Genomic DNA, 55,508 nt, shown 5'->3' on the forward strand with positions numbered 1-55,508 from the left:
CGTCCCCGCGTCGGCCGACTCGATCCCGTCCTCCGCGATGCAGGAGGACCACGTCTCCATGGGCTGGTCGGCGGCGCGCAAGCTCCGTACCGCCGTCGACGACCTCGCCCGGATCATCGCCGTCGAGCTGTACGCGGCGACCCGTGCCATCGAACTGCGGGCCGCCGAGGGCCTCACCCCGGCCCCCGCCTCACGGGCCGCCATCGAGGCTCTGCGCGCGGCGGGCGTCGAGGGGCCGGGGCCGGATCGCTTCCTGTCGCCGGACCTGGCCGCGGCGGACGCGTTCGTCCGCAGGGGAGGGCTGGTCGTGGCGGTCGAGCCGGTGACCGGGCCCCTGGCCTGAGCGGATCGCGCGGGCGAGGAGCCCGGTCGGCGGTGCGGCTCCCGGGGCCGTGGCCCCCGGGAGCCGTTCGCGGCGGCCGCTCGGGGCCGTGGTCGGGAAGGGGGCTCAGGACGGCGACCGGGGGCTCAGGACGACGGCGGCCCCAGGACGGCGACGGCAGCTCAGGACGGCTGCGAGCCGGCGCGGCGGATCGAGTAGGTGACGAAGGCCGCGCCGATTCCCAGGAACGCCGCGCCGCCGACCAGATACGGGGTGGTGTCGACACCGCTCCCGGTGTCGGCGAGCCTCGGGCCGGACGACGAGGCGCTCATGGCGGCGACGGCGGCCCCACGGCTGTGGGTGTCCGGGGTGTCCGACGTGTCCGGGGCGCCCGACGTGCCCGAGGTTTCCGACGCACCTGCGGTGTCCGACGCGACCGAGTCGGCGGAATGGGCCGAGCCGGTGGAAGCGGCCGAGGCGTCGGACGCGACCGAGACGGCCGGCGCGCCCGCACTCCGGCCCGCCGAGTCGGCACTCCGAACCGTCGAGCTCGAGCTCCGGCTTGTTGCGCCCGTCACGGTCGCCGCGGTTCTGCTCCCCTCGTCGGCCCGTTCGTCCGTCGCGTTGGCGGACGGAACGAACCACAGGGCGGTGAGCAACGTGCCCGCGGCGGTGGCGGTCAGGAGCGGGCGGCGAGCGACGGCCACGGACGAACCCCCTTGTCACAGCCGTGAGTCAGGCATGCGCACCGATGCTAGTGAAACCAGCGGGTCATGGGAAAGTCGCACGCTCGTGGCGCCGCGCCCCGCGCATGAGCCGGTTCGCGCCCGGGCATCACGACACGTCGGGCTCAGCGGAGGCACGGTGTCGGAAATCACGGCCCCTCGTCGCCCTCGACGGCCGCTGCGGCGGGGTGGACGGGGGGTGGTGGCGAGGGTCTGCCGACGGCGTCCCGCACAATGGGAGGAACTGCGACGGACACGACGGTGCGTGCGGTGCCGCGGACCGGGGTCGCCTCCGATACGGGCACCGACTCCGGTAGGGGGGTTCGCCTCCGGCACGTGAGCGGGCCCGGCTTCCGGGACGGCCCGGATTCAGCGACTGCCTGATTCCCCCGGCAGCCGGGCTCTTTGACGGCCGGGCTCCCGCGACCGGGACACGGGCCGGGACTGGGAACGGGACTTGGCCCGGGAACGGGACTTGGCCCGGGAACGCGCCGTGCTGTGTACCGGTCTCGCAACGAATGGTCGTGCCGGGGAACCACCACCGCCCCGGGCGCGTCGAACAGTGTTGTTCCCCACATCTTTTGGGGATGTGGAACGAAGGGCCCGCTCCGTGGGTTCTAGGTGTGTTGACGGGTCCCGCCGGTCACCGGCGGCTCCGCTCGGGGTTTTTGGGGAATTCGGCAACGATGGAGATGCGTGTGATGACGGACAGCAAGCGGCGCAGGGCCCTCACGGTCGCGTCCGCACTGCTCGGTGGCGTGCTGGCGCTCACGGCCTGCGACAGCGGAAACGCGGACGGTGGCGCCGCGAGCTCGAACAAGTCGCAGGCGGAGGTCGACAAGGCGGCCGCCAAGGACGCGTCGGAGGCGCAGATATCCATCGCGCCGAAGAACGGCGCGACCAACGCGAGCATCAACAACGCCGCCAGGATCACCGTCGCCAAGGGCACGCTGTCCCAGGTCGCCATGACCACGCAGGACGGTGCGGAGGTCAAGGGCACGATCGCCGCCGACGGCAAGAGCTGGAAGCCGGACGCCCCGCTGGAGCGCTCGACCACGTACAAGATCACCGCGACGGCCAAGGACTCCAAGGGCCGCGAGGCGCACGAGAACACCTCCTTCACCACCGTGTCGCCCGACAACAGCTTCATCGGCAACTTCACCCCCGAGGACGGCTCCACCGTCGGCGTCGGCATGCCGGTGTCGATCAACTTCAACAAGCCGATCACGGACCGGAAGGCCGTCCAGTCCGGTATCACCGTGACGTCCAGCAGCGGCCAGGAGGTCGTCGGCCACTGGTTCAACTCGCAGCGCCTCGACCTGCGGCCCGAGAACTACTGGCAGGGCGGCTCCACCGTCACGCTGAAGCTGGACCTGGACGGCGTCGAGGGCGCGGACGGCGTCTACGGCGTGCAGCAGAAGACGGTCACCTTCAAGGTCGGCCGCAACCAGGTCTCGACGGTCGATGCCGCCACGAAGACCATGACCGTTACCCGGGACGGCAAGACGGTCAAGACCATCCCGATATCCGCCGGTTCCCCCGCCAACCCGACGTACAACGGACAGATGGTGATCTCCGAGAAGTACAAGGAGACCCGGATGAACGGTGACACCGTCGGCTTCGGCGGCGAGTACGACATCAAGGACGTCCCGCACGCCATGCGGCTGTCCACCTCCGGCACGTTCATCCACGGCAACTACTGGGGTGCGCGGTCGATCTTCGGTAGCGCGAACACCAGCCACGGCTGCGTCGGTCTTGCCGACGTGAAGGGCGCGGGCGACGCGAACCAGCCCGGTGCCTGGTTCTACAACAACTCGCTCATCGGCGACCTCGTCATCGTGAAGAACTCCCCGGACAAGAACATCACTCCCGACAACGGTCTCAACGGCTGGAACATGAACTGGGCGGAGTGGAAGGCGGGTTCCGCGGTCTGACGGACTCGCGGCTCCCTTTCCCCTTTTCCGTAGCACCGGACGCATGGTCCGTAGCACCGGACGCATGGTCCGTAGCACCGGACGCAGCGGTCCCCGCGTCCGTACGGAACCGCTCATGCGCCCGTACGAAGGCGGCGGCACCCGGATCCTCCCGATCCGCGGCGCCGCCGCCTTCGGCGTTCACCGGTCCGTGCGCGGGCACCCTCAGGCATGCGCAGCTCGCGGGCTTCTCATCCGGCTCCCGCCGCGGCTTCGATCCGCCATCACACTCGTTCGTGGCCTCGCGCCATGTGCACGATCCGCGGGGGCGAGGTCTCCATCACGCAGAACGCGGCGGCCTGAGCGCTCGGGCGTGCTCGACCGATCGCGCCACGGGCCCGACGCCGGCTCCGGACCGGACGTGGTCGTACGCGCGGACCGTCCGTCCGACCACGTCATGGTGGAGCCTGCTCCACCATGCCTCCGGGTGGCTGGTCCCTCGTGGCCGACCCTCCCGGGCTGTGATGATGAAGACCTCACCGGCCGACCCCCGACCAAGGAATCACCATGAAGTCGCTGCTCTGGATCGTTCTCGTCGCCGCTCTCGCCGCCAATGTGTTCGCGAGCTTCGGCGTTCCGGAGGCGAGCACGCAGATGGTGCTGAGCATCGTCTCCGGTCTGATCGTGCTCGGATCCGGTGCCGGGCTGTGGAAGCTGCGCCGCCGCGAGGACGCCTGAGCCGGATGCCGCGCCCGAGCCGGACGTCGAGCCCGCGCCCGAGCCCTCGCCCGAGTTGGATGTCGATCCGGACCCCGGAAGGTCGAGGGCCCCGGTCGAGAGACCTCGGTCGAGGGACCCCCGTCGAGGGACCCCAAAGGGCGCGTGATGCGGGGCGCGTGACCGAATGCCGTAGGGAACTGTCGCTTTTGTTGTGACCTCAGGGGTCGGTTCCGGTCGAGCCGGGCCCACTATGTGGATGCCCTGGTGTACCTTGCCGGGCGCACTGGGACAATCGATGCGCCACAACGGTTCTGTTCGTCGCCTTCGTGAGCCGCCGGAGCGTGCGATGTCTGGGCGACGCCCTCAATGGGGAGGGGGACCGCTGGTGTCCCCGGCGCGGGGCACCTTCGCGCGCGACGCCCGACCCATGGAAGGTCTTGATCAGATGCAGACCACCCCTGAACCCGCCATCCCGCACGTCACCGAGAGTCGGGTCATCGAGCCGCTGTACGCGGAGGTCCTCCGCCGCAACCAGGGCGAGAACGAGTTCCACCAGGCGGTGCGGGAGGTCCTGGAAACCCTCGGCCCGGTCCTCGTGAAGCGGCCGGAGTTCGTGGACGCCCGGATCGTCGAGCGGGTCTGCGAACCGGAGCGCCAGCTCATCTTCCGCGTGCCGTGGTCGGACGATTCCGGGGACATCCACGTCAACCGCGGCTTCCGCGTCGAGTTCAACAGCTCGCTCGGCCCGTACAAGGGCGGCCTGCGCTTCCACCCCTCGGTCAACCTCGGCATCGTGAAGTTTCTCGGCTTCGAGCAGATCTTCAAGAACGCGCTCACCGGCATGCCCATCGGCGGCGGCAAGGGCGGCGCGGACTTCGACCCGAAGGGCCGCTCCGACGCCGAGATCATGCGCTTCTGCCAGTCGTTCATGACCGAACTCCACCGCCACCTCGGCGAGTACACCGACGTCCCCGCCGGTGACATCGGTGTCGGCGGCCGTGAGATCGGCTATCTGTTCGGCCAGTACAAGCGGATCACCAACCGCTACGAGTCCGGCGTCCTCACCGGAAAGGGCCTCGGCTGGGGCGGCTCCCAGGCGCGCACCGAGGCGACCGGCTACGGCTGTGTGCTCTTCACCGCCGAGATGCTCCGCAGCCGCGGCGAGTCCCTCGACGGTCAGCGCATCGTCGTCTCGGGCTCCGGCAATGTCGCGATCTACGCCATCGAGAAGGCCCAGCAGCTCGGCGCGACCGTTGTGAGCTGCTCCGACTCCGACGGCTACGTCGTGGACGACAAGGGCATCGACCTCGCCCTGCTCAAGGAGATCAAGGAGGCCGGCCGGGGCCGGGTCTCCGATTACGCCGCGCGCCGCGGCGAGCACGTCACGTACGTTTCCGGCACCGGCGTCTGGAACGTCCCCTGCGACGTGGCCCTGCCCTGCGCCACCCAGAACGAGCTGCACGAGGCCGACGCCCTCGTCCTCGTGCGCAACGGTGTGAAGGCGGTCGCCGAGGGCGCCAACATGCCCACCACGCCGGAGGCCGTACGCGTCTTCCAGGACGCGGGCGTCGCCTTCGCCCCCGGCAAGGCCGCGAACGCGGGCGGTGTGGCCACCAGCGCCCTGGAGATGCAGCAGAACGCCTCGCGCGACTCGTGGACCTTCGCCCACACCGAGGAACGCCTCGCGGAGATCATGCGTCACATCCACGACTCCTGCTTCGAGACCGCCGAGCGCTACGGCAGCCCCGGCAACTACGTGGTCGGGGCCAACATCGCAGGCTTCGAACTGGTCGCGGACGCGATGCTGGCACAGGGCCTCATCTGATCCCTGTGCCCGCTGACACCACCGGCCCGGTCCGACCCCCGGGGTTCTCCTGGAGGACGGGCCGGGCCGGGCGGTTTTTTCACGGCATTCCGGATCGGACGATCCTGAACTGGCATGAGGCGGGAGGGCAGGGGCCTTACGCTCGTCGGCGAATCGGGCGGTGAGCGTGACGACCGCAGGCGGCACCGACAAAGCTCGATGATGGGGACACGCGATCAGTCGGCGCTGTCCGCCCGCTCGACACAGATGCTTCCGTCGCGGGCTTCCCCCGACAGGTCATGGAACCGCGCTTGTCTCCGATCGATGGCCCCACCCACCACGGAGTTCGCCACGTCCACCAGCCTGTCACCCTCCAGCCGGAGTGATCCCTACCGGGCAGGAGACGCCCGTGCCGCCGATACCGCAGTAGCCGCCCGGGTTCTTGTCCAGGTACTGCTGGTGGTACGCCTCGGCGGGCCAGAACGTGTGGTCCTCGGCCGGGAGGATCTCCGTGGTGATCGCGCCATGACCGGAGCCGGTGAGCACCTGCTGGTACGCCGCGCGGGAGGACTCGGCGGCCGCCGCCTGCTCGGGGGAGTGGGTGTGGATCGCCGAGCGGTACTGCGTACCGACGTCGTTGCCCTGGCGAAAGCCCTGCGTCGGGTCGTGGGACTCCCAGAACAGCTTCAGCAGCTCGGCGTACGAGACGGTCCTCGGGTCGAAGACGACACGGACCGCCTCCGTGTGGCCCGTCAGCCCCGAGCAGACCTCCTCGTACGTGGGGTTCTGCGTGTAGCCGCCCTGGTAGCCGACGAGTGTCGTCCAGACGCCGTCCGTCTGCCAGAACTTGCGCTCGGCGCCCCAGAAACAGCCCAGCGCGAAGTCCGCGACCTCCAGGCCCTCCGGGTACGGGCCCAGCAGCGGGTTGCCGAGGACCGTGTGGCGGGACGGAACGGCGAACGTGGGCTCGGGGCGGCCTTTCAGGGCCTCCTGGGGGGTGGGGAGCTGCGGGGTGCGGCGGGACAGAAACATGCGGGGGGCTCCTCCTGGCTGCGAGTACGTGGTCATAACGCGAGGACGGCGCCCGGGATTCCGGCGCCCTCCTGGTACGCGTGGTACGCGTCGCACGGGCCTCGTACGCGTCGCAGGGGCGGTGGTCGTGCCCGGCACGTGTGGGCGGTCGCCGTGCCGCGACGCCCTACCGCGGCAGCGTCGCCGGGTTGCCGCCGTTCGCCTCGTAACCCGCGACCGCCAGTGCCCGGTGGACCGTGTACGCGGCGGCCGGGTCGGGGCTGTGGGTCCACGGCAACGCGCCCACGTGCCCGTCGACGCGGACGATCTGGTTCATCGCCTCCGACCAGCGCTCCATCCGGACCAGGAAGAAGACCAGCAGATGGCGCACGTGGGCGAGCATCGGATCGTCCTGCCGGGCCGCGTGCACCGCGAACAGGGCGCCCTCGACCGCCTTGGTCACCACCGCGCTCCGGTAGAAGCCCTGGACGAGATTGACCTCGGGCAGGTGCTCGTACACCGCGAAGAGCGGCAGCGCCGCCAGCAGCGAGCCCTGCGGGGCGCGGGCGGCGGCCGTGGTGGCGAAGCGGTCGGCCTCCTCGCGGGAGCCGTGCCACTTCTCGCACCAGTAGTGCAGCGCGGCGAGGTGTGCGCCCATGTGGGACGGCGCGCGGTCGATGACCTTCGCCCACAACTGGTCGAACTCCTCGTGGGAGTAACCGAGTCCGCGCGCGACGGCCAGCTCGACGAGGTACGGGACGGGGTCCCCGGGCGCCAGCAGCGCCGCCTCGCCGCAGACCGTGCGGGCCTCCTCCAGGATGATCCGGAAGTCGTCCGTACCCGCGGTCGACGAACGCCACGCCTGCTGCACCAGGAACTCGGCGTGCACCGCCGCGCCCCCCGCGTCCTTCGGCGCCTCGGCCCGCCACGTGCGCAGCCACGCACCGCCGACACCGGGCCGCTCCGCCAGTTCCAGCGAGGCCGCACCGGCGAACGCCTGCACCCGCTGCCAGCGCACCTCGCCCTCCTTGGGCGTGCCGGCCAGCAACTGCGAGGCCGCACGCCAGTCCTGGGAACGCTGCACGATTTCGAGTACGTCGAGAAGATCCTGGTCCGGACCCGGCAGCCGGATGTCCAGCTCCTCCTGACGTGCGAAGCCGTACGCGTCCGGGTCGGCGGCGTCCGGTGAACCGGGCGCGACCTGACGGATTCCGCCGCGTCGGCGCAGCACGAAGGGGCCGATGACCGCGGCGAGCATGCAGAGCGCGATCAGGAACCAGAGAATCTCCATGCCCCCATTGTCACCGGACGGCCGGGAAGCGGGGTGGGGGACCCTCGCGACGAACTACGCTCGGCCCCATGAGCGATCAGCACAGCTTCGAAACCCTCGCGATCCACGCGGGAAACACGGCCGATCCCCTCACCGGCGCCGTCGTCCCGCCCATCTACCAGGTGTCCACGTACAAGCAGGACGGAGTGGGCGGGCTGCGCGGCGGCTACGAGTACAGCCGCAGCGCCAACCCGACCCGTACCGCTCTGGAGGACAACCTCGCGGCCCTGGAGGGCGGCCGCCGGGGTCTGGCCTTCGCCTCCGGTCTCGCCGCCGAGGACTGCCTGCTCCGCACCCTGCTGACCCCCGGTGACCATGTGGTGATCCCGAACGACGCGTACGGCGGCACGTTCCGGCTGTTCGCGAAGGTCGTCTCGCGGTGGGGCGTGGAGTTCTCGGTTGCCGACACCTCGGACGTGGCGGCGGTGCGGGACGCGATCACCCCGCGCACCAAGGCGGTCTGGGTGGAGACCCCGTCCAACCCGCTGCTCGGCATCACCGACATCGCCGCGGTCGCCGACGTGGCCCGTTCGGCGGGTGCGCGGCTGGTCGTCGACAACACCTTCGCCAGCCCCTACCTCCAGCAGCCTCTCGCTCTGGGGGCCGACGTGGTGGTGCACTCCACCACCAAGTACATGGGCGGCCACTCGGACGTCGTCGGTGGCGCGCTGATCGTCAACGACCCCGGACTGGCGGACGAGTTGGCGTACCACCAGAACGCGATGGGCGCCGTGGCCGGACCGTTCGACGCGTGGCTGGTGCTGCGCGGCATCAAGACGCTCGCGGTCCGCATGGACCGGCACAGCGAGAACGCCACGAAGATCGCCGATCTGCTGACCCGTCACCCCAAGGTGACCCAGGTCCTCTACCCGGGGCTGCCCGAGCACGCCGGGCACGAGGTCGCAGCCAAGCAGATGAAGGCGTTCGGCGGCATGGTGTCGTTCCGCGTCGCGGGCGGCGAGGCGGCGGCGGTCCAGGTCTGCAACCGGGCGGAGCTGTTCACCCTCGGTGAGTCGCTGGGCGGTGTCGAGTCCCTGGTGGAGCACCCGGGCCGGATGACGCACGCCTCGGCTGCGGGCTCGCCGCTCGAGGTCCCGGCCGACCTCGTCCGGCTCTCCGTCGGCATCGAGTCCGCCGACGACCTGATCGCCGACCTGACGCAGGCGCTGGGCTGACGGACCCGGTCCCGGCCGTCTCCCGGGCGGGCATCGGTGGTTCCTGGCCACGACGGGGACCGAAACGCCCGCCCGGGATCTCGCCCGCCGCGCCGCCGTGGGGCTTCCTGCGCCGCCGTGGGGGCTTCCCCCCGCGCCGCCCTGGTGCCTCCCGCGCCGCTTGGGGAGACGATCGGGCTTCCCTGCGCTGCCCGTGGAGCTTCCTGCGCCGCCGTGGGGACTTCCTGCGCTGCCCCGTGAATCTTCCTGCGCCGCCGGGTAGCCGCTCTCACCAGCCGTCCGCCGGGGTCGTCATGGCGGGCGGCGTCCGCCACGGGTGTGCCGTGGCCGCCCACACGGTGAACGCGACCACCGCGGCGAACGCCACCACCAGCAGCAACCAGCGGGCGAGGCGCCGTCGACGCAGCAGCCTGCCGCCGCGTGCGGCAGCCCGCCGCGCCAGGTCGGCGGGCACCTGCGGGTGCGGGCCGTCCAGCATGCGCCGAACCTCTTCCTCCTTGTCGCCGCGGCGGCTCATGGCGCCGCCCTCATCGGCCGCCGTGGCTGCCGGGACTCGTCGGGGCGCCGCCGCCGTCGCGCCCGCAGCCACCGGGACGTGGGGCGGCGGGCGCCGCGCAATGTGGCCACCGAGCGGTGGCAGACCGCCCGGAGCCGGTCCACCGGAAGGCCCAGCAGCGCCGCCGCCTGCTCCTCCGCGACTCCCTCGTAAAGGCGCAGCACCAGCACCAGACGCTCCTGCGGGGTCAGCGGGTCCAGCGGGCCGCCGCGCGGCCGGTGGTGGCGCCAGACCTCGTGGGCGAACCCGACGACCAGCTCCCGCCGGGCGCGGTCGTACGGGTCCTCGCCGCGCAGCCGTTCCCACCGCGCGTACGTGCGGGCCAGTGCGGCGGTGAGCAGCCGCTGGGCCCGTGGGTTGGCGCCGGGAGGACGCAGGGGCTCGGTGGTGAGCAGCGTGGCCGTATGCAGCAGCCGGCCCGCCGCGCCCGCCACGAAGGACTCGAAGTCCCGGGCGCGGTGTCGTTCGTGGTCCGCTCGGCGCTCTCGCACAGGGCACATCCGAGCCGCTGCCGGGGCCCCGGGTCAAGAGGTGTACGCCGACCCGGCCCACACAGCCGCCGACCCACCCGGTCGGTCGGCTCGGCCCGGGCCGTCCCGCGTCGGGCCGTCCCACGTCCGGCCGTTCCCCGGGCCTTCCCGCGCCCGGTCTGCCTGCCCGGTCGGCCGTCGCGCCCGGGTCTTTGGGGTACGGGTCAGTCGGCCGGGGGTGTCTGGTGCGCGGTCTGCCGGGCGGCGAGCGCCGCGTTGAACCGGGTGAGCAGCGCGCAGAACGTTTCGCGTTCCTCGGCCGTCCAGCCGTTCGTGACCTGCGTCATGAGTGCGCGCCGGGAGCCGCGCACCTCGTCCAGCCGTGCCTGGCCGCGCGGGGACAGCTGGAGTACCACGGCCCGGCCGTCCTCCGGATGCGAGGTGCGCTTGACCAGGCCCGTGTCGACGAGCGGCGCGACCTGCCGGGTCACGGTCGAGGAGTCGATCCCCATGCCGGAGGCCAGGGCCTTGACGCCCATCGGCCCCTCCCGGTCCAGCCGGTTGAGCAGCAGATAGGCGGCCCGGTCCATGGAATTGCGCACCTGGCCGACGCCGCCGAGGCGGGTCTGCTCGGCACGGCGGGCGAACACCGCGACCTGGTGCTGGAGCGCGTCCAGGACGTGCTCGGTTTCCGTGGGTTCAAAGGCCGCGCCCCCGGAAGGAGACGCAGCTGTCGTCATGTCCTGAGGGGGCATGGCCGGGAGCTCTCTTCGTACGGTGTCGGATGGGTGGGGGACAGAGTACGCGGCCCCGGGGCAACGCGTACCAGTGCTGCACAAACCCGTGAACACCGCCGCACGACGGGACCGTGGGCGACGCCCCGTATCCCCCTCGGGCTGCGAGACTTGCGGTATGGACTTCCGCGCGCCCGGCCAGCATCCTCCGCTCATCCTCGACGACGTCCGCGGGGCGCAGAAGATGCTCTCCGGTGTGGCCAGGGTGACCCCGATGGAAGGCAGCCGCCACCTGACGGGCCTCGTCGGAGCGCCGGTCCACCTCAAGTGCGAGAACCTCCAGCGGACGGGTTCGTTCAAGCTGCGCGGCGCGTACGTGCGGATCGCCGGCCTGTCCCCGGTGGAGCGGGCGGCCGGGGTCGTCGCCGCGAGTGCCGGGAATCACGCGCAGGGTGTCGCGCTCGCGTCCTCGCTGCTCGGTGTGCGGTCGACGGTCTTCATGCCGGTCGGGGCACCGCTGCCGAAGGTCGCCGCCACCCGTGAGTACGGGGCCGAGGTCCGGCTGCACGGCCATGTCGTCGACGAGGCGCTGGCCGCCGCGCAGGAGTACGCGCGGGAGACCGGCGCGGTCTTCATCCACCCCTTCGACCACCCCGACATCATCGCCGGGCAGGGCACGGTCGGCCTGGAGATCCTGGAACAGTGCCCCGAGGTGCGCACGATCGTCGTCGGGGTCGGCGGCGGCGGGCTCGTCGCGGGCGTCGCGCTGGCGGTGAAGGCGCTGCGGCCCGATGTACGGGTCGTGGGCGTGCAGGCGGCGGGTGCGGCCGGCTACCCGCCGTCGCTGGCCGCGGGGCACCCGGTGTCGATCGGCTCGCTGAACACGATGGCGGACGGCATCAAGGTGGGGCGGCCCGGCGACGTGCCGTTCGAGATCGTCCGGGAGCTGGTCGACGAGGTCCGTACGGTCTGCGAGGACGAGCTGGCCAGCGCGCTGCTGCTCTGTCTGGAGCGGGCGAAGCTGGTCGTGGAACCGGCGGGCGCGAGCCCGGTCGCGGCGCTGCTGAGCGATCCGGAGTCCTTCCGCGGACCGGTGGTGGCGCTGTTGTCGGGTGGCAACGTGGACCCGTTGCTGATGCAGCGCGTCCTGACCCACGGCATGGTGGCGGCCGGGCGCTACCTGAGCCTGCGGCTGAGGCTTGCCGACCGGCCCGGAGCGCTGGCCACGCTGCTCGGCGTGCTCTCGGTGGTCGACGCCAACGTGCTCGACATCGGTCACGTCCGCACCGATCCCAGGCTCGGGCTGACCGAGGTCGAGGTGGAGCTGCACCTGGAGACCAAGGGGCCGGAGCACTGCGAGGAGGTCTCGGCGGCGCTGCGCGAGGCGGGCTATCTGGTCATGGACTGAGGCCGCACGCGGCGTACGCCCGCCGGACCGTGCGTACCCCGGTTCCGTCACCGTGCGCGGCCCGCCGGCTGGTGCGTGGCGTGCGTCGGTTTCGTCCGCGCGTGCAGGACCGTGCCGTGGTCCGTCGGCCGGTGTGTGCGCCGGCTTCGTCCGCGTGTGCAGGACCCGCGCACGGTCCGCCGATTCGTCCGCGTGCGGCGATCGTGCGTCTGCCGGACCGTGTGCGTGTGCCGGACGGCGTGCGCCTGCTGGACGGTGGCGTGCCGGGCGGCGGACGGGCGGACGGATCGCCGGCGTGACGGACCGTGCGGCCGGTTCGGGTGCGTGGTGGCCCCGTGAACGCACGGGTGCCGCCGGTCCCGTCCGGGCCGGCGGCACCCCGCGTCGTCGATGCCCGCGGATCAGCCGGTGTAGGGCTTCGCTGCGAGGATCTTCACGCTCGCCATCTTGCCGTTCGGCAACTCGTACTCGGCCACCTCGCCCGTGCGCTTGCCGTTGACGCCGGTGCCGAGCGGCGACTGCGGGGAGTACGTCTCGATGCTCGAACTCGCGTACTCGCGGGAGGCGAGCAGGAAGGTCAGGGTGTCGTCCGGGTCGTCGTCGAACGCGATGGTGACGACCATGCCGGGTTCCACCACGCCGTCGTCGGCGGGTGCCTCGCCGACCTTCGCGTGCTCCAGGAGCTGGGTGAGCTGGCGCACACGCAGCTCCATCTTGCCCTGCTCCTCCTTGGCCGCGTGGTACCCGCCATTCTCGCGGAGGTCACCCTCCTCACGGGCCGCCGCGATCTTTACGGAGATTTCCGTGCGCGCGGGACCAGACAGGTACTCCAGCTCGGCCTTGAGCTGGTTGTACGCCTCCTGCGTGAGCCAGGTGACGTTTTCGCTGGTCTGGGTCACAGGGTGCTCCTCGTCGGTGCTGGGAATACAAAGCATCGCCCTACCCGTAAGCATGTGCCTCTACGGGTGGGCGAAACCACGAGCCTAACAATTCACCGGGGAAAGGGGGAGAAGGTAAAACGTCAGGGCCACATACGTGCAGGTCAGCGGCTGTCGGAGCCGTCGGGTGTCGCTGTGCGGCGGGTCAGTTCGACGGCCGTGCGGTGGCATCGGCGCGGTGGGCCGGGGCCGCTGGACCGGTGCTCCGGGTCAGTCCGTGGTCCCGCCGTCGGCGGTGCAGCCGACCAGTTCGACGTTGGTCGCCCTCGCGGTCGTGCGCAGCGACACGATCCGGTCCACACGGTCCGTGTGGTCGTCGAAGCGGAAGTCCTTGCGGGCCACGTCGCTGCCGTCCTCGTGCTGGGCGCGGAGGGTGCAGTAGCCCTTGGCGTCCTCGTCCTTGCGCACCTCCAGGTGCACGTCGACCCGCTCGTCGGAGACGACCTGGCGCTTGATCACCTCGGCGCTGATCTGCTGGCCGGAGACGTAGTCGTAGCCGAACCAGGCGACCATCCCGAGGAAGGCGACGCCGAGCACCGAGCCGATGATCCTGAGCCTGCGGTCGGCGCGCTCGTCCGCGGAGCGGCCGTAGCGGTTCTCCGGAAGCGCGTCGCGCACCGCCGTCATGATCGTTCCTCCCGTGCCGGGGACCGAGGAATTTTCCGTCCCCCGGTTCGGTCACTATAGAAGCCCCGGACCGCCGCCCGACCAGCACCCCGCGCCCACGTCCTGCGGGGACGACACACCACGTCGACGTTGACGACACCGCGTCGACGCCGACGACACCGCGTAATCGCGACCGGATCGCGACCGATCACTGAGGATCCAGATTGACTGAGCAGCTGCGTTTGATGGCCGTTCACGCCCACCCCGACGACGAATCGAGCAAGGGCGCGGCAACGATGGCCAAGTATGTGTCCGAGGGGGTGGACGTGCTGGTCGTGACCTGCACGGGAGGCGAGCGCGGCTCCATCCTCAACCCGAAGCTCCAGGGGGACCCGTACATCGAGGAACACATCCACGAGGTGCGCAGGAAGGAAATGGACGAGGCCCGGGAGATCCTGGGCGTCAGGCAGGAATGGCTCGGGTTCGTCGACTCGGGGCTGCCCGAGGGCGACCCGTTGCCGCCGCTGCCCGAGGGCTGCTTCGCGCTGGAGGACGAGGAGAAGGCCGCAGGCCGGCTCGTCCGCAGCATCCGCGCTTTCCGGCCGCACGTCATCACGACGTACGACGAGAACGGCGGGTACCCGCACCCCGACCACATCATGACCCACAAGATCACGATGATCGCGTTCGAGGGAGCGACGGACCCCGAGACCTTCCCGGAGTCGGAGTTCGGGCCGGCCTGGCAGCCGCAGAAGCTCTACTACAACCAGGGCTTCAACCGGCCGCGCACGGTGGCCCTCCACGAGGCCCTGCTGGCCCGGGGCCTGGAGTCCCCGTACGGCGAGTGGCTCCAGCGCTGGAAGGAGTTCGAGCGCGAGGAGCGCACCCTCACCACGCACGTCCCGTGCGCGGACTTCTTCGAGGTCCGTGACAAGGCGCTGATCGCGCACGCGACGCAGATCGACCCCGACGGCGGCTGGTTCCGCGTCCCGATGGACGTCCAGAAGGAGGTCTGGCCGACCGAGGAGTACGAGCTGGCGAAGTCTCTCGTCGATACCTCCATCCCCGAGAGCGACCTCTTCGCGGGCATCCGCGACAATGCCTGATATGTACGCGACTCAGGCACTGACCGACCTCGTTACGCTCGCCGACTCGTTCGACAAGGACAAGGTGACCCCCGGCGTCCTCGGCTTCCTCGTCTTCGCGGCGCTCGCCGTCGGCGTGTGGATGCTGATGAAGTCCATGAACCGGCACATGGGCCGGGTCGACTTCGAGGAGGCCCCGGATCCGGCGGTGGCGGCGGACGCCGCCGCGGGAGCGGGGACCGCGAAGCGGAAGCAGCGGCAGTAGCGGAAGCGGGGCAGGCGGCGCAAGCCGAAGCAGCGCGGGCACAAAAGCGGGTGGCCCGGGCGCGGGTACGCGGTGCCGTCCGCCGTGCCTCACGTCTTCGGCGTGCCGTCGTGCCCCGCTGTGCCCGTCACGCCCATGACCTCCCGGGCGTGGCGGCCACGGCGGCATGCCGGGAGCCGCGCCCGGGCCTCATGGGACGGCGTCGCGCCCGTTCGGCCGTGCTCTGGTGCCCCATGACCCCGTCCCGCGGCTTCGCGCCGCCTGCGGCCGTGAGGTACCACTGCGCTCCTGTGGCCCGCCGTCGCGCGCGCCGGGTGAACCAGGCCGTCCCCGTGCCCCGGCCTTACGTGTCTCCGCGACGGCGCATCTCCGGTGCCCTCGTGGCTCCGTGCCGCATGGCACCGGCCGGTATGGCAACCGTCACATGTTTTCTTCAGGGCGATGTCGTCCGGACCCGGGGTGCCGGGCTCCCTCCGCCGCCGGTCCGTTCGCCGGCGGCGCCCGTCCGGCCCGACCTGCCCGTCCGAAGCCCCGAACCGTCCGGCTCGTCCGGCCCGCCCCACCCCGACCCCGGAGACCTCGCAGTGACCCTTCCCCCTCCCAGCCGGCAGCACGAGCACGGGCCCGCCCGGCCCGGGACCGCACCGAACGCGTTGGTCACCGCCGGGGCATCGGATGAGAACGTCCTCGGCCGGCTGCTGCGGCGGCTCACGCCCGCCGACCGCGAGGTGCTGTGGCTGTACCTGCTGACCCGGGTGGGCATCTGGACCGTCGCGTACTGCACGCGCTGGCTGTTCGCCGAGGACGGCCAGAGCCGTCACGCCGGTCCGTTCTTCTCGTCGTGGCAGCGGTGGGACTGGTGGCACTACCTGGAGATAGCCCAGGAGGGTTACTTCCCGGACGGGAAGGGGCCCTGGATGTCCGAGTGGGACAACAGGGAGGCGTTCTTCCCCGGCTTTCCCCTCCTGCTGCGGGCCGTCCACCTGGTCGTACCGAGCTGGCCCGCGGCCGGTGCCCTGATCTCCTTCGTCGCCGGGGGCGTCGCCGTACTGGCCCTCGCCCGGATCGCCCGGCTGTACCTGCCGCAGGACGAGGCCGGGCCCCGGGCGGCCCTGTTCTTCCTGCTCTCCCCGTGCGCGGTCTTCCTGGCCGCGGGTTACACCGAGGCGCTCTTCCTGGCCCTGGCCCTGCCCGCCTGGCTGGCCGCCCAGCGCCTCAACTGGCCGCTCGCGGCCGCGCTGACGGCCCTGGCGACCACCGTCCGGGTCAGCGGCCTCTTCCTCGCCGCGGCCCTTGCCGTCCACTTCCTGGTCACCGCCCGCACCGCCGCCCACTGGCGCCGCCTCCCCTGGCTGTTCCTGCCGGCCCTCCCGCCGCTCCTGTACAGCTGGTACCTGCACGCGCACACCGGCGACTGGATGGCCTGGAAGCACGCCGAGGAGCGCGGCTGGTACCGCGACTTCCACGCCCCCTGGGAAGCCTGGGCGAACACCTGGCACGCAGCCTTCGGCCACTCCCAGGCCACCGGGTACGCCCTGATGAGTCAGGCCGAGCTGCTCACCATGGTGGTCGGGGTCGTCCTGTGCGGCCTGCTGCTGTGGCGCAGGCGCTGGCCGGAGGCCGCGTACATCGGACTGAGCCTGTGGGCCCTGGGGACCTCCTACTGGTACACGTCCATCCCCCGCGCGAGCCTCCTGTGGTGGCCCCTGTGGGTCGGCCTCGCCGCGTGGAGCCTGCGGCGGCCCCTCGTCAAGACCGCCTATCTCGCCATCGTCGCGCCCCTGATGACCGTTGTCGCCGTCACCTTCCTCTCCGGACGGTGGGCCGGCTGATCCGGTCGGCGGCCGGTGGACGGCCGACCGCGGGTGGCGGGTGCTGGTTGCCGGGCGGTGGGCGGTGGATCGGCTGAGCCGCCCTGTGGCGTGGGCGCGTCGTTCCGTCGCGTACGCGAGGATGGAGGCATGGCCAACCGACTCGCGCACGCCACGTCCCCGTACCTCCTCCAGCACGCGGACAACCCCGTCGACTGGTGGCCGTGGGAGCCCGCCGCCTTCGAGGAAGCGCGTCGGCGCGGTGTGCCGGTGTTCCTGAGCGTCGGGTACAGCTCCTGCCACTGGTGCCATGTCCTCGCCCACGAGAGCTTCGAGGACGAGGAGACGGCGGCCTTCATGAACGCGCACTTCGTGTCCGTGAAGGTGGACCGGGAGGAGCGCCCCGACGTCGACGCCGTCTACATGGAGGCGCTTCAGGCGGCGACCGGTCAGGGCGGTTGGCCGATGTCGGTGTTCATGACCTCCGAGGGCCGGCCGTTCTACTTCGGCACGTACTTCCCGCCCGAGCCGCGGCACGGCATGCCGTCGTTCAAGCAGGTGCTGGAGGGCGTGCGGGCGGCCTGGGCCGAGCGGCCCGACGAGGTGGTCGAGGTGGCGGGGAGGATCGCGCGGGATTTGGCGGGGCGGCAGTTGGACCTCGCACAGGCCGGACCGCCCGGCGAGGCGGAGCTCGCCCGGGCGCTGCTCGAACTCACCCGCGCCTACGACCCGGCGTCCGGGTGGTTCGGCGGAGACACGAAGTTCCCGCCGGGCATGGTCGTGGAGTTCCTGCTCCGGCACCACGCCCGGACCGAGTCCCAGGGGGCCCTCGACATGGCCGAGGGGCTGTGCCGGGCGATGGCCCGGTCGAGTCTGTTCGACCAGGTCGGGGGCGGCTTCCACCGGTACGTCCTGCGTCAGCGCCCCGGTGGCCCCCTGGTCCCGCACTTCGAGAAGATGCTGTACGACAACGCGCTGCTCTGCCGGGTGTACACGCACCTGTGGCGGGCGACGGGATCGGAGGAGGCCCGCCGGGTCGCCCTGGAGACCGCCGACTTCATGGTGCGCGAGCTGCGCACCGCCGAGGGCGGTTTCGCCTCCGCGCTCGACGCCGACAGCGTCGAGAACGCGGACGGGGCCGGCCGTCACGTCGAGGGCGCGTACTACGTGTGGACGCCCGAGCAACTGCGCGAGGTCCTCGGGGAGCCGGACGCGGCCTTCGCCGCCGCGTACTTCGACGTGACGGAGGAGGGCACTTTCGAGGAGGGAGCCTCGGTCCTCCGGGTGGCCGATGCGGAGCCCGACGCGGACGGGGACCGGATCGCCGACGTACGGGCCCGGCTGCTGGCCGCCCGTGAGGAGCGCCCCTGCCCCGGGCGGGACGACAAGGTGGTCGCGGCCTGGAACGGCCTGGCGATCGCCGCGCTCGCCGAGACGGGGGCCTGCTTCGACCGGCCGGACCTGGTCGAACGGGCCACCGAGGCGGCGGATCTGCTGGTCCGGGTCCACATGGGGGACACCGCCCGGCTAGCTCGTACCTCCAAGGACGGCCGGGTCGGCGGGTACGCCGGGGTCCTGGAGGACTACGGAGACGTGGCGGAGGGCTTCCTCGCCCTGGCCTCGGTCACCGGCGAGGGCGTCTGGCTGGAGTTCGCCGGTTTCCTGCTCGACCTCGTGCTCCAGCACTTCACCGGCGAGGGCGGGCAGTTGTACGACACGGCGGACGACGCCGAGCAACTGATCCGCCGCCCACAGGATCCCACCGACAACGCGGCCCCGGCGGGCTGGACGGCGGCGGCCGGCGCGCTCCTCTCGTACGCCGCCCACACCGGCTCGGAGGCCCATCGCGCTGCCGCCGAGGGGGCGTTGGGTGTGGTGACGACGCTCGGCCCGCGCGTGCCCCGGTTCATCGGCTGGGGGCTCGCCGTCGCCGAGGCGCTGCTCGACGGGCCGCGCGAGGTGGCGGTCGTCGGCCCGGTCGGGGGCGAACTGCACCGTACGGCACTGCTGGGACGGGCCCCCGGCGCGGTGGTGGCGGCCGGGGAGCCGGGCGGGGCCGGCGCGGCGGAGTTCCCGCTGCTGGCCGACCGGCCGATGGTGGGCGGCGCGCCGACGGCGTACGTGTGCCGGCACTTCGTGTGCGACGTTCCGACGACGGATCCGCAGGAACTGGCCCGGCGCCTGGGATCCGGCCCGTCCGGGGAGAGCAGCCGCCCGTCCTGACCCGTTCGCGGCGCACTCGCCGCCCGCCCTGAGGGGCGAGTGGCGGGCGCCGCCACCCGTGCCGAGGAGGGAGTGGCGGGCCGCCACCGGCCGGGCGCCACCGGCCGGGCGTCAGCTCGGAGCGCTGGGCGTCGGCTCGGAGCCTTGGACGCCGGTTCGGAGCGCTGGGCGTCGGCTCGGAGCGCTGGACGCCGGTTCGGAGCGCTGGGCGCTGCCTCGGAGCCTTGGACGCTGGCCCGGAACCCTAGGCGCTGCCTCGGAGCGCTGGGCGCTGGCCCGGAATCCTGGGCGCTGCCTCGGAACCCTGGACGCTGGCCGGAGGCCCCGGACGCAGGCTCGGAAGCCCAGGACGCCGGTCCGGAACCCTGGGCGCAGGCCCGAACCCGGACGCAGGCACGAGCCCTGGGACCGTGCGCCCGGAACGCGGACGCAGGCCCGAACCCCGGACGCGCGCCCGGCGCGGCGTCAGGCCCCGGCTACAGCGACAGGCCGCCCTCGAGCGCGTCCAGCCCCCGCCCGATGAGGACCGTCAGGTCGTCCTCCTGGCCGTGCTCGCCCCAGTACAGGGTCACCTCGCGCAGCACGCCCAGCACCGCCGCCACGAAGACCCGGACCGCCAGGTCGTCGGCACCGCGCCCGCTGCGGTCGGCCAGCACCCGGGCCAGCGTCCTCGCCGTGTCCGACATCGTCTCCGTCATCCGTGCCCGTACGGCGGGGACCTCCACCACCAGCCGTGTGCGCTGGCGCACCTCCTCCTCGTCGCTCACGAGGAACGCCGGCAGCGTCTCGGTCATGACGATCCGCAGGGACTCCAGCGGCGGCTCACCGGCCGGCCGGTCGCGCAACCCGGCCTCCAGGACCGGGTCGTACGCGTCGGTGAGGACGATGTCCTCCTTGGCCGCGAAGTAGCGGCACACCGTGCTCGGCGACACCTCGGCCGCCTCCGCGATCTGCTCGATCGTCGTCGCCTCGTACCCCTGCTCGGCGATCAGCCGGTACGCCGCCCGGCGGATCGCCATCCGGGTCTTGAGCTTCTTCCGCTCGCGCAGCCCCATCTGCGACGGAAACGGAACCCCGGGCACGGAGGGCGGAACTCCGGATGCGGAGGGTGGCGCCCCCGAAACGGACACGGAAGGGGTACGGGAGGTGACGGCCATGGGCGTCATTGTGGGTCATCGACGCCTTCCGGGCCATGGACGCCCAGTGGCCGCGGCTCGGGAGCCACGGCCACTGGGCGGAGACTGCGCGAAACGGAAGGCGTCGGCGCGCGAGAACGGGGGACGGGGAGGCGGGGAAGACGGCGAGGACGGGAGGACGGGGAGGACGGCGAGGCGCGGGGCGCGGAGGCGGCTCAGGCGTGGTTGTAGGCCACCAGCGAGATGCCGACGTAGTGCACGATGAAGGCCGCCAGGGTCAGCGAGTGGAAGACCTCGTGGAAGCCGAACCAGCGTGGGGACGGGTTCGGCCGCTTGATGCCGTAGATGACGCCGCCGGCGCTGTAGAGCAGCCCGCCGACGACGATCAGTACCAGCACCGCGATCCCGCCGGTGCGCAGGAAGTCCGGCAGGAAGAACACCGAGGCCCAGCCCATGGCTATGTAGCACGGCGTGTAGAGCCAGCGCGGGGCGCCGACCCAGAACACCCGGAAGGCGATGCCCGCCGCCGCCGCCGCCCACACCGCCCACAGCAGCGGCCGCGCGGTCGACTCGGGCAGCAGGAGCAGGGTCAGCGGGGTGTAGGTGCCCGCGATGATCAGGAAGATGTTGGCGTGGTCGAGGCGGCGGAGCACCGCCTCGCCGCGCGGGCCCCAGGTGCCGCGGTGGTAGAGCGCGCTCACCCCGAACAGCAGGCACGCGGTCAGGGCGTACACGGCACAGGCCATGCGGCCCCGGGCGCTGTCGGTCAGCGCGATCAGCGCGATCCCCGCGACGATCACGGCGGGGAACATCCCGGCGTGCAGCCAGCCGCGCAGCCGTGGCTTCAGCGGGACGGTCGGTGCGGTCGGGACAGTCGAAACGGTGTCGGGAGCGGCTGTGTCCGGGCCGGCCGGCTCGGGCGCGGCTGTGGCGGCAGTCATTCCCGCATCGTACCTACGGGACCGTAGGTACTGGACAGAAGTGGCCATGCTCACGTGTGCGGCCCTCTGGACATATGGGCGCAAGGGTCGGATGATCAAATGAGTGCGGTCGACACCGGATGAGCGCCAACGGATTCGCAGGGGACGAAGCGTCCGGGTCGCAGCCCCCACGGGGCCGAACAGCAAACACCCTCGACAAGGAGCGATCGTGGCGCGCGACATCGCGGCTCCCTCCACTGCCCCCACCAACCACCAGGCCCTCATCGCCTGGGTGAACGAGACCGCTGCCCTCACCGAGCCGGACCGGGTCGTCTGGTGCGACGGCTCCGAGGCCGAGTACGAGCGCCTGTGCGGGGAACTCGTGGCCAAGGGGACGTTCAAGAAGCTCGACGAGACCAAGCGCCCGAACTCGTACTACGCCGCCTCCGACCCCAGCGACGTCGCCCGTGTCGAGGACCGTACGTTCATCTGCTCCGAGAAGGAGGAGGACGCCGGTCCCACGAACCACTGGAAGGCCCCCGCCGAGATGCGGGAGATCTTCACGGGTGAGAACGGTGTCTTCCGCGGCTCCATGCGCGGACGCACGATGTACGTCGTGCCCTTCTGCATGGGCCCCGTCGGCTCCCCGCTCTCCGCGATCGGTGTCGAGATCACCGACTCCGCGTACGTCGCCGTCTCCATGCGCACCATGACGCGCATGGGGCAGGCCGTCCTCGACGAACTGGGCACCGACGGCTTCTTCGTCAAGGCCGTCCACAGCGTGGGCGCGCCCCTGGAGGAGGGCCAGGAGGACGTCCCCTGGCCGTGCAACACCACCAAGTACATCTCGCACTTCCCCGAGGACCGCGAGATCTGGTCGTACGGCTCCGGCTACGGCGGCAACGCCCTGCTCGGCAAGAAGTGCTACGCGCTGCGCATCGCCTCCGTCATGGCGCGTGACGAGGGCTGGCTCGCCGAGCACATGCTGATCCTCAAGCTCACCCCGCCGCAGGGCGAGGCGAAATACGTCGCCGCCGCGTTCCCGTCCGCCTGCGGCAAGACCAACCTCGCCATGCTGGAGCCGACCGTTCCCGGCTGGACCGTCGAGACCATCGGTGACGACATCGCCTGGATGCGCTTCGGCGAGGACGGCCGCCTCTACGCCATCAACCCCGAGGCGGGCTTCTTCGGCGTCGCGCCCGGCACCGGCGAGCACACCAACGCCAACGCCATGAAGACCATGTGGGGCAACTCCGTCTTCACCAACGTCGCGCTCACCGACGACGGCGACGTCTGGTGGGAGGGCATGACGGAGACCGCTCCAGCCCACCTCACCGACTGGCGGGGCAACGACTGGACGCCCGCGTCCGACACCCCGGCCGCCCACCCCAACGCCCGCTTCACCGTCCCGGCCGGCCAGTGCCCGATCATCGCGCCCGAGTGGGAGGACCCGAAGGGCGTGCCGATCTCCGCCATCCTCTTCGGTGGACGCCGCGCCTCGGCCGTGCCGCTGGTCACCGAGTCCTTCACCTGGCAGCACGGCGTCTTCCTCGGCGCCAACGTGGCCTCCGAGAAGACCGCCGCCGCCGAGGGCAAGGTCGGCGAGCTGCGCCGCGACCCGTTCGCCATGCTGCCGTTCTGCGGCTACAACATGGGCGACTACATGGCCCACTGGCTGAAGGTCGGCGCGGACAAGCCGGACCAGTCGAAGCTCCCGAAGATCTACTACGTGAACTGGTTCCGCAAGAACGACGCGGGCAAGTTCGTGTGGCCCGGCTTCGGCGAGAACAGCCGCGTCCTGAAGTGGATCGTCGAGCGCCTGGAGGGCAGGGCCGAGGGCGTCGAGACGCCGATCGGCATCCTGCCCACCAAGGACGCCCTGGACACCGAGGGCCTGGATCTCTCCGACGCCGACCTGGACTTCCTGCTCACGGTCGACAAGGACGTCTGGCGCGAGGAGGCGGCCCTGATCCCCGAGCACCTCAACACCTTCGGCGACCATGCCCCGAAGGGGCTGTGGGACGAGTACCGCGCCCTGGTCCAGCGCCTGGGCTGACACCACACGGGGTGCGCCCCGCCCGGGCGCGCCCCCGCACGCCCCGTGGCCGGGTCTTCGAACATCCGCCCTGACCTGTGGGGTCGACGGCCCGCCGCGGATCGGTCCCCGGAACCCCCTCACGGTTCCGGGGACCGCCCTTGCCCGCCCGTCACCCCCGTACAACGGCGTACGGGGGTAACGGGTGTACGGGCCCGTGCCCACGGCTGAGTACGGGCGCGCGGCGGCGTACGGGCGGGTGCGTCAGTGTGCGGGCGGGTGGGGGCTGCCCTTCCGGCGCCCGTTTTCGTGCGGAACATCCGTACCACGCCACTTACTTGCGCACAGGACCTCCACAACGCTTCGATGTTCCTTTACCTCGCCTCCGGTCATGTCGGCCGGAGGCCGAACGGGCTTGTGGGGGACTCGGTTGAACAAGATCCGGCACCATGGACGCATCGCGGCGACGCTGGCCGTGCTGACACTCACCACCGCGGGGCTCAGCGCCCTCACCCCGCCCACCGCCGCCCGCGCGGCCGACGGCCCGGTCGCCGGTGACACCGTGGCCAAGCTGCCGATCTCCTCGTACTCGGCCATGGTCGTCGACTCGGTGAACGAGCGGGTGTACATCACGGACGACCGACGGGACCGTACGGCCAACCAGGTCCACGTCTACAACTTCCAGGGCCAGAAGGTGGGTTCGCTGCCCACCGGCAGCGCGCCGTCCGGCATGGCCCTGAGCACGGACAGCAGCAGGCTCTACGTCTCGCAGTCCTCGGGAATCCTTGTGTTCGACACCGTGACGCAGCAGCGCACCGGCTTCACGTTCACCTGGACCGACGTGGGCTGCCCGCGCGATCTCGGGTTCGCGGGCGGCAAGGAATGGCACACCGAGACGCCGTACTACACCGGCTGCGACACGAACCGGACCTGGCTGCACGGCACGACGGGCACCCAGTACGTCGACACCGGGTGGAACGCCACGGGCAGGCTGCGGCTGGCGAGCGGCCCCGAGGCACCCGACCGCCTGGTCATGGCCCAGACCGCCCATGCCGGGGAGCCGAACCCGTTCCTCACCACGTTCGACGCGAGCGGCGACACGCTCGTACGCGGCCCGGAACGCCGGTTCGCGGACGCCGAGGGCCGGGGCGCGCTCGACGTGAAGGACATCGCCCAGTCCGCCGACGGCCGTCGCATCGCCGTCGCCGACGCCGCCCACCGCCAGGGCACCCGGCTCCTGGACGCCGCCGACCTGTCCGACGCGCCCACCGCGTACCAGCCGCTGCCCGAAGGGGCCACGTCGTCCGCGGTCGCCTTCGGCGGTGACGGGAAGTACGTCGCGCGGGGCGCCGCCGCGACCGGATCCACGCCCGACCTGCTGGTGCAGCCCGCCGACCCGGCGGACGGCACCGCCCCGCTGGAGTTCGCCTTCGAGGGGGCGCTCGACGGGGACCGGATCGCGCCGCGCGGGCTCGGCTGGTCGAAGGACGGCGCACGGCTTTTCGCCGTCACCACCAACGTGTCCGGCAACGAGTACTGGCTGCATGTCATCCAGCCGCCCGCCGCCCAGTACGACTCCCGCTTCACCGGCACCCTCTCCACCACCCCGGGGCAGCCCGTCGTCGGTGAACCCCTCGGCATCCGGGGCCGGTTGGAGCTGGACGGGCCCGCGCCCGCCGAGCCGGTCAGGGTCTCGGCCGTACGGCACGACGCGAACGGCGACCGCCGGCTCGCCACCGTCGAGGCCGAGGCCGACGGCTCGTTCACCGTTCTCGACGTCCCGTCACTCGTGGGCGACGCGACCTACACGGTCTCCTTCACCGGCGACGTCACCCACCGTCCGGCCGAGGACATCACCCTTTCCGTCACGGTCGCCAAGGCCCCGACCGCCATCACGCTCACGGCCCCCGCGGAGGCGGTCAAGAGCGAGGGCCTGACGATCACCGGCAGGCTCACCGGCCAGGGGCGCGCGCTCCCCACCGGCATCGCCCTCACCGTGCAGCGCACCGACCGGAAGGGCACCGGCACGCTCACGTCCGCACCCGTCGCCCCCGACGGAACCTTCACGATCAACGACCTGCCCCGGACCGCCGGAGAGGTGACGTACGAGGTCGGGTACGCGGGCGACGACCTGCACACCGCCTCGACGGCGTCGGCGACGGTTCGCGTGCGCAACTGACGCGGGCCGGACCGACCCCGGTCGACGCCGTGTCGCGACCGGACCGTACTGCGCGTACGGCGGGGGGGGGGGGGGGGGGGGGGGGCGGCGGCGCCGCCCCCCGCCGCCCCCCCCCCCGGGAGGGGGCGCGGCGGCGCGGGGCCCGGGGGGGGGGCCGCCCCCGCGGGGGGGGCCCGCGGCCCCCCGGGGGGGGGGGGCCCGCCGCGGCGGGGGGGGGGGGGGGGGGGGCGCGCCCCCCCCCCCCCCCCCCCCCCCCCCGCCGGATACGGACCGCACATGGATCAGCGTCGGCGCAGCCGCCGGCGGACCTTTCGCGCGACCGCGCGAAAGTCCACGGCGACCAGCACCACACGTCCGTCCGGCCGCCGGCCCAGCCGCGCCGCCATCGGGCGGACCCCGCGCGCGTACAGCCGCACGGCGCGTGCCCGGCCCGGGAGGGGCCGGTGCTTCCCGCCCTCGCCGGGTGCCGGGACCACCAGTGGCACGTCGTGGCTGTTGCGGCCGTCGCCCGCCGTCACGCGCAGCAGGAGATCCCACCGGCCAGGGCGGTGCGCGTACCGGTGGAGGCCGTGCAGGTCCAGGACGACGCGGGCGGTCAGCGGCGCGTCGGTGGCCGTGGCCCTCCCGGCCGGGACCAGCACCTCGTAGCCGTCGGCGTGGCGCAGCAGGACGCCGTGCCGCACCCGCCGCACACCGGTTCCGCGATAGTGCGAACTGCGCACCAGCAGGGCAGTCCGCCGTCCGCCGTCGAGCCACTCCAGGGCGCCGGGGCCGGGTTCGAGTTCGGCCCAGGCGAGGCTGTCGTGGCGGGAGAGGGAGATCAGTTCGTCGGTCCGCCCGCCCTCGCGCAGCAGTCGGGCGCGCAGCCGGACGAGCGGCGAGAAGCCGGTCATGACCTCCGGCGGAATGAACTCGCGCAGCACCTCGCCCGCGATGCGGGCGTACGACTCCTGGCGCTCGGCGGAGTGCCAACGGTGGTAGTTCGGACCGAACTTCGCCATCAGTTCCACCTTGGCGAACCGTACGAGCAGTTCGTTGCGCCGCTCGCCGGGCTCGGTCAGGCCCACGATCGAGCGCAGGGCCGCGCGCACCGCCGAGTAGAACGAGGCGGCCGGCGGCTGCTGCTTCGTCAGATGCGCGAACCCCTCGCGGTCGACGAGGTAGTAGCAGTCGTAGTCGGCGACCACCGAGATCGCTCGGGCCCGCAGATACGCCGGGACGATGAACGGCTGTTCCTCCGCCAGCCGCACCCCTTCGGCGAAGCGCAGAGCGTGTTCGACCACGAGCGAACGCCTGAAGAGCTTGTGCGGGGTCAGGCTGAACATCGCCCTGGTCGACCACACGTCCCCCCGCTCGACCGTCGCGGCGAACGGCTCGGTCGGGGCGCCGCGGCCGACACCGCGTATCCGGCCCAGCACCACGTCCGAGTCGTTGCGCTCGGCGATCTCCACCATCCGCCGCAGCGCGTCCGGTCCCAGGTGGTCGTCCGGATCGGCGAAGAACAGGAACTCGCCCCTCGCCATGTCCACGCCCCGGTTGCGCGGCCCCCCGGGTGCCCCGGAATTGCTCTGGTGCACGACCCTGATGTTGGGGTGGCGCCGGGCCCACCCGTCCAGTACCGCACCGCTGTCGTCCGTGGAACCGTCGTTCACGGCCACGACCTCGACGCGCTCGAAACCCAGGCTCTGCCGCGCGATCGACTCCAGGCATGCGTCCAGGAAATCGGCGGCGTTGTAGACCGGGATGATCACGGTGACCGCTACGTCACTCATGTCGACCTCTCCGCAGTTGCTCCCACGCTCCGGACGGGCGTGACACCGTCCAGACCGTCGGGTGCACGGGGAGGGTTGCCTGATGCGGAGAGCGCGTCACAACCATGACACGCGCGACATCCGTGCGTCCGCGGCCATTCACCAGGACGTTCAAGAAAAGCGGCGAAAGGGGTATTTCGGTGAGGGGTGGATGACGCCCGGTCCGCGTGCCTCGGCGGCCCGCGGGCCGGGGTCGTCAGAGGGCGCAGACCAGTCGTCCCGGGGCGGCGCTCGCGGCGGTCGCGGTGGATGGGGTCGTCGAGGGCGAGCTCGCCGTGGGCTTCGTGGCGGTGGTCATCGCCGCCGCGTGGGCGTCCATGCGCTCGGCCGCGAGGATCGCGGCGACCGTGTCGGCGCGGGATGCCGCCACCACCAGCGCCCGGCCCGCGAGGGCGTGTGCGCGGCGATGGAGCGCGAGCGCGGGCGCGTCGCTCCGGCCGGTGTGCCGGGTCGGCATGGCGCCGCGCAGCCGGGCGACCTGTTCGGCGACGCGGTCGCCCGCCGCGCCCAGCCCCAGCTCGTCGGTGACCGTGAGCAGCGCGGCCAGGTGTCCGGCGAGCTGAATGTCCAGCTCCTCCTCGCGGGAGCGGTGCGGAAAGTCGTCGGCGCGGTCGGCCGGTGTGTGGACCGATTTGGCGCGGATCGGTTCGTACATGGATGGCCTCCTGGTGTTGCTGTGGAACCATCCTATGTTAGATCCAGTCTAAAGTTGTCTGCAATCGATCCGCGGGTGGCGTCCCGCCGCCCCTGTCCTCCGGCCGGTCTAAGGCTGGCCGTATCCGTCCAGGAAGTGCGCGATCCTGGTCACCGCGTCCGTCAGGTCCTCGACCGCGGGCAGCGTCACGATGCGGAAGTGATCGGGCTCCGGCCAGTTGAACCCGGTGCCGTGCACGACCATGATCTTCTCGGCCCGCAGCAGATCGAGGACCATCTGCCGGTCGTCCTTGACCTTGTAGACCTTCGGGTCGAGCCGCGGAAAGAGATACAGCGCCCCCTTCGGCTTCACACAGGTCACGCCCGGAATCTGCGTCAGCAGGTCGTACGCGACATCCCGCTGCTCCAGGATCCGCCCGCCCGGCAGCACCAGATCGTCGATCGACTGCCGCCCGCCGAGCGCGGTGGCCACGGCGTGCTGCGACGGCATATTGGCGCAGAGCCGCATGTTGGCGAGGATCGTCAGCCCCTCGATGTACGAGGCGGCGTGCGCCTTCGGACCGCAGACCGCCAGCCAGCCGGACCGGTATCCGGCCACCCGGTAGTTCTTGGAGAGCCCGTTGAAGGTGAGCACCATCAGGTCGGGCGCGATCGTCGCGGTCGGGGTGTGGGTCGCTCCGTCGTACAGGATCCGGTCGTAGATCTCGTCGGAGCAGACGACCAGATGGTGGCGCCGGGCGATCTCCGTCAGCCCGCGCAGCACCTCGTCGTCGTAGACCGCGCCCGTCGGATTGTTCGGGTTGATGACCACGATGGCCTTGGTGCGGTCGGTGATCTTCCGCTCGATGTCGGCGAGGTCGGGCATCCAGTCGGCCTGCTCGTCGCACCGGTAGTGCACGGCCGTACCGCCGGCCAACGACACCGAGGCGGTCCACAGCGGATAGTCCGGCGCCGGTACGAGGACCTCGTCGCCGTCGTCGAGCAGCGCCTGCATCGACATCTGGATCAGCTCGGAGACGCCGTTGCCCAGGTAGATGTCCTCGACGTCGAGATCGATCCCCTTGGTCTGGTAGTGCTGCATCACCGCCCGGCGCGCGGACAGCAGCCCCTTCGCGTCGCCGTAGCCGTGCGCCCCGGAGAGGTTGCGCAGTATGTCTTCGAGGATCTCGGGCGGGCACTCGAAGCCGAACGCGGCAGGGTTGCCGGTGTTCAGCTTGAGGATGCGGTGACCGGCTGTTTCCAGCCGCATCGCCTCTTCGAGCACGGGGCCGCGGATTTCGTAACACACGTTGGCGAGCTTCGTGGACTGGATGACCTGCATGTCAGGGAGCTTACGACCGCGTTTCGCGGCCTGCCGGGACATCGTGCTCCGGTTGCCCCACTCGGGTAGCCCGGCCGCGCGACCCGGCTTCCATAACCATGCGTGCACCACCCCCCGGCCGTGGGAACGCCGGTCGGGACGGCGGCGGGGCTTGGAATGGGCCGGAACGGGGGCGTGACGACGCGGACGGGTGAGATGCGCCACGCGAGCGGAGAGTGACGCGATGCGTGGGGCGGACCGGGCCGGGGAGCCGGTCCGCCCCACGTCGTCACCGCGTCAGCGATTGATCTCGACGAACCGTGTGCCGTCGTTGTTCTGAGGATTGGCATCGGTCGAGCCGGCCGGCTGGATGCTGTATCGCACGGCCTCCGGAATGCCGGTGGCTTCCTTGGGGACCTTGAGCTTGAAAGTGAAGGTGGCCCGTGCCGGGATGTCCCCGAGAGCGCAGGTGACGGTTCCGTCCTTGGCGGGCATGGCGCACTCCTTGGGCCGCCCGTGCAGCGAGTATCCCGGGAAGGGCTCCAGTCGGATCGTCCCCTTGGCGGGCTGCGAGCCCTGATTGCCGTAGTCGAAGTCGTAGGTGACCACTCCATCGCCATCCGGCTTCGAGGCACGGGGCGGCGGGAACATGAACAGGTCCACGTCGGCCTCACCTTCCACGGCCCTGGTGGCTCCGACGCTGTCGCCCGAGGCGGAACCGCCGGCCGCGCCCTTCTCGACGAGCTCGACGCGCAGCACGGGCTTCGAGGCGTCCCATGCGTCGTCGGGTGCCTGCAGACGAGCCTTGGTCTTACCGGACTTGGGCAGGTCGTCGTAGGTGATGCTCACCGTCGAGGGGTTGACGCGCGTGCCCCTGCTGGCGACGGCAGCCCAGGTGAATCCGTTCTCCGCGGTCATCCTCAGCTCGGCCCCCGCCGCCGGGCGCTCGCCCTTCCAGCCGAAGGTCACGGGAACGGCCAGGCGGCCCCCGCGCGGTACGTTCAACGAGTCCGCGGTCTGCGCGAACAGGCCCGTGCGGGTACTGGTCGAGGCGGAGGCGGAGGCAGCGCCCGGCGCGGCCTTCGCGGAGGAGCCGTCGGGCGACGAGCACGCGCCGACCAGCAGGGCGACGGAGGCCAGTGCGGCGGCGCGGGCGCAGCGGGCGGCGTGGGTGCGGGACGGGCGTGTGTGCTGGGCAGTCATGTGGTTCGGGTCAACTCCGCGTAGACGATGATGTTGTCGGGCCTGTGGCCGTCGGCGAGGGAGCCGCCGCAGGTGACGACGCGCAGGGCGGCTGTGCGGGTGTCGCCGTAGACCCGCTCGGTGGGAAAGCGGTCCTTGGGGACCTGTTCCAGCTCCCGGACGGTGAACTCGGCTCGCGTGCCGTCCGCCCGGTCGACCAGGATCGTGTCCCCGGGGCGGGTACGCGAGATGTCGTGCAGCACTGCGGGGCCCTCGACGGTGTCGAAGTGGCCGATGAGCACGGCCGGCCCACGTTCCCCCGGAGTGACCGCTCCGGTGTACCAGCCCATGCGGTCCGCCTGGGCGACGGAGGGCACCTGTACGCTCCCGTCGCCGCGCAGGCCGAGAGGCAGCAGCGGCCCCGTGTCCACGCCCGCGGCCGCCATGCGGACCCGGACCGGCTCGGACCGGGCCAGGGGAGGCACGGCAGCGGGCGTGGTCGTCGAGGGGGAGGTGTCCTGCCGGGAGGCCGCCACCGGGATGTGCGCGCCCGTGTCGTCGGCCGGGGAGCCCAGGCCGCCGTACACGGCGATGCCGACCCCGAGGGCGAGCGAGCCCACCCCGGTCACGGCGCCGCCGGGGCGGCGCGGACGCGAGCCCGCGACGCCCCGGCGGCACGCGTGCCTGCCGGTCATCAGGCGGCGGAGCCGCGGCGCCGCTTGATGACGGTGTAGCCGAGGGCCGCGGCGCCGAGGGCGGCGACACCGCCGCCCACGGCGATGAGGGTGGTGTTGTCGTCCGTGACACCCTCGGCACCGGCGTCGACGCCACCCTTGGGCTTGTCGGCGGTCTGACCAGCCCCCTTGTCCTTGCCGGCGTCGGAGCCCGTACCACCGGCGGAAGCCTTGACGGCGAGACGCTTGCCGTCGGCGCCGACGAGGTACCAGGTGGTCCCGGCACCGCCCGGGGCGAGGCCGTGCCCCCTGGCATCGCCGGCCGCGGCGTCCTTGGAGAAGTAGTACAGCGGCTGGTCGTTGATGGTGAGCTGCTGCTTGCCCTTGGTCGGGGTCTGGACGGAGTCGATGTGCCCGAGCTTGCCGGTCACAGCGCTGTCCGCCTCCTGCTTGTCGTCCGCGAGTGCGGCAGGCCAGGCGGTCACGCACTTCTCGTCGGCGCAGGCGGAGGTGCCCGCGGAGTCCTTCTCCCAGACGTAGAGGGCGTTGCCGTCCGAGTCGGCGAGCGCCTTGCCGTACGGGGTGTCGATCAGTTTGAGTTCGCCGGTCACGGTGGACTCGGTGAGCGCGAGCGCGCTGGGGGCGCCGAGGCCGACGAGAAGGAAGGCGGCGGCCGTCGTGGTCGCGAGGCGCTTGCTGGTCATGCTGTCGCTCCTGTTGGTGTCGTGCTGCGATGCGAGGGTCGGCAGGTCCGGGTTCGAACTGCCGTACCGGAAGGGGAAGACGAAGCGGGGCCGTGGCCCCTGATGCCCGTCGCGGCGTCAGTGCCGTAAGGGCCCCTAGCGCCGGGAGTGGCACTAGGCGTGAAGCCGTGTCAGGTCTTTTTGCCGGGAGTCGAGAATGCTGATGCGGACGATGTCCTGCGCCCTGATGCCCGTGGCGCCGGTGACGCTGACCTTGCCGTTGTCGGGGCTGACCCAGACCGCCGCCACTTCCTTGCGGCCGTCGCGGTTCTCGGTCACGAGCGTCACGCGCTCGCGCGGTGGAAGGTCGCGCAAAGTGAGGCGTACCTCGGTGCCCCAGGGCCGGGAAGCCAGCTCGGCGCTGCCGGTGACCTGGCCGGGGGCTCCGCCGAGGGGCATGTCGCGTACGGCGGCGGCCTGCGGCGGCGCGGCGTCACCGGACGTGGCGGCGCCGAGAGCGAAGCCGACCCCTGCTGCGCAGGCGGCCAGGGCGAACCCGGCCACGGCCAGCCGCCATCTCATCGGCCGTGCCGGCGACGGCATGGTCTCGACGCGGCCTGGAGGCGCCGGTGGGGCGCCTGTGGCCAGGGCGTCGGGGACGTCGAGCAGCGCGTCGCACTCGCGGATGCACTCGTCGCAGGCCAGCAGGTGGGCATCGACGCGGGCCCGGTCGCCGGTGCTGAGCCCGCCCAGTACGTACGCCCCCAGCCAGCCGCTGACCTGGGCGTGTTCGGACGACGAACGGAGCTGCGGGTCATCCGGGTCGGACGCGCTCATGGCACCAGCCCCTGGTCCTGGAGGGCGGCACGCAGGGCACGGGCGCCGTAGTAGGCACGGGACTTGACGGTCCCCTCCGGGATGCCGATGCGCTCGGCGGTCTCTGCCACGGTGCGTCCGTGGTAGTAAAGCTCCACTACTACCTCTCGATGGGGTGGGGTGAGCCGGTCGAGCGCCGCGCGCACGAGCCAGATGTCCGCGAGCCGGTCGGTCTCCGGGGTCGGCAGGCTCGTCGCGTCGCTGAGGGCGACCAGTTCGTCGTGACCTCGGGTCAGCGCGGGCCGTCGGCTCTCGGCCCGGTGGTGGTCGACGAGCACGCTGCGCGCGATGGTGAACAGCCAGGACCGGACCTGGGCCTGCGTGTACGGACCGTCGGCTGCGGGGACCCCCGAGCGCCAAGCCCGCAGGAAGGTCTCCTGGAACATGTCCTCGGCCTGGTGCCTGTCCCGCCACCGGGAATTGAGGTACGCGCGTACCGCAGGGCCGAACTCCGACTGGAGCCCGTCGAGGCTGCGGATCGCCTCGGTCAACGGGGTACCACAGCGGCTGCTGTCTGCTGGCGGTGTGGGTTCCTTCGCATGTCGACTCCCGGGTCACGGCATTTACCTTGCTCAGCACCTGGAACGGTGGGCCCGGGCGCCTGGTTCAACCGGGGGCGGATTTCTTCGAGCCCCCTTGTGACCTCGAGTTTCGCCGTTCTCGCAGACCTTCGGACGAGGGTGCGGGTGTGGCCGGGTTCGCCGTGACGCGGGCCCTTGCGCCACCGCGTGGCAGGGAACAGCGGAACCCGGGGGACAAGGTCTGATGCCGGCGACCGGTGGCGCCGGGAGCGTCGGATCCGGGTGCTCGAGGCCGGGTGGTACGGGCCGGGCGGCTTGAAACCGCCCCTTGTGGGGGCCCCTTGCGTGCGTCAACATGTGCATGTCAATGCCGAAGGAACTTCGGTCGCAAGGGCCGCCGGGGCCCTGCACACGTCACTGGAGGGGACCCCCACATGAAGAAGCCTCTCGTCGGTGCGCTCTTCGCCGTTCTGCTCCTCGGTTCGGGGACCGCACCCGCCGTCGCGGCCACCGGCCAGGAAACGGCGACGGCCGGCAAGGCGGCGGTCGGCGCAGCCGCGGCCGACGCGGTCCAGGCGAAGGCCACGCCCCAGGCGGTCAACTTCGCCGGGACCGTGGCGCTCAGCAACTGTTCCGGCTCCGTCGTCCGCACGCCCGACTCCCAGCCCTCCGACCCCGCGCTGGTGCTCTCCAACGGGCACTGCATGGAGACGGGCTTCCCGGCTCCCGGTCAGGTGGTGTTCAACCGGTCGTCCAGCCGTGGCTTCACGCTGCTGAACGCCTCCGGCAGCGGCGTCGCCACGCTGCGGGCCAGCAAGATCGCGTACGGGACGATGACGGACACCGACGTCTCGGTGTACCAACTCACCAGCACCTACGCGCAGATCGAGAACAACTACGGCATCAAGGCGCTGGAGCTCAACGCCGCGCACCCCGTCCAGGGCACCGCGATCACGGTCGTCTCCGGCTACTGGAAGCGCACGTACTCCTGCAACGTGGACGGATTCGTCCACCGGCTCAAGGAAGGGCAGTGGACCTGGAAGGACTCGGTCCGCTACACCTCCGCCTGTCAGACGATCGGCGGCACGTCCGGTTCCCCAGTGATCGACAACGCCACCGGCAAGGTCGTCGCGGTCAACAACACCGGCAACGAGGACGGCGAGCGTTGCACGGACAACAATCCGTGCGAGGTGGACGAGAGCGGCAACGTGACCGTGCGCCAGGGAATCAACTACGCCCAGCAGACCTACGGCATCGTGCCGTGCATCGGCCCGGGCAACAAGTTCGACCTCAGCCGGCCGGGATGCGCCCTGCCCAAGCCGTGAATCGGTGAATCCCTCCGTCGCCGTGGCCACCCGCCCCGACCGGGCGGCCACGGCGACGCCGCGCGTCGGGGCCCGGGGCGGGCGGGCTCAGGGCGCGCCCGCGTGCCGGTGCCGTCGATGACGTGCGCGGCGCGGATGACCAGGCCCGGGGGATCGCTTGCCCGGGGTTCTCTGTGTTCTCTCTGTGTTCTCTGTGGTCCTGTCGCCGGGCGGTGGTTCTGCCGCCGGATCGGTGGAGCTGTCCGTCGCCCGATCCCCGCACGATCGGGGATCGGGCGGGGGATCAGAAGAACGTGCGGATGTAGTCGGTGACCGTGCCGTCCGCCTCGACCAGCGGAATCAGCTGCCACTTGTCGAAGACGGTGCACGGATGCGACAGGCCCATGCCGACCCAGTCGCCGACCTCCAGCCCGGCACCGGGCTCGGTGCGCAGCCAGGTGTGCTGGTCGGAGAGCCCGCTGACCGTGATGCCCGTCGCGGGCCGGATCGTGCCGTCGCGCCCGGAGCGTACGACCTGGGCCTGCGGCAGGTCGAGGTCGTACGCCGCGTCCCGCTTGCCCGCGTTGAGGAACGCCTGCTCGGGGGAGGGCCGGGAGACGACCTGCGCCCAGAGCCGGAAGGCGGGCCGCAGGGCCCCTTCCTCGGGGACCCGGTTGAACGGGGTGAGGTGGCGGTAGTGGCCGTCGTCGTGCGAGACGTACGCTCCCGAGCGCAGCAGCTTCAACACCGGACGGGAGAGTTCCGGGATGTCCGCGAACACGTCCGCCACCGCGTCGAACCACGCACTGCCGCCCGCGCTGATCACGATGCCCTCGTCGGCCGCCGGGGCCGTTGCCATGTCCGCCGCCGGTGCCGTGCCCGCCGCCGTCGGCGCGGCTTCTCCCGCGGCCCTCCCGGGCGGTGCGAACCGGCCGTCCCGGTCGAAGGCGACGGCCAGCGCGACGAGCCGCCGCAGCCACGCGCGGACCCGTTCGCCCGACGCGTCCGGCACCTCGGCCTCGTACCCGGCTACGCCCACCAGCCGCAGCGTCCCGGTCGCGGCCACCGCGTCGGCGACCGCCACGCAGTCCGCCTCGGTGCGTGCGCCGGTGCGCGCGCCCTCGCCCGCGCCCAGCTCCACGACGACGTCCACGGGGCGGGAGGCGCCCGCCGCCCGCAACGCCTCGTCCATCAGCTCCACGCCGCGCACCGAGTCGACGTAGCAGATGAAACGGAACTCCGGGTCACGGTCCAGCTCACCGGCGAGCCAGCGCAGGGCCACGGCGTCGACGAGTTCGTTGGCGAGGAAGATCCGCCGGAACCCGTACGCCCGGTAGACCCGCGCCTGGTGCGGCACGGCCGCCGTGATGCCCCAGGCGCCGTGCTCCAGTTGGCGGGCGAAGAGCTGCGGGGACATGGACGTCTTGCCGTGCGGGGCGAAGGCCATCCCGTGGCGCTCCGCGTACGACTCCAGCAGCGCGAGGTTGTGCTCGACCGACTCGGCGGACAGGGCGAGCACCGGGGTGGTGAAGCCGCCCGTGAAGAGATCGCGCCGTTCGGCTGCGAGGGCACCGACGGTCAGGCCATCGGCGTCGGGCGGGAGTGCCTTGAAGCGGTGGTCGATCAGCTCGTCGGCGAGTCCGGCCACGGGGCGGTCGGGGGCCAAGGGTGCCTCCTCGGTCGAAGCGGTCGTCACAGTAGAGGCTGCCGTTGCGTCATGCGCAACGTTCGTTGCGTATATCGCTTGTCGGTGTCTAGCATCCGAGCCGATACCGGGTCAATGACAGCACGGCTCCGGGCGTCGGCGGGACCCGGTACCACCCTCCGGGATCCATCGCCCGGGCCGCCCACCGGCTCCCACCGCGCCCCGAACGACGAACGAACCCACCGGACCCACCGAACCGAATACGCGAGGAGCCCCGAGTGCCCGCCACCCCGGCCTGTACCGCCGACACCGGCTCCGTCACGTCCGCCGACGCGTCTGCCGGCACTCGCACGTCCGCCGACGCGTCTGCCGGTATTCGCACGTCCGCCGACGCGAGTGTCGGCACCCGCACGCGCTCCGGCGGGCCCGACGATTCCCTCCCGCCCGCCGATGTCGTGTGCCTCGGCGAGTCCATGGTGACGTTCCTGCCGTCGCGGCCCGGTCGCCTTGCCGACGTGCCCTCCTTCGGCCGCGGCATCGGTGGCGCCGAGTCCAACGTCGCCTGCGCGCTCGCCGCGGCCGGCCACCGGGCGGCCTGGGTCAGCAGGGTCGGCGCGGACGGGTTCGGGGACCACCTCGTCGAGGCCGTCGCGGGGTACGGGGTCGACACCTCCGCCGTGCGGCGCGACCCGTCGCGGCCCACCGGTATCTACTTCCGTACGGCGACGGACCGGGGCACGGACGTGCACGAGGTCGCCTACTACCGGGCCGGTTCCGCCGCCTCCGCGATGTCCCCGGACAACGTTCCCTACGAGGCGCTGTTCGCGGCCCGCGTCCTGCATCTGTCCGGCATCACGGCGGCGCTCTCCGCCGACTGCCTGGCCCTGCTCCGCGACCTGACCTCGCCCCGCCCCGGCCGCCCGCCGGTCTCCTTCGACGTCAACCACCGGCCGGGCCTGTGGCGCGACGCCGCCGCGGGCCCCGGAGTGCTGCTGGAACTGGCGCGCGGCTGCGACCTGGTCTTCGTCGGCGAGGACGAGGCGGAGGAGGCGTGGGGCGTGAAGGGGGCCGGGGCGATCCGCGCCGCGCTACCGGAGCCGGCGTTCCTGGTCGTGAAGCGCGGGGCCGAGGGGGCCACGGTCTTCTCCCGCACCGGAGGGGCGGACACCGTCACGAGCGTTCCCGCCCTCAGCGTCGACGTCGTCGCCCCCGTCGGTGCCGGTGACGCCTTCGCCGCGGGGTTCCTCTCCGCCACCCTGCGGGGCCTGGGCGTACGCGACCGGGTGCGGCACGGCCACCTCATGGCCGCCGCTGTGCTCACCGTCCCCGGTGACCTCACCGCCCCGCCGTCCCGCGTTCGCGCCGACGCCCTCGCCGCACTGGACGACGGCGCCTGGGGGAGACTTCGTCTCGGCCCCGGGTGGACGGGGGAGGAGCAGGAGGTACGTACGACGTGAGCGACCGCGACCAGCGAACGGGCGGGACGCACGCCCCGGGCGAACACCCTGCCGCACACCCGGCCGGGCCTCCGGCCGAGGGCGGCAACGGGGGCGAGGGCGTCCACCATGCCGGGCACCGCGACGACGGCGGGGACGGCGGGGGCAGCCGGAGCACGAAGGGCCACCGGACCGTCGACGGCCGCGAGAGCCTTGGGACCAGTGAGGAACGCGCATGAGCCAGACCGTCGACCGCGCGCTGAGCATCCTGCCGCTGCTCGCCCAGGGGCCCGCCGACCTCGGACAGGTGGCCGAGCGGCTCGGCGTCCACAAGTCCACCGCGCTGCGCCTGCTCCGTACGCTCCACGAACACGGCCTCGTCCACCGCCAGCAGGACCAGCGCTACCGCCTCGGCGCCCGCCTCTTCGCCCTCGCGCAGGAGGCCGTCGAGAACCTTGACGTACGCGAGATCGCCCACCCCCACCTCGTCGAACTCAACGAGAGCTGCGGCCACACCGTGCACCTCGCGGTGTACGAGGAGAACGAGGTCCTCTACATCGACAAGGTCGAGAGCCGTTACCCGGTCCGCATGTACTCCCGGATCGGCAAGCCCGTCGCGATCACCGTCGCCGCCGTGGCGAAACTGCTCCTCGCCGACCTTCCCGAACCCGAGCGGCGCGCCGTCGCCGAGAAGCTCGACTACCCCGCGTACACGGCCCGTTCGACTCCGAACGCCGGTGCCTTCCTCAAGGAACTCGCCGTCGTCCGCGAACAGGGCTGGGCCACCGACCTCGGCGGCCATGAGGAGTCCATCAACTGCGTCGCCGCCCCCGTCCGGGGCGCGGACGGACGCGTCGTCGCCGCGATGTCGGTCTCCGCGCCCAACGTCGTCGTCACGGCCGAGGAACTCCTCGCCCAACTCCCGCTGGTGCGCCGCACTGCCGACGCCATCAGCCGGGACTACTCCGGCACCAACGGACCCGCGAGAGCCTGACCAGCCACGACCGGGAAGACCGCCCAAACGGGTGTCGGGGCGGGGGCGTCGACGGTGGTGGCCACCGCGTTCGACCAGGCGTTGCCCGACGTGGCGGCCCAGTTGGCCGACCAGGTCATCGCGCCGCGGATACCCGGTACTTCGTCGGCGGCTTGAAGCTGCCGCAGCCGCAGTTGGTGCCGGAGGTCAGGCAGTCCGGGGCCGCGTTCACGACCGACGGCGGCACCGGCGAGGTGGTCTCCTCGCCCGTGCACGGCGGCTCCGGCGCCCTCAAGGCCGCCCCTGCCGGGCAGACCGCCAGCAGCGACGGCGGTTCGGGGAGTCTGTCGGCCCGACGGATTCCCAGGCGCCTCGCCGGTCGTTCGCGAACGCCCCGTGAACGCCTCGCGAACCCTTCACGATCACCCCTGGCCCTCCATGAATTGACGTTTTGTTGACTACCTTCCGTGCCGGGTGTGTGACGTGGTCCGGGTGCTCGGACAGTGACCGTCCGGCTGTCGCCGGGGCGCCGGGTGCCAGGTTCCGCTTCCGGCCTGACGTGCGGAGACGAAGAGGAGGTCGCGGTGCGCCGGGAGGTGGACTCGTAACACTCCGCAGTGGTACAGGAGTTAACCATTTTCGATTTGGCCCGATTTGACGCCGCGGTGTTGGCGTGGCGTCTGCCTCGCGTTGTCGTACTGGCCTTCAGAAAGTGTTCTCTGCCAGGTAAGACGTGGATAAAGTGCTGAGGCAGAGTGCGGGTCAGAAGTAATTGCGGCCGACGTCATGACCGATGTTTGGCCGGAGTTGAAACGGGGAACGGTGTGCCGACCGCAATAGCAGTGACAAGTGCTGATCTGGTGCTGCCTCCGACCGATCAGCAGACTCCGACCGCCGCCCTGTTGCAGGCTCCGGATGCCCAGGCGCTGGAAATGGCGATCGGGGACATGCATGTGCTGCTGGAGCAGCACGGCTACGTCGTCGCGGTCTACCCGAGTAGCATCGCTCCCGCTCATGAACGTCGGCTATACTCCGTGCGTTCCGTGCTGGAGAGCGATCGCATCGCTCTGCTCAAGGTGGACCTTCCTCCGCTGGGTGTTGCCGTACTCGTGCGGCAGTTGCGCCAGTTGTCCATCTGCGACTTCAGCCCCGGAGTGGTCGCCTCCGCCGCCCGGCTGCTGTCCCACTACATCCACGCGGGCGCGCTGCTGCACTCCGTCACCAAGTTCGACCGGGTGCCGGTCGACCTCCGTACCCATGCCAAGTCCTGGGTGCCCGGCTCCCAGTTCGCGGTGGTCGCGAGTCCGGCACCGCAGCTCGTCACGATCGGCCCGAAGGCGGAACCGCCGACCGGCCCGGAATTTCCCACCGAACTGATGACCGCCAAGGGGCAGTCGCAGTCCGAGTGGGTAAAACAGACTCTCGCGCCCGCGTGGCAGGTCCAGACTATTCACGAGGTCGCACTTCCCTCCGGCTCCCCGGGCTGGTGGGGAACCGGAAAGCTGGTGGAATTCGCCGCCTACCTGCCAGACATCTCCGTCCTGTACCAACTGGTGTGCTCCGTGCGTCGGGAGATCTGCCACTGGTGCCGAATGGAACTCATAGGGGACCTCTGCGGGTTCTGCTCCTCGCCGCTGCCCGCGGCCGAGAACCGAATGCACCACGCCGGTGTCCTCAGCCACGGAGCGCCCGCACCACCCCGGTCGTAGCGTTCCGCTTTCCTCCGCAGACGCCCTCCTGTCCGCTGCCCACGCATCCGAATCGAACGAGGTTGTCCGGCCCATGAACTCCCGCCAGCGCCGCGGCGTGATACTCCTGCTCCTGTCGGTTCTGTGCGCCTTCGGCGCCTTCGCCGGCGTGCTCTCGGTGATCAGCGACGTCAACTCCAAGGTGGGTCCTGAGGTTTCGGCCTACCAGCTGAAGTCCGACATCGCCCCCTACACCGCCCTGTCGTCCGGGCAGTTCGAGAAGATCTCGATGCCCAAGCGCTGGCTCTCCACGAACGCCGTGACCGATCTCTCCGAAGTGAACGGCAAGATCGCCGTCACCCAGCTGCGCAAGGGCTCGCTGCTCCAGTCCGACATGATGCAGAAGCGCCCCGAACTCCAGCCCGGAGAGCAGGAGATCGCCATCATGATCGACGCCGCGACCGGTGTCGCGGGCAAGATCACGCCCGGTGCCACCGTCAACATCTACGCCACGTTCGCCGGTGAGCGCGACGGCGACCCCTCCACGTCGAAGGTCATCGTCTCCAACGCCAAGGTGCTGGACGTCGGCAAGCTGACGGCCCTGGAGCCGAGCCGCGACGGCAAGTCCAACATGGGCACCGAGGCCGTCCCGATCACCTTCGCCCTGAACACGCTCGACACCCAGCGCATCGCCTACGCCGAGTCCTTCGCGCAGCACGTGCGCCTCGCGCTCCTGGCCTCCGGAAGCGACAGCACCATCCGTCCGGGCGACCGCACCTACACGCTCGACAAGGACAAGTGAGGATCGGATGACCACGAGGATCCTCCCGGCCGTCGGTGACGTCGACGCGGCCAGGTCCGTCACCACCCTGCTCAGCCAGCTCCCCGACGCCGAACCGGCCGCCCCGGTCGGCGACTCGACGCAGCTCATCGACACCCTCGCCCGGCTGGCCGGAGAGTCGCTCGACGAACTGCCCGAGGTCGTGCTGGTCCACGAGCGGATCGGTCCGGTGCCGGCACTGGAACTGATCCGGGAGGTCTCGCTGCGCTTCCCCGCGATCGGGGTCGTGCTGATCACCGCCGACGTCACCCCCGGCCTGTTCTCGTCCGCGATGGAATCGGGTGCGCGAGGCGTCGTCACCCTGCCCCTGAGCTACGAGGAACTCGTCAACCGCGTCCAGTCCGCCGCCCAGTGGTCCGCAGGCGTCCGCCGCCACCTGAGCACCGGCGCCGAGGTCTTCACCGGCCCCGGCGGTACCGTCATCACGGTCAGCGGCGCCAAGGGCGGTGTCGGAACCACCGTCGCCGCCGTACAACTCGCCCTCGCGGCCCAGGCGTCCGGGCGCAACGTCGCCCTGGTCGACATGGACCTCCAGGCGGGCGACATCGGCTCGTACCTCGACGTGCAGTTCCGGCGGTCCGTCGTCGACCTCTCCACGATCACCGACATCACGCCGCGCGTCCTGTCCGACGTCGTCTTCACCCACGGCACCGGAGTGTCCCTGCTCCTGGCGCCGGGCGAGGGCGAGAGCGCCGAGGAGGTCAGCGACCGCTCGGCCCGGCAGATCGTCAGCGCGCTGCGCACGCGCTTCGAGGTCGTGGTGATCGACTGCGGCAGCCAGTTGCAGGGCGCGAACGCGGCGGCCATCGAGATGGCCGACACGGCCCTGCTGGTCACCACCCCCGACGTCATCGCGGTGCGCGGCGCCAAGCGCCTCGTACGAATGTGGGACCGGCTCCAGATCCGCAAGGCGGAGGAGACGGTCACCCTCGTCAACCGTTTCACCCGCAACACCGAGATCCAGCCGCCCCTCGTCGAGAAGATCACCGGAACGCGGATGGCCGAGACGGCCATTCCCGCGAACTTCAAGGAACTCCAGGCCGTCGTCGACGCCGGCCGGCTCCACGAACTCGACTCCAAGAGCACGGTCAAACAGGCCCTCTGGGCCCTTGCGGGCGAGCTCGGCATCGTCAAGGTTCCTGAGAAGGCGGAGAGGAACGGCGCGAGGAGCGGCGCGAAGTTCAAGAACGACCGAGGCTCGATCGGCCGCCCACGCGTCGGCCGACGCGACGGCGACTCCCGGAACCGGGCGACGACCAAGGGGGCAAGTTGACCAATGGCACTCACCGAGACGACAGACATGGAGATACCGGGAAGGCATCGCGGTGATCCTCCCCGGCTGGGCGCCCACGGGGGTTCCCGGGCGCGCGGCCGGGCGCGTGGGCGGCTGCGGCTGCGTGAGCGGATGTCCGGGTACGAGCGCGACCGCGGCCAGACCGCGATCGAGGGCCTGGGCATGACCCCGCTGATCATCCTCCTGGGGATCGCGCTCTGGCAGTGCGCCCTGATCGGTTACACCTTCTCCCTCGCGGGCAACGCCGCCGACCAGGCGGCGCACCAGGGCGCCATCACGGAGGGGATCCGCGGACTGGAATGCCGGGAAGCGGCCCGGAAGAACCTCCCGGACGCCTGGGAGAAGTCGATGAGGACGACGTGCAGGCGGAACTCGTCGGGCATGTACACGGCCCAGGTCAAGCTCAAGGTGCCGGTGCTGGCGCCCGGCGTGCTCAACTGGCCGTTCACTGTCACAGGCCGCGGCGCGTACCCGGTGGAGGGCTGAGCGATGAATCCGCGCACACCCGGCCGCACGGCCGTGAGCACCACTGGAGCCGCCCGCCGCGACCGCGGGCAGGTCGCCATCGAATACCTGGGTTTCCTGCCCCTGCTGCTTCTGGTCGGCCTCCTCGCGATCCAGACCGGCATCGCCGCGTACGCCGCCAACCAGGCGGGCACCGGGGCCCGTGCGGGGGCCCGTTCGGCCAGCATGTCCATGGGCGGCTGCGACGAGGGAGCGGCCAGGGACGCGATGAGCGGCTGGACCGCCGACCGGGCCGAATTCGTCCCGGAAGGCTCCTCCTTCGACGAGGTCACCTGCACGGTCAGGGTCGAGGTGCCCGACATCATCCCCGGCGTCAACATCTGGGGCAAGGCCGAACGCAGCTCCACGATGCCCCGCACCTGACCCCGGGCCGTACGGCACGGCTGTCCCGTAGGCGGTTCAACAAGCAAGTCGGAACGAGGAGTGAGCAATGAGTCTGCGGGCACGCATGAACGCCCCCGAGAAAAACAGCGGAGGGCGGGAGGACAGCCACATGGTGGCGGCCTACCGTGCCAAGCTGCTCGAAGAGATCGACCTGGCCGAGATGTCCTCGCTCGCCGCCGCAGACCGGCGGGCGAGGCTGGAGCGCGTCCTCAGCCACATCATCAGCCGCGAGGGGCCGGTCCTCTCGACCGTCGAACGCACCCAGCTGATCCGCCGGGTCGTCGACGAGGCGCTCGGCCTCGGCATCCTCGAACCGCTCCTGGAGGACGCGTCCATCACCGAGATCATGGTGAACGGACCGGACCAGATCTTCGTCGAGCGCAGCGGCAAGGTCGAACAGCTTCCGATGCGCTTCAGCTCGCACGAGCAGCTGATGCAGACCATCGAGCGCATCGTGTCGACCGTCAACCGTCGTGTCGACGAGTCGAACCCCATGGTTGACGCGCGTCTACCCAGTGGCGAGCGAGTCAACGTGATCATCCCGCCGCTGTCGCTGACCGGCGCGACGCTCACCATCCGACGCTTCCCCAGGGCCTTCACGCTCCAGGAGATGATCAGCATCGGCTCGCTCGACGAGCAGATGCTGGTCCTGCTGTCCGGTTTCGTCCAGGCCAAGCTCAACGTCATCGTCTCCGGCGCCACCGGTACCGGCAAGACGACCCTGCTCAACGCGCTCTCGGGCCTCATCCCGAACAGCGAGCGCATCGTCACCATCGAGGACTCCGCCGAACTCCAGCTCCAGCAGAACCATGTGATCCGGCTGGAGTCCCGCCCGGCGAACGTCGAGGGCAAGGGCCAGATCACCATCCGCGACCTGGTCCGCAACTCCCTGCGTATGCGCCCCGACCGCATCGTCGTCGGTGAGGTCCGCGGCGGCGAGTCGCTCGACATGCTCCAGGCCATGTCGACCGGTCACGACGGTTCGCTCGCCACCGTCCACGCCAACAACGCCGAGGACGCGCTGATGCGCCTGCAGACCCTGGCGTCGATGTCCGAGATCGATGTCCCGTTCGAGGCGCTGCACGACCAGATCAACAGCGCCGTCGACGTCATCGTCCAGCTCACCAGGCACGCCGACGGTTCCCGAAAGATCACCGAGATCGCCGTCCTGGACTCGCACGGCCGCGACCCGTACCGCATCGTGTCCGTCGCGCGCTTCAACGCTCGGCCGATGGACGCCGACGGGCGGATCAACGGCGAGTTCCAGTACCTCCCGATCCCGCGCAGGATCGCCCAGCGCCTCTACATGGCCAGCCAGCCCGTCCCGCAGGCCTTCGGGGTCGCCGATTCCGCCGAACAGCTCGCCACCCGAGAGGCCAACTAGGTACCGAGCCATGACCAATCTCCCTCTTCTCACGATCGGCGTCACCCTGCTGGCCGGTGTCACGGGTGTCGCCGGTCTGCACGCCTACTCCGGCGGCAAGGCCGACAGCGACGCCCTGGTGGACCGGCTCTCGCGCACCGGCCCCGCCACGGAGGGCGGGCGCCACCGCCGCTTCCGGGCCCTCGACAGTCGGCTGCGCAAGACCGCCCTCGGCGAGAAGCTCGAACTGAAGCTGGCCGCCACCGGCCTGGAGATCACCCCCGGCGAGTTCTTCGTCTACGCGATCCTCGCCATGGCCGGGCTCTGGTTGATCGCCTCATCCATGCTCGCCAGCTTCTTCGGCCCGGTCGCCGCCCTCATCGGCCTCTGGGGCACCAACGCCTTCCTGAACTGGCAGCGGGCCAAGCGCACCGAACGCTTCATCAACCAGCTCCCCGAGCTCGCCCGCATCCTCGCCAACGCCACCCAGGCCGGCCTCGCGCTGCGCACGTCCATCGGCATGGCCGCCGACGAGATGGAGAACCCGGCGGGCGAGGAACTGGCGAGGGTCGCCCGCCGTCTCGCGGTCGGTGAACCCCTTGAGGACGCGCTGAGCGAGATGACCGACCGGCTGCCTTCCCGCGAACTCGTCGTCCTCGTCACCACCCTCGTCCTGTCCAACCGGGCCGGCGGTACGGTCGTCAGCTCCCTGCGCAACCTCACCGAGACACTGGAGGAGCGCAAGGAGACCCGGCGCGAGGTCAAGACCCAGCTGTCGCAGGTGACGGTCACCGCCTACGCCGTCCCGATATTCGGCCTCGGCGCCATGCTCCTGATGAACGCGGTGATGCCCGGCGCGCTCGACCGCATGACCGGCGCCTTCATCGGCCAGGCCGCGGTGGTCGTCTCCATCGCCCTGTACACGATCGGATTCATCGTGATCCGCCGCATGTCCCGGATCGACGTCTGATGGGTGGAGCGTATATGGACCTGCTGCTCGCCGGCCTGTTGGGCCTCGCGGTGTACGGCATCTTCGCCGGCATCCGCATGTACCGGCGCGACGCGGAGCTTCCCGGTGACCTCGCGATCGCCCTGGAGGTCGGCTCCACCCGCACCAGTGCCGTCGGCTCCGGCATCGACCGGCTCGGCATGCGCTGGGCCCCCGCGGTGCTGCGGATGATGGGCCCCAAGGCCGTCAACAAGAAGCGCCGCCAGATCGACCTCGCAGGCAACCCGGGCGGTCTGACCATCGACCGCTACGCCGCCCGCCGCGCCGTCTACGGCGGCCTCGGCGCGTTCGGTGCCCTCACCATGCTCATGCGTGGCCAGCTCTTCCTGGCCCTGGTGCTGATCGCCTTCGGCCTGTTCTGGGTCGAGGTCGGCATCTGGTCCGCGGTGCGCGTACGCCGTGACCACATCGACCGCACCCTGCCCGACTTCCTCGACGTACTGGCTGTCGTGGTCTCGGCCGGCCTCGGCTTCCGCCAGGCGCTGGCCCGCGTCGCAGAGAAGTACGAGGGCCCCTGGGCCGACGAACTCAGCATCACCCTGCGCCAGATGGACATGGGTGTCAGCCGCCGCGAGGCATTCGACCAACTCCGCAAGCGCAACGACTCGGAGCAGGTCGCCATGTTCGTGACGACGCTCCAGCAGGGTGAGGAACTCGGTGCCCCGATCGTCGAAACCCTGATCCAGATCGCCAACGACATGCGGCGCACCGACGCCCAGAACGCGCGCCGGAAGGCCGCCAGGGCCGTCCCCAAGGCGACCTTCGCGGTTACCACGTTCCTCCTTCCCGGAACGCTGGTGCTGCTGACGGTGGGTTTCGTCTACGGAGCCAACATCGATTTCGGCTTCCTCACCGGCGGCGGATGACATGAACGGTCGGGCGGTGGCCGGGCGGCCGGAGGGAGGTGAGGGCACATGGCGTTCCAACTCGGCGGCGCTCAGAGCGGACCGGACGCAGAGGTGCGTCAGGCGATAGCCGATCCCGGCTCGAGCCCGGCGTTCGCGATCCAACTCAACGCGCTCCAGGCGATGTGCCGACAGGTCTTCGGCTTCCGGCTCGCGATGATCGCCATGGCCACACCATTTGCGATCGCCCACACCGCGGCCGGCCCGGCCTCCTGGCTGATCGGCTCGGCCATCCTCGTCACGTTCATGGGCTCCTACGTCCTGTTCCGTGACTGGGAGCGCTTCGGCCCCGTCCTGCTGCGCCACCCCTGGCTGCTCGGCATCGACACCTTCTTCGGCGCCCTGCTGCTGGTGACGGCCACACCCGAATCCACGCTCGCCTACGTCACCGTGTGCACCCCGCTGCTCGCGGGTCTCGTCTCCGGCTGGCGAGGGGCGGCGGTCTTCGCCGCGCTCCAGACCGTCATCGTCCTGGGCCTGTACGCCACCAACCACAAACTGCATCCCGCCGATGCCACGGCAGTCCTCCTCCCCGGCTTCTGCGTGATCGCGGGCGCCCTCGGTGTCGCTTTGCGTAATCTGCTCCTCCGCTTCGGAACGGCCAGCCAGGCCCTGACCGAGACCCGGGCCCGCCTCGCGGTGAGCGAGGCCGTGGAGGGCGAGCGCACCCGCCTCGCCCGCGAGATGCACGACTCGGTCGCCAAGACCCTCCACGGCCTGGCCCTGGCCGCCGACGGCCTGGCCGGATCCTCCGACCGCATGGACCCGTCCACCATCAAGCACCAGGCCGAGCTGGTCGCCCGCGCCGCCCGGCGCGCCGCCGCCGAATCCCGGGAGCTCCTCTCCGACCTGCGCCGCGAGTCCGGACTCGACGGAGGCGTGGACGTCGTACGCGAACTCCAGGCCCGTGCCGAGGACTTCAGCCGCCGTCATGGCCTCACGGCCACCTTCCGTCTGTACAACAACATCCCCGTGCCGAAGGTCCCCCAGGCAGTCGCGCGCCACCTGCTCACCATCGCCTCCGAGGCGATGGAGAACGCCCACCGCCACGCCTGTCCCACTTACCTCATCGTGCTCGCGGGCGTGAAGGGAGACGTCCTGCGCGTCAGCGTGTACGACGACGGCCGCGGCCTGGCCCCGGGCATCACGCTCGACGGCCTGCGGCACGCCGGCCACTTCGGCCTCGTCGGCATGGTCGAACGCGCCGCGTCCATCGGCGCCCGCATACGCATAGGAAAAGGCCAGGCGGCCAAAGGCACCGAGGTCCGCCTGGAACTCCCGATCGCCGCTCTCAGCACCACGACGGAAAGCGAAGCAACCCGAATGGCGCTCCGAACGACCGGCCACTTAGCCCGAACAGCGATCCGACCGAACCAATCGAAAACCACCCTTACTCCCCCATAAAAATTTGAGAGGAGGTCGCAGATGCCGGACGACGTCTCCCGCGCGTCGGACCAGGACTGGGCGGCACGGAACCGGGCCTCCCAGCACACGTCCCCGCATGTCACCCCGCTCACCTCGGATACCGGTGCCCAAGCGTTCCCGGTCCCGGTCCCCGCACCCGTCACCCAGCAGTCCGCGGCATCCGAGTCCCTGCCCCCCTTCCCCGCGCCCCCGGCCCCGCCGGCCGCCGGTGCCCTGCGGGTCGTCGTCGCCGACGACAACCCCGTGGTACGGGCCGGCCTGGGCGTCCTGCTGTCCGGCCGGGACGACATCGACGTCGTCGCCGAGGCCGTGGACGGGCGGCAGGCATACGACATGGCCGTACGGCACAGGCCGGACGTCGTCCTGCTCGACGTGCGGATGCCCGGCGTCGACGGCATATCCGCGCTGCCGCACCTCGTGCAGGTAGCACCGGTCATGATGCTGACCTACAGCCGTGAGAACGAGATCGTCCACGAGGCGCTGCGCCTGGGCGCGAGCGGCTATCTGGTCCACGGCGAATTCACGGCCGACCAACTGGTGCAGGCCGTGCGCGACACGAAGAACGGTCGCGCCCACTTCACCGCCACCGCAGCCAACGCCCTCCTCGCCCACATGCGCCAGGGCCCGGGACCGCAGGGACGGCCACTTCCAGAAGGGCTCGGAACGGCCCTGACCACGGGTGTTCCGTACCAGGGCATCAGAGCCGACGGTCACACCCCAGGCCCCGCGAAGCACCTCGATGCGCCTGCACACGTGCCGAAGACCGAACCTGCCCCACCTGCGACGCGAGGAGTTCGACCGTCGCAGGGTCTTTCGCATCTGCAACCGATTGTGGCACAGTCTTCCGTAACCGGGGGATCGAGCGCACCCCTCAACAAGCAGCAGTACGGGCTGAGTTCACGGGAGGTGGAGGTCATGGAGCTGATCGCGTCGGGCATGAGCAATCAGCAGATCGCCGCCACCTGCTTCATCAGCGAGAAGACGGTCAAGAACCACATCAATCGCATCTTCACCAAATTGCACAGCGCAAGCCGCAGCGAGGCCATTGCCCGCTGGCTCGGCACGGCACCCGCCACGGTGCCCGGGGCGCGTGGATCCGGTGGTCGCCGTGGCTGATCGTGCGAGCGTGAACGGCAACCGGATCGCCGGTGTACGTGCGGGGGGCGGGGCCCAGCACGCGCCGGCCGAGACCCAACTGACGCTTTGGGCCCGGGAATGGGCCCTGGGGCCCTCCGGCGGGCAGGGTGAGCCGCCATATGTTTCTCATGTCGCCGGCGGCTCCGGCCAGGAGGAAGCCGGATCCGCGGGCGACGCCCACGAAACGTGCGAGTCGGCCGTCCGTCGGTCGGCCGAACCCGGAGGGGAACCCCATGTCGAACATCACCCTGAAGACCGCCGTCCGCGTCAACGGCTGGGCCAACACGGCGGTCAGCGCCATCCAGAAGCGCTACGAGGCCAAGGACCGCGGCCAGACGGCGTTCGAGTACCTGGGCATCATCCTGGTGGTCGTGGCGATCATCGGCGCGATCATGGCCACCGGTATCGGTGGCGCGATCTCGAGCCGGATCTCCGGCCTGGTGGACTCCATCACTGCGGGCTCGTGATCGGTAGAAAACGCCGCGATGCAGGGCAGGTTTTCCCCATCTACATGATGATGGTGGCATTCCTGCTCTTGCTCGCGTTTGCCTTCTTCGCTGTTGGCAAGGCTGCGGCTTTGCGTAATGAGGCCCAAGGCGCGGCGGATGCCGCCGCGCTGGCTGCTGCCCAGAAGACCCGTGAGGACTTTGAAGCACCCTTCCTCGCCTCGCTGCCCGAAGACGTGTTGGACCTCTTCTTGCAGAACCACATGGTCACCGGTTGCCCTGCCGCTCACAGCATGGCTTCTGCGAACAACGCTCGGGTTGTCGATGGCGGTTGCACCTGGTCGCACAGCGGATATCGCGACAGGATCACGGTCGAGGTCGAGGGGCGCAAAGCTGTGGACTCGTCCGTACTGGAAGGTTCGGAGGAAACCAAGGCGAAAGCCGAGGCCACCGCCATCGTGGAGTTTCGCTGCTCATGGAGGTCCGTGGATCTCAATGACGACAGCATCCGGGACATCTTCTTCTTCACGTGCAAGGGTGGCGAGTTCCTCGAAATCCGGCCGAGCAGTCCGCCCCCGTGGGACCGGGTGAGCAAGATCCTCTTTGACGTGCGTTTGGTCGAAAACTGACAGCGAACGAAGAGTAAAGGAATCAGAATCCATGAGCATTCGGTGCTCCACCAGGTCCCGAAGAGCAGCGGCAGCCGTCTCGCTGACGGCCGCTCTGGCTCTTGCCGTGGCCGGTTGCGGTTCGGACGACGGCGGGAAGTCGGAGAACACCGGCTCGCAGTCGTCCGCCGCACCTTCCGCGTCCACTGGCTCGTCCGATGGGGACAAGGCCGCCAAGCAGGAAGACACGGCGGCTGATGAAAACGTGGACCCGAATGTGAAACTCGCCCAGGTCAATGGTCGAGATGGGCTGACTCTGGTTGTCAACGAGGTGAAACGGGACACCGGCGGTTTCGTCACCGTCAGCGGCGTGATCAAGAATGACGGAGATGGTATTCGCAGCGGCGGCCAGTGGGCGGGCAACGAGAGTCTCATGGTGGCCAAGAACCCGAACTCCGTAGCGGGCGCGACACTTGTGGACAAGATCGGCAAGAAGCGCTACTACGTCCTGCGGGACACGGAAAGCCGGTGCCTCTGCACCACGGGGCTGACGGCAATTCAGCCGGGCAAGTCGGTCTCTGTCTTCATGCAGTTCCCGGCTCCGCCGGAAACCACCACTGAAGTCGACTTCACGCTTCCGACGTTCGCCACTGCCTCGCTGAAGATTTCTGGGTGATGGCCGATATGACCCACACCCTGACACGCCGAGGTCGAACGCGGATGGCGGGCCATGTCGTCGCGATCGCGTTGCTCACGGCGAGTTCCATGGTCCTGGGGGCGTCGAACGCGGTCGCCGATGACGTCCCCACCGTGCCGCCCGGCATGGAGGCCAATTCCGTGCCTCCCGTCAACGTCGACCCCAACGACACCGACCTGAAGATGCCCGAGGGCGGCACGCTCGCACCCGCGAAGGTCCTCGACATCGTCCAGGTGATCGAGGACGAGGGCGGCGAGGAACGGCGCGAGGACAGCAACGCGAACGTCAAGTTCGCGCTCCAGGCCGAGGTCCTCTTCGGCAAGGACAGCGCGAAGCTGAGTTCCGCGGCCCACTCCCGTATCGCGGCCATCGCGGCCGAGATCAAGAAGCAGAACGCCACGAAGGTGCGGGTGTTCGGCTTCACCGACAACCTCGGTTCGGCGGCCCACGGTGACGTGCTGTCCAAGCAGCGCGCCAACGCGGTGCAGTCGGTGCTGGTCAAGGATCTGGGCTCGACCGTCACCTTCGATATCCGGGGATACGGCGAGCAGTATCCGGTCGCGAGCAACAGCACGGAGGAAGGCCGCAAGAAGAACCGTCGCGTGGAGGTCTCCTTCCCGCGCGGTACGTCTTCCTGAGCGGCTGCGTCTGTGCGAGGGCCCGGTCCCGCGAGTACGTCTCGTGGTGCCGGGCCCTTGTCGTTCACAGCAGGTGGTCCGCCTTGCCGGCCTTGATGTCGCGGATCATCTGTTGAAGTGCTTCGCGGCTGTCGGTGAGAAAGTGTTCCTCAGCGCCTGTGACAGCGATGTAGCTGTTGCCCTGGTCGTCGGTTCCGAAGCGGTAGCAGTTGTTGCCTTCGCCGCAGTAAGGCTCTTCCCAGAAGATGTCGTGCATGCTGAACCCCTCAGAGTTGGCGTGAGACAGCGTGAATGAAGTCCCTGGACTCGGCGGAGGGCAGTGACGCGTGCTCCATCCAGTCGAGGTGAGCGCGGTACTTGCCCAACTGCGCCTCGGCGTGCATGAACTCGGGACCGTGGGCTGAGTCGAGTTGCACGGTGTCGAGCTGAGGCACAGCGCCGTGGGCGTAGAGAAGTGCGTGCCCGGCTCCGGGGAAGGCCCCTCGCTCGACAGGGATCACCCGGAGTTCGATGTGCTTGCGTTCTGACATTTCGCACAGGTGCAGTAGTTGGTCCCGCATGATGTCGCGACCTCCGAATTGCATGCGCAGGGCGGCCTCGTGCACGTAGCCCACGTAGTCGACGGGCGAGTCGCGGTCCAGCACCTGCTGCCTTTCCAACCGGTGAGCCACTCGCAACTCGATCTCCAGGCGGGATAGTTCCGGCAGCACCGCCCCGAACACCGCGCGGGCGTATCCATCGGTGTGAAGCAGGCCCGGGAGGTGGACGGTCTGCGCCGTACGGATTCGGGTGGCGTGCCATTCGAGTTCGGCGATGTCGAGCAACCCCGACGGCAGTGTGCCGCGGTACTGATCCCACCATCCACGTTCGCGTTGCTCGGCCATTTTCACCAGCGCTTCGATGTAAAGCCGGTCGGCGCAGGCGTAGTTGCTGGCCAGCGTGCGGATGCGTTCGGGGGCGATCGGGCGGACGCCGACTTCCATGTTGGAGATCTTCGTACGGTCGATGCCCAGCAGGCCGGCCGCGTAGGCGGTGGTCGCTTCGGCAGCGACGCGCATCTTGCGCAGTTCGGCACCGAGCCGCTTCTGGCGTTCTGTCGGAGTGGAACTGCTCGGCATGACTCCCTCTTCCACGGGCTGTGGGCACAGTCTGCCGTCGCACAGGACTCCGGTCCAACACGATGGAGGCAATTGCCTCTGCTGTTGAGGCACTAGTGCCAGGTTTGCACTACCTTGGGTCACGCACCGCTCACGCAGCGACGCCGAGCCGGAAGCGCATCACGTGGCCCTGCCCGCAGCCTCCTCCCCTGGAGGGGGCGGGGTCGCGTCAGGGGGACAGGCCACCGCTCGTCGACAACGCGAGAGCCACTCGTGCGCGTCCGCGCCCAAGAGAGAAGCCGTCAACTCGCCGGTCCGATCGAGGAGTTCTTCATGCAATCATCTCCGTTCACCCCTCTGTGCCCGGCTGCCGCCGACGCGGGTACGCCAGGGCCGTATCCGTGTCCTCCCTCGTCTCCCGGCGTGCGTGCGGTCGCGCAGGAGCCCTCGAGCCCCTCTCTGCGCTCCAAGGGGCGGTCCGGGCGCGGGTTCGCGATGAGTTTCACGCTCCCCGGTGACGTCCGCAGCGCCTTCGTCAGCCGTACGGCGGTCAGCGCCGGCCTGGTGGGGCACGGGCTGGCCCCGTACGTCTGGCCGACCGTGCACGTGGTGTCCGAGCTGGTCGCGGTGGCGGTCAGGATGAGTCCGCGCAAGGAGGTCTACGTATCCGTCCGCCATCGTGACGACGCGCTGCGCATCGTCGTGTGGGACCAGCATCCGCACCACGCCGACCCGGACATGGCCGTGCTCTGCGAGGCGCGTCGCAGGCGGGAGCTCTGGCTGTTGGAGGCCGTCGTGGACGACTGGGGTGGGGAGTGGGGCGCCTGTGACGACCCCTCGCCGCATCGTGGAACCAAGTCGTGGGTTCAGTTGCCCCGCTGAGGTCGCCCGCCGAACAGATCGGTCAGTGTCCTGAGCGAGGCCGCAGCGGTGGTCGTCCGTGCCCGCGCCGGTCGCACGCACGCGGCGCCGGCGCCTTCATCAACAACCGCATGGCCGGGGCCGCGCCCGGAAGCCTGTTGAGCACGGCTCCTCCCGGTATGGTCAACGCCATCACCGGGTCCGACGAAGCTGCCATGTTCGGCGGGTTCGTGCGGAACGGCGCCTTCTTCATGCCGCTATCGGCGGAGGCCAACCTCGTCAAGGTCGCGCAGAACGGCGCCTCGCGAACGCCGCGAAGGCCGCCGGATGGATCCGGGGCGCGGGTGTCGTCGGCGGTGTCGCGGCGACCGCCTACGGTGTGGCGAACCTGGCCACGTATGACGCGGACATGGTTAAGGCCAATCCCTCGAAGTTCGCCACCGACCTCAGCGGAACGGCGTTCAGCGCGTCGATGACCGCGCTGACCGTGGCGCCCAACCCGGTCACGGCCGGTCTGGCAATCGGCACAGGCGTGGTGTACGCCGGCTGCCTGATCTGGGACAACCACGAGGCCATCGGCGACGGCATCGAGAAGGCCGCGGACTGGGTCGGCGACAAGGCCTCGGACATCGGGGACGGTATCGCCGACGGGGCGAAGAAGCTGGGCAGCGCCCTCAACCCGTTCGACTAGCGAGGGAAAGACATGCACACGACCATCAGCCCGTTCACGCTCGCATACTGGAAGGAGAAACAGCCCCACGGGCGCACGAAGTTCGGCTGGCAGGGCACTTCTCCGGAGCTCGGCGACATCCGCGTGGCGTGCCCGGCGGGTCGGGACATGCCGAACGTGATCGTCACGGATGTGCGCGGTGGTCTGATCCCCACGGCCACGTTCGAGACGCGCGGTGCGCACACGGACGTCGTGTCGATGCCGACTTTGAACCGCGCGACGCTTCGGGTGGGCGACGGGCTCGTGCGGATGAGCCGGAACCGGTGGGCGCCGACGCACCGCGGGCGCTCACTGCACATGACGTATCTGGGCGACACGTACACGCTCACGGCGATCAACCGCCGGGCGTACAAGCTGTCCCGGCAGCCCGACGCGGAAGATTCCGGTGCCGTCATCACGGTGCGGCAGTCGGGCGTCGGAAGCGGCAGGAAGGTAACCGTGCAGGCGGCGGGCCGGGTCCTGCCCGCCGATGTCTCCCTCGCGGCTCTCTTCACCGGAGTCGACCGGTCCGTGCTCACGCGGCGCGGCGCGGTGCGAGCGGGCTTTTCGAGGATCTTCAACTTCTGGGCCGAGTCCCATACCTGAGCGACTACCAAGTGAGTGTGTATGCCTTCGTTCGATATTTCCCGCTCCCGCTTCCGGCTGGCCGACGAGCATGTGATCGTGCTCTCCGAGCTGGCGGCAGGGGGCGAGGTGCCCGACGAGTTCACGGCGGCCAGGAAGGAGCTGCTGGACTGCGGTCTGATTGATGAGGACGGGAAGCTGTCCCCTCTGCTGCTGCCGCTGATGAAGACGGTCCTCAACTCGGGGGTGGTCATCTCGTTGGAGGCCGCCGGCCGGCAGGGCAAGCTGCACCACGGCATGCTCATCGGTGAGGAGCACGTCGTCGCGCACGAGTCCTGGCTGGGCGTGTCCGAGGCCGAGTACTCCTGCGTCGAGCCGAAGATGCTGGTCTGGAAGCTCGCCGACATGGTCAACCTCAAGCAGCCCTCGGTCGACCGGGACACGGCTCTCTCCGTCGTCGAGACGACCATCGGCACCGTCGAGGCGGGGCTCGCGGTCCTGGAAGGCGAGCGGCTCGTCCGGTCCGCCGACGACGAGCGCGAGGTGATCCGCCGGGGCCTCGCGACGGGCGGCAGCCTCCGCGAGCCAGCGCTGACGCTCGTCGCCGACCTGATCTCCGAGCTCCGGTCGAGCTGGCGCCTGACCTCGGCCTGGCAGGCTCACCACGAGGGCCAGGACGGTGTGGAGGCGCGCGGCTTCGCCGTCTGGGACTGCGGCCCCCTCGGCTACTGGCTGCGGGAGCTGCCCACCGAGCCTGTGCCCGCGGAGCGGATCACCCCGGCGAGCGCCTTCAGGCTCGTCCGCGTGGACGCCAAGACGATCTGGACGCGGATCACCAGCCTCCTGCCCGACGAGGGCGAACTCCGGCATG

Annotated in this window: 55 protein-coding genes and 1 pseudogene (2 of these 56 running past the window's edge); 34 read left to right on the forward strand and 22 right to left on the reverse strand. The window is 70.7% G+C overall.

Features of this window, described 5'->3' with window-relative positions:
• A protein-coding gene (hutH, locus tag ACGF2V_RS26150; RefSeq protein WP_362621014.1) for a histidine ammonia-lyase crosses the window boundary here: on the forward strand, positions 1–343 show its final stretch. 1,208 nt of this gene lie to the left of the window's left edge; only the last 343 of its 1,551 coding nucleotides appear in the window; its start codon lies beyond the left edge, outside the window; the stop codon is at positions 341–343.
• A 161-nt stretch (positions 344–504) separates the two neighbouring features.
• On the opposite strand, the gene ACGF2V_RS26155 is transcribed toward hutH, so the two are convergent.
• Complete coding sequence (locus tag ACGF2V_RS26155) at positions 505–1,029, reverse strand: cell wall protein (protein ID WP_362621016.1); 525 nt, start codon at positions 1,027–1,029, stop codon at positions 505–507.
• Positions 1,030–1,733: 704 nt separating this feature from the next.
• Here ACGF2V_RS26155 and ACGF2V_RS26160 point away from each other — a divergent pair.
• The 3 genes from ACGF2V_RS26160 (at position 1,734) to gdhA (ending at position 5,505) form a co-directional block, all read left to right on the forward strand.
• The gene (locus tag ACGF2V_RS26160) at positions 1,734–2,981 is read left to right on the forward strand and encodes an Ig-like domain-containing protein (RefSeq protein ID WP_362621018.1); all 1,248 of its coding nucleotides are present in this window, start codon (positions 1,734–1,736) and stop codon (positions 2,979–2,981) included.
• 546 nt (positions 2,982–3,527) lie between these two features.
• On the forward strand, positions 3,528–3,698 hold the full coding sequence (locus tag ACGF2V_RS26165; protein WP_362621019.1) for a hypothetical protein: 171 nt from the start codon (positions 3,528–3,530) through the stop codon (positions 3,696–3,698).
• A gap of 427 nt (positions 3,699–4,125) precedes the next feature.
• On the forward strand, positions 4,126–5,505 hold the full coding sequence (gdhA, locus tag ACGF2V_RS26170) for an NADP-specific glutamate dehydrogenase (RefSeq protein ID WP_362621021.1): 1,380 nt from the start codon (positions 4,126–4,128) through the stop codon (positions 5,503–5,505).
• A 345-nt stretch (positions 5,506–5,850) separates the two neighbouring features.
• Here gdhA and msrA read toward each other — a convergent pair whose 3' ends face one another.
• Both msrA and ACGF2V_RS26180 read right to left on the reverse strand, forming a co-directional pair.
• Positions 5,851–6,516 (reverse strand): peptide-methionine (S)-S-oxide reductase MsrA, encoded by a 666-nt coding sequence (msrA, locus tag ACGF2V_RS26175; RefSeq protein WP_362621022.1) that lies wholly within the window; start codon positions 6,514–6,516, stop codon positions 5,851–5,853.
• Positions 6,517–6,682: 166 nt separating this feature from the next.
• A complete protein-coding gene (locus tag ACGF2V_RS26180) occupies positions 6,683–7,786 on the reverse strand; it encodes a hypothetical protein (protein WP_362621024.1) in 1,104 nt (367 codons plus the stop codon).
• A gap of 68 nt (positions 7,787–7,854) precedes the next feature.
• Here ACGF2V_RS26180 and ACGF2V_RS26185 point away from each other — a divergent pair, with 68 nt between their 5' ends.
• A complete protein-coding gene (locus ACGF2V_RS26185; RefSeq protein ID WP_362621025.1) occupies positions 7,855–9,000 on the forward strand; it encodes a cystathionine gamma-synthase in 1,146 nt (381 codons plus the stop codon).
• Between the two features lie 268 nt (positions 9,001–9,268).
• On the opposite strand, the gene ACGF2V_RS26190 is transcribed toward ACGF2V_RS26185, so the two are convergent.
• The 3 genes from ACGF2V_RS26190 to ACGF2V_RS26200 form a co-directional block, all read right to left on the reverse strand.
• Positions 9,269–9,517: a hypothetical protein gene (locus ACGF2V_RS26190; protein WP_362621026.1), complete on the reverse strand. Its 249-nt coding sequence runs from the start codon at positions 9,515–9,517 to the stop codon at positions 9,269–9,271.
• On the reverse strand, positions 9,514–10,047 hold the full coding sequence (locus ACGF2V_RS26195; RefSeq protein ID WP_362621027.1) for an RNA polymerase: 534 nt from the start codon (positions 10,045–10,047) through the stop codon (positions 9,514–9,516). Before ACGF2V_RS26195 ends, ACGF2V_RS26190 begins: the two co-directional genes overlap by 4 nt.
• 203 nt (positions 10,048–10,250) lie before the next feature.
• Entirely contained in the window at positions 10,251–10,781 is a 531-nt protein-coding gene (locus tag ACGF2V_RS26200; RefSeq protein WP_362621028.1) for a MarR family transcriptional regulator, read from the reverse strand.
• 157 nt (positions 10,782–10,938) lie between these two features.
• Here ACGF2V_RS26200 and ilvA point away from each other — a divergent pair, with 157 nt between their 5' ends.
• Positions 10,939–12,168 carry a threonine ammonia-lyase gene (gene ilvA, locus ACGF2V_RS26205; protein ID WP_362621029.1) on the forward strand — a complete coding sequence of 410 codons (1,230 nt, stop codon included), beginning with the start codon at positions 10,939–10,941 and terminating at the stop codon, positions 12,166–12,168.
• 401 nt (positions 12,169–12,569) lie between these two features.
• On the opposite strand, the gene greA is transcribed toward ilvA, so the two are convergent.
• Positions 12,570–13,067, reverse strand: a complete 498-nt coding sequence (greA, locus tag ACGF2V_RS26210) for a transcription elongation factor GreA (RefSeq protein WP_362621031.1) — start codon at positions 13,065–13,067, stop codon at positions 12,570–12,572.
• A gap of 249 nt (positions 13,068–13,316) precedes the next feature.
• On the reverse strand, positions 13,317–13,733 hold the full coding sequence (locus ACGF2V_RS26215; protein ID WP_362621033.1) for a DUF4307 domain-containing protein: 417 nt from the start codon (positions 13,731–13,733) through the stop codon (positions 13,317–13,319).
• Between the two features lie 203 nt (positions 13,734–13,936).
• Between ACGF2V_RS26215 and mca the strand changes: the two genes are divergently transcribed.
• From mca to ACGF2V_RS26235, 4 genes are all read left to right on the forward strand, one after another.
• A complete protein-coding gene (mca, locus tag ACGF2V_RS26220; RefSeq protein ID WP_362621034.1) occupies positions 13,937–14,818 on the forward strand; it encodes a mycothiol conjugate amidase Mca in 882 nt (293 codons plus the stop codon).
• A 1-nt stretch (position 14,819) separates the two neighbouring features.
• Positions 14,820–15,062: a hypothetical protein gene (locus ACGF2V_RS26225; RefSeq protein WP_362709564.1), complete on the forward strand. Its 243-nt coding sequence runs from the start codon at positions 14,820–14,822 to the stop codon at positions 15,060–15,062.
• Between the two features lie 584 nt (positions 15,063–15,646).
• Positions 15,647–16,894 (forward strand): mannosyltransferase family protein, encoded by a 1,248-nt coding sequence (locus tag ACGF2V_RS26230; protein ID WP_389044541.1) that lies wholly within the window; start codon positions 15,647–15,649, stop codon positions 16,892–16,894.
• Positions 16,895–17,023: 129 nt separating this feature from the next.
• A complete protein-coding gene (locus tag ACGF2V_RS26235; RefSeq protein WP_362709567.1) occupies positions 17,024–19,096 on the forward strand; it encodes a thioredoxin domain-containing protein in 2,073 nt (690 codons plus the stop codon).
• Between the two features lie 476 nt (positions 19,097–19,572).
• On the opposite strand, the gene ACGF2V_RS26240 is transcribed toward ACGF2V_RS26235, so the two are convergent.
• Positions 19,573–20,151 carry a TetR family transcriptional regulator gene (locus ACGF2V_RS26240; protein WP_362621067.1) on the reverse strand — a complete coding sequence of 193 codons (579 nt, stop codon included), beginning with the start codon at positions 20,149–20,151 and terminating at the stop codon, positions 19,573–19,575.
• A 296-nt stretch (positions 20,152–20,447) separates the two neighbouring features.
• A complete protein-coding gene (locus ACGF2V_RS26245; protein ID WP_362709570.1) occupies positions 20,448–21,173 on the reverse strand; it encodes a hemolysin III family protein in 726 nt (241 codons plus the stop codon).
• A gap of 208 nt (positions 21,174–21,381) precedes the next feature.
• Between ACGF2V_RS26245 and ACGF2V_RS26250 the strand changes: the two genes are divergently transcribed.
• Both ACGF2V_RS26250 and ACGF2V_RS26255 read left to right on the forward strand, forming a co-directional pair.
• On the forward strand, positions 21,382–23,208 hold the full coding sequence (locus tag ACGF2V_RS26250; RefSeq protein WP_362709574.1) for a phosphoenolpyruvate carboxykinase (GTP): 1,827 nt from the start codon (positions 21,382–21,384) through the stop codon (positions 23,206–23,208).
• A 409-nt stretch (positions 23,209–23,617) separates the two neighbouring features.
• A complete protein-coding gene (locus ACGF2V_RS26255) occupies positions 23,618–25,366 on the forward strand; it encodes an Ig-like domain repeat protein (RefSeq protein WP_362709576.1) in 1,749 nt (582 codons plus the stop codon).
• 281 nt (positions 25,367–25,647) lie between these two features.
• Here the strand turns inward: ACGF2V_RS26255 and ACGF2V_RS26260 are convergent, their stop codons facing one another.
• The 8 genes from ACGF2V_RS26260 to ACGF2V_RS26295 form a co-directional block, all read right to left on the reverse strand.
• A complete protein-coding gene (locus ACGF2V_RS26260) occupies positions 25,648–27,138 on the reverse strand; it encodes a glycosyltransferase (protein ID WP_362709579.1) in 1,491 nt (496 codons plus the stop codon).
• Positions 27,139–27,373: 235 nt separating this feature from the next.
• Positions 27,374–27,832: a hypothetical protein gene (locus ACGF2V_RS26265; protein ID WP_362709581.1), complete on the reverse strand. Its 459-nt coding sequence runs from the start codon at positions 27,830–27,832 to the stop codon at positions 27,374–27,376.
• Between the two features lie 108 nt (positions 27,833–27,940).
• Positions 27,941–29,152, reverse strand: coding sequence for a pyridoxal phosphate-dependent aminotransferase (locus tag ACGF2V_RS26270; RefSeq protein ID WP_362628427.1), 1,212 nt, complete (start codon positions 29,150–29,152; stop codon positions 27,941–27,943).
• Positions 29,153–29,428: 276 nt separating this feature from the next.
• Entirely contained in the window at positions 29,429–30,334 is a 906-nt protein-coding gene (locus tag ACGF2V_RS26275) for a hypothetical protein (RefSeq protein WP_362628429.1), read from the reverse strand.
• Entirely contained in the window at positions 30,331–31,008 is a 678-nt protein-coding gene (locus tag ACGF2V_RS26280; protein ID WP_362628431.1) for a class F sortase, read from the reverse strand. Before ACGF2V_RS26280 ends, ACGF2V_RS26275 begins: the two co-directional genes overlap by 4 nt.
• Entirely contained in the window at positions 31,008–31,691 is a 684-nt protein-coding gene (locus ACGF2V_RS26285) for a hypothetical protein (protein WP_362628434.1), read from the reverse strand. Before ACGF2V_RS26285 ends, ACGF2V_RS26280 begins: the two co-directional genes overlap by 1 nt.
• A gap of 153 nt (positions 31,692–31,844) precedes the next feature.
• Positions 31,845–32,507, reverse strand: a complete 663-nt coding sequence (locus ACGF2V_RS26290; protein WP_362628437.1) for a zf-HC2 domain-containing protein — start codon at positions 32,505–32,507, stop codon at positions 31,845–31,847.
• On the reverse strand, positions 32,504–33,037 hold the full coding sequence (locus tag ACGF2V_RS26295; protein ID WP_362628440.1) for a sigma-70 family RNA polymerase sigma factor: 534 nt from the start codon (positions 33,035–33,037) through the stop codon (positions 32,504–32,506). The genes ACGF2V_RS26290 and ACGF2V_RS26295 overlap by 4 nt, the downstream gene beginning before the upstream one ends.
• Positions 33,038–33,501: 464 nt before the next feature.
• Between ACGF2V_RS26295 and ACGF2V_RS26300 the strand changes: the two genes are divergently transcribed.
• Positions 33,502–34,392 carry a serine protease gene (locus ACGF2V_RS26300; protein WP_362628442.1) on the forward strand — a complete coding sequence of 297 codons (891 nt, stop codon included), beginning with the start codon at positions 33,502–33,504 and terminating at the stop codon, positions 34,390–34,392.
• 283 nt (positions 34,393–34,675) lie between these two features.
• Here ACGF2V_RS26300 and ACGF2V_RS26305 read toward each other — a convergent pair whose 3' ends face one another.
• Complete coding sequence (locus tag ACGF2V_RS26305) at positions 34,676–36,037, reverse strand: alanine racemase (protein ID WP_362709583.1); 1,362 nt, start codon at positions 36,035–36,037, stop codon at positions 34,676–34,678.
• A gap of 452 nt (positions 36,038–36,489) precedes the next feature.
• On the opposite strand from ACGF2V_RS26305, the gene ACGF2V_RS26310 reads away from it, so the two are divergent.
• From ACGF2V_RS26310 to ACGF2V_RS26320, 3 genes are read left to right on the forward strand one after another with little or no spacing between them, the layout of a single operon-like run.
• On the forward strand, positions 36,490–37,473 hold the full coding sequence (locus ACGF2V_RS26310; protein ID WP_392913273.1) for a sugar kinase: 984 nt from the start codon (positions 36,490–36,492) through the stop codon (positions 37,471–37,473).
• Positions 37,470–37,691: a hypothetical protein gene (locus tag ACGF2V_RS26315; RefSeq protein WP_362709585.1), complete on the forward strand. Its 222-nt coding sequence runs from the start codon at positions 37,470–37,472 to the stop codon at positions 37,689–37,691. The genes ACGF2V_RS26310 and ACGF2V_RS26315 overlap by 4 nt, the downstream gene beginning before the upstream one ends.
• Entirely contained in the window at positions 37,688–38,446 is a 759-nt protein-coding gene (locus ACGF2V_RS26320) for an IclR family transcriptional regulator (RefSeq protein WP_362709588.1), read from the forward strand. Before ACGF2V_RS26315 ends, ACGF2V_RS26320 begins: the two co-directional genes overlap by 4 nt.
• Positions 38,447–38,490: 44 nt before the next feature.
• On the opposite strand, the pseudogene ACGF2V_RS26325 reads toward ACGF2V_RS26320, so the two are convergent.
• Positions 38,491–38,672, reverse strand: a pseudogene (locus ACGF2V_RS26325) (chitinase); the annotation flags it as partial.
• Positions 38,673–39,267: 595 nt separating this feature from the next.
• Here ACGF2V_RS26325 and ACGF2V_RS26330 point away from each other — a divergent pair.
• From ACGF2V_RS26330 to ACGF2V_RS26395, 14 genes are all read left to right on the forward strand, one after another.
• Positions 39,268–40,134 carry a hypothetical protein gene (locus ACGF2V_RS26330; protein ID WP_362628452.1) on the forward strand — a complete coding sequence of 289 codons (867 nt, stop codon included), beginning with the start codon at positions 39,268–39,270 and terminating at the stop codon, positions 40,132–40,134.
• A gap of 73 nt (positions 40,135–40,207) precedes the next feature.
• On the forward strand, positions 40,208–40,915 hold the full coding sequence (gene cpaB, locus ACGF2V_RS26335) for a Flp pilus assembly protein CpaB (protein ID WP_362628454.1): 708 nt from the start codon (positions 40,208–40,210) through the stop codon (positions 40,913–40,915).
• A gap of 7 nt (positions 40,916–40,922) precedes the next feature.
• A complete protein-coding gene (locus ACGF2V_RS26340; RefSeq protein ID WP_362628457.1) occupies positions 40,923–42,227 on the forward strand; it encodes an AAA family ATPase in 1,305 nt (434 codons plus the stop codon).
• A 3-nt stretch (positions 42,228–42,230) separates the two neighbouring features.
• Positions 42,231–42,734, forward strand: coding sequence for a pilus assembly protein (locus ACGF2V_RS26345; protein ID WP_362709591.1), 504 nt, complete (start codon positions 42,231–42,233; stop codon positions 42,732–42,734).
• A 33-nt stretch (positions 42,735–42,767) separates the two neighbouring features.
• Positions 42,768–43,136 (forward strand): TadE/TadG family type IV pilus assembly protein, encoded by a 369-nt coding sequence (locus ACGF2V_RS26350; protein WP_362628462.1) that lies wholly within the window; start codon positions 42,768–42,770, stop codon positions 43,134–43,136.
• 67 nt (positions 43,137–43,203) lie between these two features.
• The gene (locus ACGF2V_RS26355; protein ID WP_362628464.1) at positions 43,204–44,541 is read left to right on the forward strand and encodes a CpaF family protein; all 1,338 of its coding nucleotides are present in this window, start codon (positions 43,204–43,206) and stop codon (positions 44,539–44,541) included.
• A 10-nt stretch (positions 44,542–44,551) separates the two neighbouring features.
• Entirely contained in the window at positions 44,552–45,490 is a 939-nt protein-coding gene (locus ACGF2V_RS26360) for a type II secretion system F family protein (RefSeq protein WP_362709594.1), read from the forward strand.
• A gap of 14 nt (positions 45,491–45,504) precedes the next feature.
• Positions 45,505–46,395, forward strand: a complete 891-nt coding sequence (locus ACGF2V_RS26365; RefSeq protein ID WP_362709596.1) for a DUF5936 domain-containing protein — start codon at positions 45,505–45,507, stop codon at positions 46,393–46,395.
• Between the two features lie 48 nt (positions 46,396–46,443).
• Positions 46,444–47,838, forward strand: coding sequence for a histidine kinase (locus tag ACGF2V_RS26370; protein WP_362709599.1), 1,395 nt, complete (start codon positions 46,444–46,446; stop codon positions 47,836–47,838).
• A 21-nt stretch (positions 47,839–47,859) separates the two neighbouring features.
• Positions 47,860–48,975 carry a response regulator transcription factor gene (locus ACGF2V_RS26375; RefSeq protein ID WP_362709602.1) on the forward strand — a complete coding sequence of 372 codons (1,116 nt, stop codon included), beginning with the start codon at positions 47,860–47,862 and terminating at the stop codon, positions 48,973–48,975.
• 254 nt (positions 48,976–49,229) lie between these two features.
• A complete protein-coding gene (locus tag ACGF2V_RS26380) occupies positions 49,230–49,463 on the forward strand; it encodes a hypothetical protein (protein WP_148838940.1) in 234 nt (77 codons plus the stop codon).
• Positions 49,460–50,071 carry a pilus assembly protein TadG-related protein gene (locus ACGF2V_RS26385; RefSeq protein WP_362709606.1) on the forward strand — a complete coding sequence of 204 codons (612 nt, stop codon included), beginning with the start codon at positions 49,460–49,462 and terminating at the stop codon, positions 50,069–50,071. The genes ACGF2V_RS26380 and ACGF2V_RS26385 overlap by 4 nt, the downstream gene beginning before the upstream one ends.
• Positions 50,072–50,102: 31 nt before the next feature.
• Entirely contained in the window at positions 50,103–50,726 is a 624-nt protein-coding gene (locus ACGF2V_RS26390) for a hypothetical protein (RefSeq protein ID WP_362709608.1), read from the forward strand.
• Positions 50,727–50,770: 44 nt separating this feature from the next.
• Complete coding sequence (locus tag ACGF2V_RS26395) at positions 50,771–51,385, forward strand: OmpA family protein (RefSeq protein WP_362709611.1); 615 nt, start codon at positions 50,771–50,773, stop codon at positions 51,383–51,385.
• A 64-nt stretch (positions 51,386–51,449) separates the two neighbouring features.
• On the opposite strand, the gene ACGF2V_RS26400 is transcribed toward ACGF2V_RS26395, so the two are convergent.
• Both ACGF2V_RS26400 and ACGF2V_RS26405 read right to left on the reverse strand, forming a co-directional pair.
• The gene (locus ACGF2V_RS26400) at positions 51,450–51,641 is read right to left on the reverse strand and encodes a hypothetical protein (RefSeq protein ID WP_362709614.1); all 192 of its coding nucleotides are present in this window, start codon (positions 51,639–51,641) and stop codon (positions 51,450–51,452) included.
• Positions 51,642–51,651: 10 nt separating this feature from the next.
• Positions 51,652–52,503 (reverse strand): DUF5753 domain-containing protein, encoded by an 852-nt coding sequence (locus ACGF2V_RS26405; RefSeq protein ID WP_362709616.1) that lies wholly within the window; start codon positions 52,501–52,503, stop codon positions 51,652–51,654.
• A gap of 474 nt (positions 52,504–52,977) precedes the next feature.
• Here ACGF2V_RS26405 and ACGF2V_RS26410 point away from each other — a divergent pair, with 474 nt between their 5' ends.
• The 4 genes from ACGF2V_RS26410 to ACGF2V_RS26425 form a co-directional block, all read left to right on the forward strand.
• On the forward strand, positions 52,978–53,364 hold the full coding sequence (locus ACGF2V_RS26410; RefSeq protein WP_362709618.1) for an ATP-binding protein: 387 nt from the start codon (positions 52,978–52,980) through the stop codon (positions 53,362–53,364).
• Between the two features lie 388 nt (positions 53,365–53,752).
• Positions 53,753–54,034, forward strand: coding sequence for a hypothetical protein (locus ACGF2V_RS26415; RefSeq protein ID WP_362709621.1), 282 nt, complete (start codon positions 53,753–53,755; stop codon positions 54,032–54,034).
• Between the two features lie 12 nt (positions 54,035–54,046).
• A complete protein-coding gene (locus ACGF2V_RS26420; RefSeq protein ID WP_362709623.1) occupies positions 54,047–54,658 on the forward strand; it encodes a hypothetical protein in 612 nt (203 codons plus the stop codon).
• 21 nt (positions 54,659–54,679) lie between these two features.
• Positions 54,680–55,508: the 5' portion of a histidine kinase gene (locus tag ACGF2V_RS26425; protein WP_362709625.1), read on the forward strand. It continues 29 nt past the right edge of the window; 829 of the gene's 858 nt are visible here — the first part of the coding sequence; it begins with the start codon at positions 54,680–54,682; the stop codon falls past the right edge of the window.

The organism is Streptomyces sp. NPDC047982 (assembly GCF_043204165.1).
GTDB lineage: Bacteria > Actinomycetota > Actinomycetes > Streptomycetales > Streptomycetaceae > Streptomyces.

Coding starts and splice junctions, on each gene's coding strand:
- ACGF2V_RS26160 (WP_362621018.1), top strand. CDS start 1,734: ATGGAGATGCGTGTGATGACGGACAGCAAGCGGCGCAGGGCCCTCACG.
- ACGF2V_RS26165 (WP_362621019.1), top strand. CDS start 3,528: ATGAAGTCGCTGCTCTGGATCGTTCTCGTCGCCGCTCTCGCCGCCAAT.
- gdhA (WP_362621021.1), top strand. CDS start 4,126: ATGCAGACCACCCCTGAACCCGCCATCCCGCACGTCACCGAGAGTCGG.
- msrA (WP_362621022.1), bottom strand. CDS start 6,516: ATGTTTCTGTCCCGCCGCACCCCGCAGCTCCCCACCCCCCAGGAGGCC.
- ACGF2V_RS26180 (WP_362621024.1), bottom strand. CDS start 7,786: ATGGAGATTCTCTGGTTCCTGATCGCGCTCTGCATGCTCGCCGCGGTC.
- ACGF2V_RS26185 (WP_362621025.1), top strand. CDS start 7,855: ATGAGCGATCAGCACAGCTTCGAAACCCTCGCGATCCACGCGGGAAAC.
- ACGF2V_RS26190 (WP_362621026.1), bottom strand. CDS start 9,517: ATGAGCCGCCGCGGCGACAAGGAGGAAGAGGTTCGGCGCATGCTGGAC.
- ACGF2V_RS26200 (WP_362621028.1), bottom strand. CDS start 10,781: ATGCCCCCTCAGGACATGACGACAGCTGCGTCTCCTTCCGGGGGCGCG.
- ilvA (WP_362621029.1), top strand. CDS start 10,939: ATGGACTTCCGCGCGCCCGGCCAGCATCCTCCGCTCATCCTCGACGAC.
- ACGF2V_RS26215 (WP_362621033.1), bottom strand. CDS start 13,733: ATGACGGCGGTGCGCGACGCGCTTCCGGAGAACCGCTACGGCCGCTCC.
- ACGF2V_RS26225 (WP_362709564.1), top strand. CDS start 14,820: ATGTACGCGACTCAGGCACTGACCGACCTCGTTACGCTCGCCGACTCG.
- ACGF2V_RS26235 (WP_362709567.1), top strand. CDS start 17,024: ATGGCCAACCGACTCGCGCACGCCACGTCCCCGTACCTCCTCCAGCAC.
- ACGF2V_RS26240 (WP_362621067.1), bottom strand. CDS start 20,151: ATGGGGCTGCGCGAGCGGAAGAAGCTCAAGACCCGGATGGCGATCCGC.
- ACGF2V_RS26245 (WP_362709570.1), bottom strand. CDS start 21,173: ATGACTGCCGCCACAGCCGCGCCCGAGCCGGCCGGCCCGGACACAGCC.
- ACGF2V_RS26260 (WP_362709579.1), bottom strand. CDS start 27,138: ATGAGTGACGTAGCGGTCACCGTGATCATCCCGGTCTACAACGCCGCC.
- ACGF2V_RS26265 (WP_362709581.1), bottom strand. CDS start 27,832: ATGTACGAACCGATCCGCGCCAAATCGGTCCACACACCGGCCGACCGC.
- ACGF2V_RS26270 (WP_362628427.1), bottom strand. CDS start 29,152: ATGCAGGTCATCCAGTCCACGAAGCTCGCCAACGTGTGTTACGAAATC.
- ACGF2V_RS26275 (WP_362628429.1), bottom strand. CDS start 30,334: ATGACTGCCCAGCACACACGCCCGTCCCGCACCCACGCCGCCCGCTGC.
- ACGF2V_RS26280 (WP_362628431.1), bottom strand. CDS start 31,008: ATGACCGGCAGGCACGCGTGCCGCCGGGGCGTCGCGGGCTCGCGTCCG.
- ACGF2V_RS26285 (WP_362628434.1), bottom strand. CDS start 31,691: ATGACCAGCAAGCGCCTCGCGACCACGACGGCCGCCGCCTTCCTTCTC.
- ACGF2V_RS26290 (WP_362628437.1), bottom strand. CDS start 32,507: ATGAGCGCGTCCGACCCGGATGACCCGCAGCTCCGTTCGTCGTCCGAA.
- ACGF2V_RS26300 (WP_362628442.1), top strand. CDS start 33,502: ATGAAGAAGCCTCTCGTCGGTGCGCTCTTCGCCGTTCTGCTCCTCGGT.
- ACGF2V_RS26310 (WP_392913273.1), top strand. CDS start 36,490: ATGGTGACGTTCCTGCCGTCGCGGCCCGGTCGCCTTGCCGACGTGCCC.
- ACGF2V_RS26320 (WP_362709588.1), top strand. CDS start 37,688: ATGAGCCAGACCGTCGACCGCGCGCTGAGCATCCTGCCGCTGCTCGCC.
- cpaB (WP_362628454.1), top strand. CDS start 40,208: ATGAACTCCCGCCAGCGCCGCGGCGTGATACTCCTGCTCCTGTCGGTT.
- ACGF2V_RS26340 (WP_362628457.1), top strand. CDS start 40,923: ATGACCACGAGGATCCTCCCGGCCGTCGGTGACGTCGACGCGGCCAGG.
- ACGF2V_RS26345 (WP_362709591.1), top strand. CDS start 42,231: ATGGCACTCACCGAGACGACAGACATGGAGATACCGGGAAGGCATCGC.
- ACGF2V_RS26355 (WP_362628464.1), top strand. CDS start 43,204: ATGAGTCTGCGGGCACGCATGAACGCCCCCGAGAAAAACAGCGGAGGG.
- ACGF2V_RS26360 (WP_362709594.1), top strand. CDS start 44,552: ATGACCAATCTCCCTCTTCTCACGATCGGCGTCACCCTGCTGGCCGGT.
- ACGF2V_RS26365 (WP_362709596.1), top strand. CDS start 45,505: ATGGACCTGCTGCTCGCCGGCCTGTTGGGCCTCGCGGTGTACGGCATC.
- ACGF2V_RS26370 (WP_362709599.1), top strand. CDS start 46,444: ATGGCGTTCCAACTCGGCGGCGCTCAGAGCGGACCGGACGCAGAGGTG.
- ACGF2V_RS26375 (WP_362709602.1), top strand. CDS start 47,860: ATGCCGGACGACGTCTCCCGCGCGTCGGACCAGGACTGGGCGGCACGG.
- ACGF2V_RS26380 (WP_148838940.1), top strand. CDS start 49,230: ATGTCGAACATCACCCTGAAGACCGCCGTCCGCGTCAACGGCTGGGCC.
- ACGF2V_RS26390 (WP_362709608.1), top strand. CDS start 50,103: ATGAGCATTCGGTGCTCCACCAGGTCCCGAAGAGCAGCGGCAGCCGTC.
- ACGF2V_RS26395 (WP_362709611.1), top strand. CDS start 50,771: ATGGCGGGCCATGTCGTCGCGATCGCGTTGCTCACGGCGAGTTCCATG.
- ACGF2V_RS26400 (WP_362709614.1), bottom strand. CDS start 51,641: ATGCACGACATCTTCTGGGAAGAGCCTTACTGCGGCGAAGGCAACAAC.
- ACGF2V_RS26405 (WP_362709616.1), bottom strand. CDS start 52,503: ATGCCGAGCAGTTCCACTCCGACAGAACGCCAGAAGCGGCTCGGTGCC.
- ACGF2V_RS26410 (WP_362709618.1), top strand. CDS start 52,978: ATGAGTTTCACGCTCCCCGGTGACGTCCGCAGCGCCTTCGTCAGCCGT.
- ACGF2V_RS26415 (WP_362709621.1), top strand. CDS start 53,753: ATGGTTAAGGCCAATCCCTCGAAGTTCGCCACCGACCTCAGCGGAACG.
- ACGF2V_RS26420 (WP_362709623.1), top strand. CDS start 54,047: ATGCACACGACCATCAGCCCGTTCACGCTCGCATACTGGAAGGAGAAA.